Annotated in this window: 63 protein-coding genes and 1 tRNA gene (1 of these 64 cut by a window edge); 60 read left to right on the top strand and 4 right to left on the bottom strand. The window is 67.7% G+C overall.

The window, feature by feature from the left end:
* On the bottom strand, positions 1 to 621 hold the 5' portion of the coding sequence (locus ACIRPT_RS11585; protein WP_403825498.1) for a pyridoxal phosphate-dependent aminotransferase. It extends 615 nt beyond the left edge of the window; only the first 621 of its 1,236 coding nucleotides appear in the window; its start codon is at positions 619 to 621; its stop codon lies beyond the left edge, outside the window.
* A 183-nt stretch (positions 622 to 804) separates the two neighbouring features.
* On the opposite strand from ACIRPT_RS11585, the gene ACIRPT_RS11580 reads away from it, so the two are divergent.
* From ACIRPT_RS11580 to truA, 47 genes are all read left to right on the top strand, one after another.
* A tRNA-Trp gene (locus ACIRPT_RS11580) sits at positions 805 to 877 on the top strand.
* 109 nt (positions 878 to 986) lie between these two features.
* A complete protein-coding gene (gene secE, locus ACIRPT_RS11575; protein ID WP_403825496.1) occupies positions 987 to 1,283 on the top strand; it encodes a preprotein translocase subunit SecE in 297 nt (98 codons plus the stop codon).
* Positions 1,284 to 1,354: 71 nt separating this feature from the next.
* Positions 1,355 to 2,230, top strand: coding sequence for a transcription termination/antitermination protein NusG (gene nusG / locus ACIRPT_RS11570; RefSeq protein WP_403505699.1), 876 nt, complete (start codon positions 1,355 to 1,357; stop codon positions 2,228 to 2,230).
* A gap of 191 nt (positions 2,231 to 2,421) precedes the next feature.
* Positions 2,422 to 2,856, top strand: a complete 435-nt coding sequence (gene rplK / locus ACIRPT_RS11565; protein ID WP_128507227.1) for a 50S ribosomal protein L11 — start codon at positions 2,422 to 2,424, stop codon at positions 2,854 to 2,856.
* Between the two features lie 79 nt (positions 2,857 to 2,935).
* A complete protein-coding gene (rplA, locus tag ACIRPT_RS11560; protein WP_403825492.1) occupies positions 2,936 to 3,658 on the top strand; it encodes a 50S ribosomal protein L1 in 723 nt (240 codons plus the stop codon).
* A 724-nt stretch (positions 3,659 to 4,382) separates the two neighbouring features.
* Positions 4,383 to 5,213 carry a hypothetical protein gene (locus ACIRPT_RS11555; protein ID WP_403825489.1) on the top strand — a complete coding sequence of 277 codons (831 nt, stop codon included), beginning with the start codon at positions 4,383 to 4,385 and terminating at the stop codon, positions 5,211 to 5,213.
* A gap of 294 nt (positions 5,214 to 5,507) precedes the next feature.
* On the top strand, positions 5,508 to 6,059 hold the full coding sequence (gene rplJ / locus ACIRPT_RS11550) for a 50S ribosomal protein L10 (RefSeq protein WP_400066984.1): 552 nt from the start codon (positions 5,508 to 5,510) through the stop codon (positions 6,057 to 6,059).
* An 81-nt stretch (positions 6,060 to 6,140) separates the two neighbouring features.
* A complete protein-coding gene (gene rplL, locus ACIRPT_RS11545) occupies positions 6,141 to 6,524 on the top strand; it encodes a 50S ribosomal protein L7/L12 (RefSeq protein WP_403505691.1) in 384 nt (127 codons plus the stop codon).
* A 628-nt stretch (positions 6,525 to 7,152) separates the two neighbouring features.
* On the top strand, positions 7,153 to 10,638 hold the full coding sequence (rpoB, locus tag ACIRPT_RS11540; protein WP_403825484.1) for a DNA-directed RNA polymerase subunit beta: 3,486 nt from the start codon (positions 7,153 to 7,155) through the stop codon (positions 10,636 to 10,638).
* Positions 10,639 to 10,737: 99 nt separating this feature from the next.
* A complete protein-coding gene (locus tag ACIRPT_RS11535; protein WP_403505686.1) occupies positions 10,738 to 14,637 on the top strand; it encodes a DNA-directed RNA polymerase subunit beta' in 3,900 nt (1,299 codons plus the stop codon).
* A 249-nt stretch (positions 14,638 to 14,886) separates the two neighbouring features.
* The gene (locus tag ACIRPT_RS11530) at positions 14,887 to 15,369 is read left to right on the top strand and encodes a DUF1707 and DUF4190 domain-containing protein (RefSeq protein ID WP_403506029.1); all 483 of its coding nucleotides are present in this window, start codon (positions 14,887 to 14,889) and stop codon (positions 15,367 to 15,369) included.
* A 378-nt stretch (positions 15,370 to 15,747) separates the two neighbouring features.
* Positions 15,748 to 16,119: a 30S ribosomal protein S12 gene (rpsL, locus tag ACIRPT_RS11525; protein ID WP_030062899.1), complete on the top strand. Its 372-nt coding sequence runs from the start codon at positions 15,748 to 15,750 to the stop codon at positions 16,117 to 16,119.
* 2 nt (positions 16,120 to 16,121) lie between these two features.
* The gene (gene rpsG / locus ACIRPT_RS11520; protein WP_004571813.1) at positions 16,122 to 16,592 is read left to right on the top strand and encodes a 30S ribosomal protein S7; all 471 of its coding nucleotides are present in this window, start codon (positions 16,122 to 16,124) and stop codon (positions 16,590 to 16,592) included.
* Between the two features lie 39 nt (positions 16,593 to 16,631).
* Entirely contained in the window at positions 16,632 to 18,755 is a 2,124-nt protein-coding gene (gene fusA, locus ACIRPT_RS11515; RefSeq protein ID WP_403825479.1) for an elongation factor G, read from the top strand.
* Between the two features lie 155 nt (positions 18,756 to 18,910).
* The gene (gene tuf, locus ACIRPT_RS11510; protein ID WP_030062897.1) at positions 18,911 to 20,104 is read left to right on the top strand and encodes an elongation factor Tu; all 1,194 of its coding nucleotides are present in this window, start codon (positions 18,911 to 18,913) and stop codon (positions 20,102 to 20,104) included.
* Between the two features lie 420 nt (positions 20,105 to 20,524).
* Positions 20,525 to 20,833, top strand: coding sequence for a 30S ribosomal protein S10 (rpsJ, locus tag ACIRPT_RS11505; RefSeq protein WP_004571821.1), 309 nt, complete (start codon positions 20,525 to 20,527; stop codon positions 20,831 to 20,833).
* Between the two features lie 14 nt (positions 20,834 to 20,847).
* Positions 20,848 to 21,492, top strand: a complete 645-nt coding sequence (gene rplC / locus ACIRPT_RS11500; RefSeq protein WP_362701437.1) for a 50S ribosomal protein L3 — start codon at positions 20,848 to 20,850, stop codon at positions 21,490 to 21,492.
* Between the two features lie 7 nt (positions 21,493 to 21,499).
* The gene (rplD, locus tag ACIRPT_RS11495; RefSeq protein WP_403505680.1) at positions 21,500 to 22,150 is read left to right on the top strand and encodes a 50S ribosomal protein L4; all 651 of its coding nucleotides are present in this window, start codon (positions 21,500 to 21,502) and stop codon (positions 22,148 to 22,150) included.
* Positions 22,150 to 22,473 carry a 50S ribosomal protein L23 gene (rplW, locus tag ACIRPT_RS11490; protein WP_403825473.1) on the top strand — a complete coding sequence of 108 codons (324 nt, stop codon included), beginning with the start codon at positions 22,150 to 22,152 and terminating at the stop codon, positions 22,471 to 22,473. The genes rplD and rplW overlap by 1 nt, the downstream gene beginning before the upstream one ends.
* Before the next feature lie 39 nt (positions 22,474 to 22,512).
* Entirely contained in the window at positions 22,513 to 23,349 is an 837-nt protein-coding gene (rplB, locus tag ACIRPT_RS11485; protein WP_006604876.1) for a 50S ribosomal protein L2, read from the top strand.
* A gap of 12 nt (positions 23,350 to 23,361) precedes the next feature.
* On the top strand, positions 23,362 to 23,643 hold the full coding sequence (gene rpsS / locus ACIRPT_RS11480) for a 30S ribosomal protein S19 (protein ID WP_018090899.1): 282 nt from the start codon (positions 23,362 to 23,364) through the stop codon (positions 23,641 to 23,643).
* A gap of 44 nt (positions 23,644 to 23,687) precedes the next feature.
* Positions 23,688 to 24,035 (top strand): 50S ribosomal protein L22, encoded by a 348-nt coding sequence (gene rplV / locus ACIRPT_RS11475; RefSeq protein WP_037839423.1) that lies wholly within the window; start codon positions 23,688 to 23,690, stop codon positions 24,033 to 24,035.
* Positions 24,035 to 24,862 (top strand): 30S ribosomal protein S3, encoded by an 828-nt coding sequence (gene rpsC / locus ACIRPT_RS11470; protein WP_033269706.1) that lies wholly within the window; start codon positions 24,035 to 24,037, stop codon positions 24,860 to 24,862. Before rplV ends, rpsC begins: the two co-directional genes overlap by 1 nt.
* A 5-nt stretch (positions 24,863 to 24,867) precedes the next feature.
* On the top strand, positions 24,868 to 25,287 hold the full coding sequence (rplP, locus tag ACIRPT_RS11465) for a 50S ribosomal protein L16 (RefSeq protein WP_006604880.1): 420 nt from the start codon (positions 24,868 to 24,870) through the stop codon (positions 25,285 to 25,287).
* A complete protein-coding gene (rpmC, locus tag ACIRPT_RS11460; protein ID WP_030074787.1) occupies positions 25,287 to 25,511 on the top strand; it encodes a 50S ribosomal protein L29 in 225 nt (74 codons plus the stop codon). Before rplP ends, rpmC begins: the two co-directional genes overlap by 1 nt.
* Positions 25,511 to 25,792, top strand: a complete 282-nt coding sequence (rpsQ, locus tag ACIRPT_RS11455; protein WP_006604882.1) for a 30S ribosomal protein S17 — start codon at positions 25,511 to 25,513, stop codon at positions 25,790 to 25,792. The genes rpmC and rpsQ overlap by 1 nt, the downstream gene beginning before the upstream one ends.
* 99 nt (positions 25,793 to 25,891) lie before the next feature.
* The gene (gene rplN / locus ACIRPT_RS11450; RefSeq protein WP_003998823.1) at positions 25,892 to 26,260 is read left to right on the top strand and encodes a 50S ribosomal protein L14; all 369 of its coding nucleotides are present in this window, start codon (positions 25,892 to 25,894) and stop codon (positions 26,258 to 26,260) included.
* 3 nt (positions 26,261 to 26,263) lie between these two features.
* Complete coding sequence (gene rplX / locus ACIRPT_RS11445; RefSeq protein WP_400066964.1) at positions 26,264 to 26,587, top strand: 50S ribosomal protein L24; 324 nt, start codon at positions 26,264 to 26,266, stop codon at positions 26,585 to 26,587.
* A complete protein-coding gene (gene rplE, locus ACIRPT_RS11440) occupies positions 26,587 to 27,147 on the top strand; it encodes a 50S ribosomal protein L5 (RefSeq protein ID WP_046927447.1) in 561 nt (186 codons plus the stop codon). The genes rplX and rplE overlap by 1 nt, the downstream gene beginning before the upstream one ends.
* 5 nt (positions 27,148 to 27,152) lie before the next feature.
* Entirely contained in the window at positions 27,153 to 27,338 is a 186-nt protein-coding gene (locus tag ACIRPT_RS11435) for a type Z 30S ribosomal protein S14 (protein ID WP_003956452.1), read from the top strand.
* 239 nt (positions 27,339 to 27,577) lie between these two features.
* Complete coding sequence (gene rpsH, locus ACIRPT_RS11430; protein WP_403505674.1) at positions 27,578 to 27,976, top strand: 30S ribosomal protein S8; 399 nt, start codon at positions 27,578 to 27,580, stop codon at positions 27,974 to 27,976.
* Positions 27,977 to 27,998: 22 nt separating this feature from the next.
* Positions 27,999 to 28,538, top strand: coding sequence for a 50S ribosomal protein L6 (gene rplF, locus ACIRPT_RS11425; RefSeq protein ID WP_136741299.1), 540 nt, complete (start codon positions 27,999 to 28,001; stop codon positions 28,536 to 28,538).
* A gap of 3 nt (positions 28,539 to 28,541) precedes the next feature.
* The gene (rplR, locus tag ACIRPT_RS11420; RefSeq protein ID WP_403505672.1) at positions 28,542 to 28,925 is read left to right on the top strand and encodes a 50S ribosomal protein L18; all 384 of its coding nucleotides are present in this window, start codon (positions 28,542 to 28,544) and stop codon (positions 28,923 to 28,925) included.
* Positions 28,926 to 28,971: 46 nt separating this feature from the next.
* Positions 28,972 to 29,574, top strand: coding sequence for a 30S ribosomal protein S5 (gene rpsE / locus ACIRPT_RS11415; protein ID WP_042155878.1), 603 nt, complete (start codon positions 28,972 to 28,974; stop codon positions 29,572 to 29,574).
* The gene (gene rpmD, locus ACIRPT_RS11410) at positions 29,574 to 29,756 is read left to right on the top strand and encodes a 50S ribosomal protein L30 (protein ID WP_006604889.1); all 183 of its coding nucleotides are present in this window, start codon (positions 29,574 to 29,576) and stop codon (positions 29,754 to 29,756) included. Before rpsE ends, rpmD begins: the two co-directional genes overlap by 1 nt.
* A gap of 1 nt (position 29,757) precedes the next feature.
* Positions 29,758 to 30,213 (top strand): 50S ribosomal protein L15, encoded by a 456-nt coding sequence (gene rplO / locus ACIRPT_RS11405; protein ID WP_094791272.1) that lies wholly within the window; start codon positions 29,758 to 29,760, stop codon positions 30,211 to 30,213.
* Between the two features lie 227 nt (positions 30,214 to 30,440).
* Complete coding sequence (gene secY / locus ACIRPT_RS11400) at positions 30,441 to 31,754, top strand: preprotein translocase subunit SecY (RefSeq protein ID WP_403505667.1); 1,314 nt, start codon at positions 30,441 to 30,443, stop codon at positions 31,752 to 31,754.
* The gene (locus tag ACIRPT_RS11395; protein ID WP_403825460.1) at positions 31,754 to 32,407 is read left to right on the top strand and encodes an adenylate kinase; all 654 of its coding nucleotides are present in this window, start codon (positions 31,754 to 31,756) and stop codon (positions 32,405 to 32,407) included. Before secY ends, ACIRPT_RS11395 begins: the two co-directional genes overlap by 1 nt.
* 122 nt (positions 32,408 to 32,529) lie before the next feature.
* The gene (map, locus tag ACIRPT_RS11390) at positions 32,530 to 33,366 is read left to right on the top strand and encodes a type I methionyl aminopeptidase (protein WP_403825457.1); all 837 of its coding nucleotides are present in this window, start codon (positions 32,530 to 32,532) and stop codon (positions 33,364 to 33,366) included.
* A 171-nt stretch (positions 33,367 to 33,537) separates the two neighbouring features.
* The gene (infA, locus tag ACIRPT_RS11385) at positions 33,538 to 33,759 is read left to right on the top strand and encodes a translation initiation factor IF-1 (protein WP_014047798.1); all 222 of its coding nucleotides are present in this window, start codon (positions 33,538 to 33,540) and stop codon (positions 33,757 to 33,759) included.
* A 60-nt stretch (positions 33,760 to 33,819) separates the two neighbouring features.
* Complete coding sequence (gene rpmJ / locus ACIRPT_RS11380; RefSeq protein WP_003956441.1) at positions 33,820 to 33,933, top strand: 50S ribosomal protein L36; 114 nt, start codon at positions 33,820 to 33,822, stop codon at positions 33,931 to 33,933.
* Positions 33,934 to 34,130: 197 nt separating this feature from the next.
* Positions 34,131 to 34,511 (top strand): 30S ribosomal protein S13, encoded by a 381-nt coding sequence (rpsM, locus tag ACIRPT_RS11375; protein WP_006604894.1) that lies wholly within the window; start codon positions 34,131 to 34,133, stop codon positions 34,509 to 34,511.
* Positions 34,512 to 34,575: 64 nt separating this feature from the next.
* Positions 34,576 to 34,980 (top strand): 30S ribosomal protein S11, encoded by a 405-nt coding sequence (gene rpsK, locus ACIRPT_RS11370; RefSeq protein ID WP_004571845.1) that lies wholly within the window; start codon positions 34,576 to 34,578, stop codon positions 34,978 to 34,980.
* A gap of 27 nt (positions 34,981 to 35,007) precedes the next feature.
* Positions 35,008 to 35,634, top strand: a complete 627-nt coding sequence (gene rpsD / locus ACIRPT_RS11365; protein ID WP_403825452.1) for a 30S ribosomal protein S4 — start codon at positions 35,008 to 35,010, stop codon at positions 35,632 to 35,634.
* 114 nt (positions 35,635 to 35,748) lie between these two features.
* Positions 35,749 to 36,771 carry a DNA-directed RNA polymerase subunit alpha gene (locus tag ACIRPT_RS11360; protein WP_003956430.1) on the top strand — a complete coding sequence of 341 codons (1,023 nt, stop codon included), beginning with the start codon at positions 35,749 to 35,751 and terminating at the stop codon, positions 36,769 to 36,771.
* A gap of 128 nt (positions 36,772 to 36,899) precedes the next feature.
* On the top strand, positions 36,900 to 37,367 hold the full coding sequence (rplQ, locus tag ACIRPT_RS11355) for a 50S ribosomal protein L17 (protein ID WP_403505656.1): 468 nt from the start codon (positions 36,900 to 36,902) through the stop codon (positions 37,365 to 37,367).
* Positions 37,368 to 37,451: 84 nt separating this feature from the next.
* Positions 37,452 to 38,306: a tRNA pseudouridine(38-40) synthase TruA gene (gene truA, locus ACIRPT_RS11350; protein ID WP_403825448.1), complete on the top strand. Its 855-nt coding sequence runs from the start codon at positions 37,452 to 37,454 to the stop codon at positions 38,304 to 38,306.
* 48 nt (positions 38,307 to 38,354) lie between these two features.
* Here truA and ACIRPT_RS11345 read toward each other — a convergent pair whose 3' ends face one another.
* On the bottom strand, positions 38,355 to 39,227 hold the full coding sequence (locus ACIRPT_RS11345; protein WP_403825445.1) for a hypothetical protein: 873 nt from the start codon (positions 39,225 to 39,227) through the stop codon (positions 38,355 to 38,357).
* A gap of 104 nt (positions 39,228 to 39,331) precedes the next feature.
* On the opposite strand from ACIRPT_RS11345, the gene ACIRPT_RS11340 reads away from it, so the two are divergent.
* From ACIRPT_RS11340 to glmM, 4 genes are all read left to right on the top strand, one after another.
* Entirely contained in the window at positions 39,332 to 40,966 is a 1,635-nt protein-coding gene (locus tag ACIRPT_RS11340; protein ID WP_403825442.1) for an ABC-F family ATP-binding cassette domain-containing protein, read from the top strand.
* Between the two features lie 245 nt (positions 40,967 to 41,211).
* The gene (rplM, locus tag ACIRPT_RS11335) at positions 41,212 to 41,655 is read left to right on the top strand and encodes a 50S ribosomal protein L13 (protein ID WP_400066941.1); all 444 of its coding nucleotides are present in this window, start codon (positions 41,212 to 41,214) and stop codon (positions 41,653 to 41,655) included.
* A gap of 43 nt (positions 41,656 to 41,698) precedes the next feature.
* Positions 41,699 to 42,214 (top strand): 30S ribosomal protein S9, encoded by a 516-nt coding sequence (gene rpsI / locus ACIRPT_RS11330; RefSeq protein WP_403825439.1) that lies wholly within the window; start codon positions 41,699 to 41,701, stop codon positions 42,212 to 42,214.
* Between the two features lie 183 nt (positions 42,215 to 42,397).
* Positions 42,398 to 43,756: a phosphoglucosamine mutase gene (glmM, locus tag ACIRPT_RS11325; RefSeq protein ID WP_403825436.1), complete on the top strand. Its 1,359-nt coding sequence runs from the start codon at positions 42,398 to 42,400 to the stop codon at positions 43,754 to 43,756.
* A 72-nt stretch (positions 43,757 to 43,828) separates the two neighbouring features.
* On the opposite strand, the gene ACIRPT_RS11320 is transcribed toward glmM, so the two are convergent.
* Together ACIRPT_RS11320 and coaA are read right to left on the bottom strand one after the other, a co-directional pair.
* Entirely contained in the window at positions 43,829 to 44,782 is a 954-nt protein-coding gene (locus ACIRPT_RS11320) for a DUF389 domain-containing protein (RefSeq protein ID WP_403825433.1), read from the bottom strand.
* Positions 44,783 to 44,795: 13 nt separating this feature from the next.
* Positions 44,796 to 45,785: a type I pantothenate kinase gene (gene coaA, locus ACIRPT_RS11315; RefSeq protein WP_403505621.1), complete on the bottom strand. Its 990-nt coding sequence runs from the start codon at positions 45,783 to 45,785 to the stop codon at positions 44,796 to 44,798.
* Positions 45,786 to 45,954: 169 nt separating this feature from the next.
* On the opposite strand from coaA, the gene ACIRPT_RS11310 reads away from it, so the two are divergent.
* The 9 genes from ACIRPT_RS11310 (at position 45,955) to ACIRPT_RS11270 (ending at position 55,295) form a co-directional block, all read left to right on the top strand.
* Positions 45,955 to 46,266, top strand: coding sequence for a hypothetical protein (locus tag ACIRPT_RS11310; protein ID WP_403825430.1), 312 nt, complete (start codon positions 45,955 to 45,957; stop codon positions 46,264 to 46,266).
* A 98-nt stretch (positions 46,267 to 46,364) separates the two neighbouring features.
* Positions 46,365 to 48,212 carry a glutamine--fructose-6-phosphate transaminase (isomerizing) gene (glmS, locus tag ACIRPT_RS11305; RefSeq protein WP_403505616.1) on the top strand — a complete coding sequence of 616 codons (1,848 nt, stop codon included), beginning with the start codon at positions 46,365 to 46,367 and terminating at the stop codon, positions 48,210 to 48,212.
* Between the two features lie 31 nt (positions 48,213 to 48,243).
* The gene (locus ACIRPT_RS11300) at positions 48,244 to 48,612 is read left to right on the top strand and encodes a holo-ACP synthase (RefSeq protein ID WP_403825427.1); all 369 of its coding nucleotides are present in this window, start codon (positions 48,244 to 48,246) and stop codon (positions 48,610 to 48,612) included.
* Positions 48,613 to 48,706: 94 nt separating this feature from the next.
* The gene (locus tag ACIRPT_RS11295) at positions 48,707 to 50,131 is read left to right on the top strand and encodes an NAD(P)H-hydrate dehydratase (protein ID WP_403825424.1); all 1,425 of its coding nucleotides are present in this window, start codon (positions 48,707 to 48,709) and stop codon (positions 50,129 to 50,131) included.
* A 145-nt stretch (positions 50,132 to 50,276) separates the two neighbouring features.
* Positions 50,277 to 51,347 (top strand): L,D-transpeptidase, encoded by a 1,071-nt coding sequence (locus ACIRPT_RS11290; RefSeq protein ID WP_403825421.1) that lies wholly within the window; start codon positions 50,277 to 50,279, stop codon positions 51,345 to 51,347.
* A gap of 70 nt (positions 51,348 to 51,417) precedes the next feature.
* The gene (gene alr / locus ACIRPT_RS11285) at positions 51,418 to 52,680 is read left to right on the top strand and encodes an alanine racemase (protein WP_403825418.1); all 1,263 of its coding nucleotides are present in this window, start codon (positions 51,418 to 51,420) and stop codon (positions 52,678 to 52,680) included.
* Positions 52,677 to 54,020 (top strand): alpha/beta fold hydrolase, encoded by a 1,344-nt coding sequence (locus tag ACIRPT_RS11280; RefSeq protein WP_403825415.1) that lies wholly within the window; start codon positions 52,677 to 52,679, stop codon positions 54,018 to 54,020. The genes alr and ACIRPT_RS11280 overlap by 4 nt, the downstream gene beginning before the upstream one ends.
* Before the next feature lie 142 nt (positions 54,021 to 54,162).
* On the top strand, positions 54,163 to 54,702 hold the full coding sequence (tsaE, locus tag ACIRPT_RS11275) for a tRNA (adenosine(37)-N6)-threonylcarbamoyltransferase complex ATPase subunit type 1 TsaE (protein WP_403505600.1): 540 nt from the start codon (positions 54,163 to 54,165) through the stop codon (positions 54,700 to 54,702).
* Between the two features lie 356 nt (positions 54,703 to 55,058).
* Complete coding sequence (locus ACIRPT_RS11270; protein ID WP_403825411.1) at positions 55,059 to 55,295, top strand: hypothetical protein; 237 nt, start codon at positions 55,059 to 55,061, stop codon at positions 55,293 to 55,295.
* The last annotated feature ends 25 nt before the right edge of the window (positions 55,296 to 55,320 follow it).

The following is a 55,320-nucleotide window of genomic DNA, read 5'->3' as shown; positions in this document are numbered from 1 at the left end:
GGCGGCCCAGCGGCCGACCGCCTCGACCTGCTCGCGGGTGTAGACCGCGCCGGTCGGGTTCGACGGCGAGACGAACAGCAGGACCTTGGTGTTCTCCGTACGAGCGGCCTCCAGCTGCTCCACGGTCACGCGGTAGCCGGTCGTCTCATCGGCGACCACGTCGACCGGCACGCCGCCCGCGAGCCGGATCGACTCGGGGTAGGTGGTCCAGTACGGCGCCGGGACGATGACCTCGTCACCCGGGTCGAGAATGGCCGCGAACGCCTCGTAGATGGCCTGCTTGCCGCCGTTGGTGATCAGGACGTTGGCGGCCTCGATCTCGTAGCCGGAGTCGCGGCGGGTCTTCTCGACGATCGCGGACTTCAGCTCCGGGAGGCCGCCGGCCGGGGTGTAGCGGTGGAACTTCGGGTTGCGGCAGGCCTCGACCGCCGCCTCGACGATGTAGCCGGGCGTGGGGAAGTCGGGCTCACCGGCGCCGAAGCCGATCACCGGGCGCCCGGCGGCCTTGAGGGCCTTGGCCTTGGCGTCGACGGCGAGGGTGGCGGACTCGGAGATCGAACCGATGCGGGCGGAGACCCGGCGCTCGGTGGGGGACGATGCGGAAGGAGTGGCAGCGCTCATACAGGCATCGTCGCAGACCGCCGAGGAGCCCGGCACGGGGGTTTGCGGGCACCGCCCCGGGGGTTTCTGTTCGACGCCCGGCGCGGAAGCACGTACACTCGCTGACCGTTGGCCTTCAACGGGTCGCCGCGACTCACGCACTTAGTGCAGTCGGTCGTATGCGGTAGGTTGGGGGAACCACAAAGGGTCGTAGCTCAATTGGTAGAGCACTGGTCTCCAAAACCAGCGGTTGGGGGTTCAAGTCCCTCCGGCCCTGCTACACGCACTTTCTTCACCAAGGTGCGTGCACGCGTACGTATGAAATGCACCGCCGTGCGGCTCAACCGGGCGCGGCACGGCCACGACCCGGATTCAGGTGAGGACGAGTGACGGACGCCCTGGGCTCCATCGACATGCCTGAGCGCGGTCGTTCCGAGGACGACATCGCGGAATCCCAGAAGAAGCCCCGTCGCGGCGGTAAGCGCGGCAAGAAGGGGCCTTTTGCGCGTCTCGCGCTCTTCTACCGCCAGGTCGTGGCAGAGCTCCGCAAGGTCGTCTGGCCCACGCGCAGCCAGTTGTCGACGTACACCAGCGTGGTGATCGTCTTCGTAGTCATCATCATCGGTCTCGTAACCGTGATTGACTTGGGAATCAACCGAGTCGTCGGGTACGTCTTCGGCTGATCCCGCGGAGGGTGCCTCAGCGGGCGGCCTTTCGCACGTTCAACCCCTTGAAGCAAGGAAGAAGCAGCCACGTGTCTGACCCGAACCTGAACGACGCCGCCAAGCCCGTCGCGGCTGCAGAGGCCGAGGTTGACGAGGCCGTCTCGGCCGAGGTCGAGGGCGACGACACCGCTCTGGAGATCGTCGCGAACGCCGATGGTGTCGACGAGCTCGACGCCGAGGACGCTGCTGCCGACGAGCCCGCCGAAGAGGCCGCGGTGCACGTCGAGGACGACGCCGAAGCCGCCGACGAGGTCGCCGAGGACGAGTCCGAGGAGGAGCAGGAGCCGGTCGACCCGGTGGCCGCCCTCCGCGACGAGCTGCGCACCCTCCCCGGTGAGTGGTACGTCATCCACACCTACGCGGGCTATGAGAACCGCGTGAAGACCAACCTTGAGCAGCGCGCCGTCTCGCTGAACGTCGAGGACTACATCTTCCAGGCCGAGGTGCCGCAGGAAGAGGTCGCCCAGATCAAGAACGGCGAGCGCAAGACCATCCGCCAGAACAAGCTCCCGGGCTATGTGCTGGTGCGGATGGACCTTACGAACGAGTCCTGGGGTGTCGTCCGTAACACCCCGGGTGTCACCGGATTCGTCGGCAACGCCTACGACCCGTACCCGCTGACGCTGGACGAGATCGTCAAGATGCTCGCCCCGGAGGCCGAGGAGAAGGCCGCCAAGGAGGCCGCCGCGGCCGAGGGCAAGCCGGCGCCGTCCCGCAAGCTCGAGGTCCAGGTGCTGGACTTCGAGGTGGGCGACTCCGTCACCGTCACCGACGGCCCGTTCGCGACGCTGCAGGCGACGATCAACGAGATCAACGCCGACTCGAAGAAGGTCAAGGGCCTGGTCGAGATCTTCGGCCGGGAGACCCCGGTCGAGCTCAGCTTCGACCAGATCCAGAAGAACTAGTTTCTTCCGGAACACCAGCCACCGAACAGGTCAGACCGCGCCTCTACTGGGGGCACCTCCCGCTTGCGGGGGACGGTCTGACCTGTCGGTTTTTGGCCGCGCGACAATACCCGTTATCGTTGTGCGGTATGCCTCCATCCGGATGACCGGATTGCGGGGCGAACCAACTCTCACTAGGACCCGGAGAGAGCATGCCTCCCAAGAAGAAGAAGGTCACGGGGCTTATCAAGCTCCAGATCAGCGCCGGCGCCGCCAACCCGGCTCCGCCGGTCGGCCCCGCGCTGGGCCAGCACGGCGTCAACATCATGGAGTTCTGCAAGGCCTACAACGCCGCGACCGAGTCGCAGCGTGGCATGGTCGTGCCGGTGGAGATCACGGTCTACGAGGACCGTTCCTTCACCTTCGTCACCAAGACCCCGCCGGCCGCGAAGCTCATCCTGAAGGCCGCGGGCGTGGAGAAGGGCTCCGGCGAGCCGCACAAGACCAAGGTCGCCAAGATCACCGAGGCGCAGGTCCGCGAGATCGCCACCACCAAGATGCCCGACCTGAACGCCAACGACCTGGACGCCGCGTCGAAGATCATCGCCGGCACCGCCCGTTCCATGGGCATCACGGTCGAGGGCTGATCAGCCCCTTCAGGCAACCCGTGGCAGGACCAGGCGCTGGTCCGCACCACGACTCCACCCCACTGCATCAGGAGCAGAAGTGAAGCGCAGCAAGACTCTTCGCAACGCGGACGCGAAGATCGACCGGGAGCGTCAGTACGCCCCGCTCGAGGCCGTCCGTCTCGCCAAGGAAACCTCGCCCGTCAAGTTCGACGCGACCGTCGAGGTCGCCATGCGCCTGGGTGTCGACCCGCGCAAGGCCGACCAGATGGTCCGTGGCACCGTGAACCTCCCGCACGGCACTGGTAAGACCGCCCGGGTCCTGGTCTTCGCGACCGGTGACCGTGCTGCGGCCGCGGAAGCCGCCGGCGCCGACATTGTCGGCTCCGACGAACTGATCGACGAGGTCTCCAAGGGCCGTCTGGACTTCGATGCCGTCGTCGCCACCCCGGACCTGATGGGCAAGGTCGGCCGCCTCGGCCGCGTGCTCGGTCCGCGTGGTCTGATGCCGAACCCGAAGACCGGCACCGTTACCCCGGATGTCGCCAAGGCCGTCACCGACATCAAGGGCGGCAAGATCGAGTTCCGCGTGGACAAGCACGCGAACCTCCACTTCATCATCGGCAAGGTGTCCTTCGACGACGCCAAGCTGGTGGAGAACTACGCCGCGGCGCTCGAGGAGATCAACCGCCTCAAGCCGTCCGCCGCGAAGGGCCGCTACATCAAGAAGGCGACCATCACCACCACGATGGGCCCCGGCATCCCGCTGGACGCCAACCGCACCCGCAACCTCCTCGTGGAGGAGGACCCCGCGGCCGTCTGATCTGCTGATCGACGCCGCGTAGGGCGCTGTACGTAGTCAGGCCCCGCTTCCCGGCCGGGAAGCGGGGCCTGACGTATTGCGTGACGGCGCTCTCGGCTACAGTCAACTCCGAGGTCCGTACAGGAGATCTGAGCCTTGATCCATCGACCAATGCCTTGTGGATTAGGACCTCGGAAAACCAAGAAGTACCTGGCTCAAGACCAAGCTCTATTGTGACGCGTACGCAACAAACGCATGCAGGGCGGAATGTCTGCCGCCAGTTGTGATGGACATCGGGGAGGAAAACGTGAAGAATTCGAAGGTAAAGCGCGTGCTTGCAGGCGCGGCTGTGGCCATTGCTGCATTCGCTGTCCCAATGGCGACGGCTGGACCAGCGTCCGCCAACGACACTGATTGCGCCAATTACCTTTCCGGCAAAGGCTATGTCGTTTTCCCTGAGATGTTCAGGGCATGCGCGATCCACGGGCCTCTTCGTGGGGTTCCTGCTAAGGGTTGTGTAGATGGCCTGACCGCTAACAGGATCCGCCCCTACGACGCCGGGGCCGCGTGCATACAGGCTTCGGTGTGACGCGTAGTTCGACCGGTTCACTGCCCTAGCTAGCGAGCGTTTTCCCGTCAGGCCCCGTTTCTCCCTTGCGAGAAGCGGGGCCTGACGCGTTCGGTGTCAGTGCCCTGCACTACAGTCGCCCCGAGGTCCATAAGGAGAAATAAGGGGGAGCCTCAAGTGCGTAGCACGCGTATGACCGCCATCGCGGCGGGGGTTGTCATCATGGTGGCCGGTCTGAGCGCCTGTAACGACAAGGGCGGCGACGGCGACAAGGCCGGCGGCAGCACCGGCGGAAGCAGCAGCACCGGTGGCAGCACAGGCGGGAGCGGGAGCAGCTCCTCCTCGGGCGTGGCGGACGCCTTGAAGGCCGCCCAGTCGGCGACCGACGCCAAGAAGACCGTCCAGGTGGACACCACCAAGAAGATGGGCACCGGCACCGCTACGTCCAAGGGCGGGGTGGACTGGAACGACGGCGTGCAGATGAACGTCGAGATCTCGATGTCCGGTGGCAAGGGCAAGCCGATGAAGACCCTGTACACCAAGGACGCGGTGTACACCAACCTTGGCATGGCCATCGGTGGCAAGTCCTGGATGAAGACCAGTTTCGCGGACCTGGCGAAGAAGCCGGGCGGTGCCGCGACCCAGGAACTCGTGGCTACTGCCAAGCCCAGCCAGTCGATCGAGTGGCTGCTCACGGCCAAGGACCTCAAGGCGGTGGGCAAGGAAGACGTCAAGGGCGTTGAGGCAACCCACTACAGCGGCACGATCTCCTACGACGTGGAGGCCAAGGGCCTGAGCCCGGAGGCGCAGGAAGCGCTCAAGAAGCAGCTGGCGGCGTCCAAGGTCAAGAGCCAGAAGCTCGACATCTGGATCGACTCCGAGAACCTGCTGGTCAAGCAGCAGGCGGAGTCTGGCGGCAGCACCGGTACGTCGTACTACTCCGGCTACGGCACCAAGGTTGACGTGACCCCGCCGCCGGCGAGCGACGTCATGGAACAGCACGGCTGACGGTCGCGGCGGGGTGCCGCACGGCGCCCCGCTCGGGCCGATTTGCCTGACCGCAGGCCGTTCCCGTACCGTACGCAGGAAGCCAAAGACCGCTGGTTGTCTCTGCGCGTCCCGATTCCGGGCGTGTGGCGGCCGAAGGATCCGCTAGCTGCGGACGGCCTGCGCAGGTGTGTATGGATGAACTCCCGGACGGTTGCCGTTCGGTCGAGTACGCCCCGTGCGCCTGCGCCGGGGCGTTTGTTTTGCCCAGCCCCTTCTGCGCGGTCCTCATCACCCGGAAGGAGGCCGAGGCTCATGGCGACGTCCGACAAGATCGCAGCCGTTGCAGAGATCACGGAGAAGCTCCGTGGTTCCAACGCAGCTGTTGTGACCTCTTACACCGGACTTTCCGTGGCGCAGCTCAAGGAGCTGCGTCGATCGCTCGGTGACAACGCTCAGTACCGTGTGGTGAAGAACACGCTGACCAAGATCGCGGCCGAGGAGGCCGGGATTCAGCTGGACGAGCACCTCAAGGGCTCGACCGCTGTTGCCTTCGTGACCGGTGACCCGGTCACGGCGGCGAAGGGTCTTCGTGACTTCGCCAAGGAGAACCCGAATCTCGTCATCAAGGGCGGTGTCCTTGAAGGTAAGGCGCTGACCGCCGACGAGATCAAGAAGCTTGCGGACCTCGAGTCCCGCGAGGTTCTGCTCGCCAAGCTGGCGGGTGGCATGAAGGCGTCCATGGCCAAGGCCGCGGCGACCTTCCAGGCCCCGCTCACGAAGTTCGTCCGCACCGCGGAGGCGCTTCGCAGCAAGGTCGAGCAGGGCGGTGCCGGTACGCCGGCTCCCGCCGAGGCTGCCGAGTAACCACTCGTTGGCCCAGCGGGCCCGTACGCCCGCCATTCATGTACATCCGGCACCAGCCGAATTAGTGGAAGGACCGCCACCATGGCGAAGCTCAGCCAGGAAGACCTGCTCGCGCAGTTCGAGGGCATGACCCTCATCGAGCTCTCCGAGTTCGTGAAGGCGTTCGAGGACAAGTTCGACGTCGAGGCTGCCGCCCCGGCCGCCGTCGTTGCCGCCGGTGCCCCGGGCGCCCCGGCCGCCGAGGTCGAGGAGCAGGACGAGTTCGACGTCATCCTCACCGGTGCCGGCGACAAGAAGATCCAGGTCATCAAGGTCGTGCGTGAGCTGACCTCCCTGGGCCTGAAGGAGGCCAAGGACCTCGTCGACGGCACCCCGAAGCCCGTCCTGGAGAAGGTCGCCAAGGACGCCGCGGAGAAGGCCGCCGAGGCCCTCAAGGGCGCCGGCGCCTCCGTCGAGGTCAAGTGACCCCAGTGAGTCTCTGACTCACGTCCTGAGCACCTGAGGTGTAACGGACAGCATGCCAAGGGCGATCACCCATGCGGGTGGTCGCCCTTCGGCGTGCTCGCCACGGCTGCATTGCCTCGCGCCGGAGTGCGAGTATGGTGATCATCGTTGTCCGGACCTGCCCCCATGTGACGATCTCCCTGAGGTGGGGGGCCTTGACGAACCGCACGCGGCGCGCAATTCTCTGGACGCGACGCAGAAGCGATCCGGGGTTCGAGGCATGGATCGCCGACGAAGAGGGAAGCATCGGTGTGCGCCACTGGCGCAAGGGCTTTCGGCAGGCGCAGGGCATTGGGCGAAGAGAAGAACAACGAGGGGCCCCTCCGGCGAGGAGGACGCGCCCTCCCGGAGGGAGAAGATCGGTATCACAGCGATGAACCGGTCTCCGGAAACTCGCTCTGGACATCAGTGTGCCAAGTGGCTACACTGACCCTTTGCGCTGCCTGTTAGCTGCTCCCTGCCCGTCACCAGGGGCATACCCGAGCCCGAGCATTGCTGAATGATACGCCCTGACCTGGGCTTTCTCTCACTTTGTTCGTTCGGGACCGGTACGCGCGTAGTGAGTCCGAGCCCTCGGAAGGACCCCCTCTTGGCCGCCTCGCGCAACGCCTCGACTGCCAATACGAACAACGGCGACAGCACTGCCCCGCTGCGCATCTCTTTTGCGAAGATCAAGGAGCCCCTCGGGGTTCCGAACCTCCTTGCGCTGCAGACCGAAAGCTTCGACTGGCTGCTCGGCAATGCCGCATGGAAGGGTCGCGTCGAGGCTGCGCTGGAGAGTGGGCAGGAAGTTCCCACCAAGTCCGGTCTCGAAGAGATCTTTGAAGAGATCTCTCCGATCGAAGACTTCTCCGGGTCGATGTCGCTGACGTTCCGCGACCACCGCTTCGAGCCCCCGAAGAACTCCATCGACGAGTGCAAGGAGCGCGACTTCACGTACGCGGCTCCGCTGTTCGTCACCGCCGAGTTCACCAACAACGAGACCGGCGAGATCAAGTCTCAGACGGTCTTCATGGGCGACTTCCCGCTCATGACGAACAAGGGCACCTTCTGCATCAACGGCACCGAGCGTGTCGTCGTCTCGCAGCTGGTCCGCTCGCCGGGTGTCTACTTCGACAGCTCCATCGACAAGACGTCCGACAAGGACATCTTCTCCGCCAAGATCATCCCGTCCCGGGGTGCCTGGCTGGAGATGGAGATCGACAAGCGCGACATGGTCGGTGTGCGCATCGACCGTAAGCGCAAGCAGTCCGTGACCGTCCTGCTCAAGGCGCTCGGTTGGACCACCGAGCAGATCCTCGAGGAGTTCGGCGAGTACGAGTCCATGCGCGCCACCCTGGAGAAGGACCACACCCAGGGCCAGGACGACGCGCTGCTCGACATCTACCGCAAGCTGCGTCCGGGCGAGCCGCCGACCCGCGAGGCCGCGCAGACGCTGCTCGAGAACCTCTACTTCAACCCCAAGCGCTACGACCTCGCCAAGGTCGGCCGCTACAAGGTCAACAAGAAGCTCGGCGGCGACGAGCCGCTCGACGCGGGCGTGCTGACCACCGACGACGTCATCGCCACGATCAAGTACCTGGTCAAGCTGCACGCCGGCGAGACCGAGACGATGGGCGAGTCGGGCCGTTCGATCGTCGTCGAGACCGACGACATCGACCACTTCGGCAACCGTCGTCTGCGCAACGTCGGCGAGCTCATCCAGAACCAGGTCCGCACGGGTCTGGCTCGTATGGAGCGCGTCGTGCGTGAGCGCATGACCACCCAGGACGTCGAGGCGATCACGCCGCAGACCCTGATCAACATCCGGCCGGTCGTCGCCTCCATCAAGGAGTTCTTCGGCACCAGCCAGCTGTCGCAGTTCATGGACCAGACCAACCCGCTGTCGGGTCTGACCCACAAGCGTCGTCTGTCGGCGCTGGGCCCGGGTGGTCTCTCCCGTGAGCGGGCCGGCCTGGACGTCCGTGACGTGCACCCCTCGCACTACGGCCGCATGTGCCCGATTGAGACCCCTGAAGGTCCCAACATCGGTCTGATCGGCTCGCTGGCCTCCTACGGTCGGGTCAACGTCTTCGGCTTCATCGAGACGCCGTACCGCAAGGTCGTCGACGGTCAGGTCACGGAGGAGGTGGACTACCTCACCGCTGATGAGGAGGACCGCTTCCTGATCGCGCAGGCGAACGCCAAGCTCTCCGAGGACATGCGCTTCTCCGAGCAGCGTGTGCTGGTCCGCCGGCGTGGCGGCGAGGTCGACCTCGTCCCCGCCGACGAGGTGGACTTCATGGACGTCTCGCCGCGCCAGATGGTGTCGGCCGCGACCGCCATGATCCCGTTCCTCGAGCACGACGACGCCAACCGCGCGCTCATGGGATCGAACATGATGCGCCAGGCCGTTCCGCTGATCAAGGCGGAGTCGCCGCTGGTCGGCACCGGCATGGAGTACCGCTGTGCGGTCGACGCCGGTGACGTCATCAAGGCGGAGAAGGACGGTGTGGTCCAGGAGGTCTCCGCGGACTACATCACCGTTGCCAACGACGACGGCACGTACACCACGTACCGCGTCGCCAAGTTCACGCGTTCCAACCAGGGCACCTCCTTCAACCAGAAGGTCGTCGTGGACGAGGGCGCGCGGGTCATCGAGGGCCAGGTCCTCGCCGACGGTCCGTCCACGGACGAAGGCGAGATGGCGCTCGGCAAGAACCTGCTCGTCGCGTTCATGCCGTGGGAGGGCCACAACTACGAGGACGCGATCATCCTGTCGCAGCGCCTCGTGCAGGACGACGTCCTCTCCTCGATCCACATCGAGGAGCACGAGGTCGACGCCCGTGACACCAAGCTGGGCCCCGAGGAGATCACCCGGGACATCCCGAACGTCTCCGAAGAGGTCCTCTCCGACCTCGACGAGCGCGGCATCATCCGTATCGGTGCCGAGGTCGTCGCCGGCGACATCCTCGTCGGCAAGGTCACGCCCAAGGGTGAGACCGAGCTGACCCCCGAGGAGCGCCTGCTCCGCGCGATCTTCGGCGAGAAGGCGCGCGAGGTGCGCGACACCTCGCTGAAGGTGCCGCACGGTGAGATCGGCAAGGTCATCGGCGTCCGCGTCTTCGACCGCGAAGAGGGCGACGAGCTTCCTCCGGGCGTGAACCAGCTGGTCCGCGTCTACGTCGCCCAGAAGCGCAAGATCACCGACGGTGACAAGCTCGCCGGCCGGCACGGCAACAAGGGTGTTATCTCCAAGATCCTGCCGGTCGAGGACATGCCGTTCCTGGAGGACGGCACCCCGGTCGACATCATCCTCAACCCCCTGGGTGTCCCGTCCCGAATGAACCCGGGACAGGTCCTGGAGATCCACCTCGGCTGGCTCGCCAGCCAGGGCTGGAAGGTCGAGGGTGTGGACGAGGAGTGGAAGAAGCGCCTCCACGCCATCGCCGCCGACGAGGTCGCCCCCGGCTCCAACGTCGCCACCCCGGTGTTCGACGGCGCCCGCGAGGACGAGATCTCCGGTCTCTTCGAGTCGACGATCCCGAACCGCGACGGCGAGCGCATGGTCAAGGGCTCCGGCAAGGCGCGGCTGTTCGACGGCCGCTCCGGTGAGCCCTTCCCGGACCCGATCTCGGTCGGGTACATGTACATCCTCAAGCTGCACCACCTGGTCGACGACAAGCTGCACGCGCGTTCGACCGGTCCGTACTCGATGATCACCCAGCAGCCGCTGGGTGGTAAGGCTCAGTTCGGTGGCCAGCGGTTCGGTGAGATGGAGGTGTGGGCGCTGGAGGCTTACGGCGCCGCATACGCCCTCCAGGAGCTGCTGACCATCAAGTCCGACGACGTGACCGGCCGCGTGAAGGTCTACGAGGCCATCGTCAAGGGCGAGAACATCCCCGAGCCCGGCATTCCCGAGTCCTTCAAGGTGCTCATCAAGGAAATGCAGTCCCTGTGCCTCAACGTGGAGGTGCTGTCCTCGGACGGCATGTCCATCGAGATGCGCGACACCGACGAGGACGTCTTCCGCGCAGCGGAGGAGCTCGGCATCGACCTGTCCCGGCGCGAGCCGAGCAGCGTCGAAGAGGTCTGACGGGAGTTCGGCCGGGGAGCCAGTGATGGTTCCCCGGCCGGCCCCAGGACCCCCGTTTCAGACCCCAAGACTTACAACCCTGAGAGGGATTGACGCATAGTGCTCGACGTCAACTTCTTCGATGAGCTCCGGATCGGTCTGGCCACCGCTGACGACATCCGTCAGTGGAGCCACGGCGAGGTCAAGAAGCCCGAGACCATCAACTACCGCACCCTCAAGCCCGAAAAGGACGGACTCTTCTGCGAGAAGATCTTCGGTCCGACCCGGGACTGGGAGTGCTACTGCGGTAAGTACAAGCGTGTCCGCTTCAAGGGCATCATCTGCGAGCGCTGCGGCGTCGAGGTCACTCGCGCCAAGGTGCGTCGTGAGCGGATGGGCCACATCGAGCTGGCCGCTCCCGTTACCCACATCTGGTACTTCAAGGGTGTGCCGAGCCGGCTGGGCTACCTGCTGGACCTCGCCCCCAAGGACCTCGAGAAGGTCATCTACTTCGCCGCCTACATGATCACGTGGGTGGACGAGGAGCGCCGTACGCGCGACCTGCCCTCGCTGGAGGCGCATGTCTCCGTCGAGCGTCAGCAGATCGAGCAGCGCCGCGACTCCGACCTGGAGGCCCGCGCCAAGAAGCTCGAGACCGACCTGGCCGAGCTCGAGGCCGAGGGTGCCAAGGCCGATGTGCGCCGTAAGGTGCGCGAGGGTGCCGAGCGCGAGATGAAGCAGCTGCGCGACCGTGCGCAGCGCGAGATCGACCGTCTCGACGAGGTCTGGAGCCGCTTCAAGAACCTCAAGGTCCAGGACCTGGAGGGCGACGAGCTCCTCTACCGCGAGCTGCGTGACCGCTTCGGCACGTACTTCGACGGCTCCATGGGTGCCGCTGCCCTGCAGAAGCGCCTGGAGACCTTCGACCTCGACGAGGAGGCCGAGCGCCTCCGCGAGATCATCCGTACCGGCAAGGGCCAGAAGAAGACCCGTGCGCTCAAGCGCCTCAAGGTCGTCTCCGCCTTCCTGCAGACCCGCAACAGCCCCAAGGGCATGGTGCTGGACTGCATCCCGGTGATCCCGCCGGACCTGCGTCCGATGGTGCAGCTGGACGGTGGCCGCTTCGCGACCTCCGACCTGAACGACCTGTACCGCCGCGTGATCAACCGCAACAACCGCCTGAAGCGGCTTCTCGACCTCGGTGCGCCCGAGATCATCGTGAACAACGAGAAGCGCATGCTCCAGGAGGCCGTCGACGCGCTCTTCGACAACGGCCGTCGTGGCCGCCCGGTGACGGGCCCCGGCAACCGTCCGCTGAAGTCGCTGTCCGACATGCTCAAGGGCAAGCAGGGCCGCTTCCGTCAGAACCTGCTCGGTAAGCGAGTCGACTACTCGGCGCGTTCCGTCATCGTCGTCGGCCCGCAGCTCAAGCTGCACCAGTGCGGTCTGCCCAAGGCCATGGCGCTGGAGCTCTTCAAGCCGTTCGTGATGAAGCGCCTGGTGGACCTGAACCACGCGCAGAACATCAAGTCGGCCAAGCGCATGGTCGAGCGCGGCCGCACCGTCGTGTACGACGTCCTCGAAGAGGTCATCGCCGAGCACCCGGTGCTGCTGAACCGTGCGCCCACCCTGCACCGCCTCGGCATCCAGGCCTTCGAGCCGCAGCTGGTCGAGGGCAAGGCCATTCAGATTCACCCGCTCGTCTGCACCGCGTTCAACGCGGACTTCGACGGTGACCAGATGGCCGTCCACCTGCCGCTCTCCGCGGAGGCGCAGGCCGAGGCCCGCATCCTGATGCTGTCCTCGAACAACATCCTCAAGCCCGCCGACGGCCGTCCGGTCACCATGCCGACCCAGGACATGGTGCTCGGCCTCTTCTTCCTCACCACGGATGAAGAGGAGCGCAAGGTCATCGGCGAGGGCCGGGCGTTCGGCTCGACCGCCGAGGCGATCATGGCGTTCGACGCCAAGGAGCTCTCGCTCCAGGCGAAGGTCGACATCCGCTTCCCGATCGGCACGGTCCCGCCCCGCGGCTGGACCCCGCCGGCTCCGGAGGAGGGCGAGCCCGAGTGGCAGCAGGGTGACAGCTTCCGGCTGCGTACGACCCTGGGCCGCGCGCTCTTCAACGAGCTGCTGCCCGAGGACTACCCGTTCGTCGACTACTCGGTGGGCAAGAAGCAGCTCTCCGCGATCGTCAACGACCTGGCCGAGCGCTACCCCAAGGTCATCGTGGCGGCGACGCTCGACAACCTGAAGGCGGCCGGTTTCCACTGGGCGACCCGTTCCGGCGTCACCGTCGCCGTCTCGGACATCGTCGTGCCGGAGGCCAAGAAGGCCATCGTCGCGGGCTACGAGGCCCAGGACGAGAAGGTCCAGAAGCAGTACGAGCGCGGTCTGATCACCAAGGACGAGCGCACTCAGGAACTGATCAACATCTGGACCAAGGCGACCAACGAGGTCGCCGAGGCGATGAACGAGAACTTCCCCAAGACGAACCCCATCTTCATGATGGTTGACTCGGGTGCCCGAGGAAACATGATGCAGATGCGGCAGATCGCCGGTATGCGTGGTCTGGTGTCGAACGCGAAGAACGAGACCATCCCGCGTCCGATTAAGGCGTCGTTCCGCGAGGGTCTGTCCGTCCTGGAGTACTTCATCTCCACGCACGGTGCCCGTAAGGGTCTGGCGGACACCGCCCTGCGTACCGCCGACTCGGGTTACCTCACCCGTCGTCTGGTCGACGTCTCCCAGGACGTCATCATCCGCGAGGAGGACTGCGGCACCGAGCGCGGCCTCAAGCTGCGGATCGCCTCGAAGGACGCCTCCGGCGTGCTGCGCAAGGCGGACGACGTCGAGTCCAGCGTGTACGCGCGGATGCTCGCCGAGGACGTCGTGGTGGACGGCAAGGTCGTCGCCCCGGCCAACGTCGACCTCGGTGACGTGCTCATCGACGCGCTGGTCGCCAATGGCGTCGAGGAGGTCAAGACCCGCTCGGTCCTGACCTGTGAGTCGGCGGTCGGCACCTGTGCCTACTGCTACGGCCGCTCGCTGGCCACCGGCAAGCTGGTCGACATCGGTGAGGCGGTCGGCATCATCGCCGCCCAGTCCATCGGTGAGCCCGGCACCCAGCTGACGATGCGTACCTTCCACACCGGTGGTGTGGCCGGTGACGACATCACCCTGGGTCTGCCGCGTGTCGTCGAGCTCTTCGAGGCCCGTACGCCCAAGGGTGTCGCCCCGATCTCGGAGGCGGCCGGCCGCGTCCGGATCGAGGAGACCGAGAAGACCAAGAAGGTCGTCGTCACCCCGGACGACGGCAGCGACGAGATGGCCTACGGCGTCTCCAAGCGTGCCCGTCTCCTGGTGGGCGAGGGTGACCACGTCACCGTCGGCCAGCCGATGACCGTGGGTGCCGTCAACCCGCACGACGTGCTGCGGATCCTCGGCCAGCGTGCCGTCCAGGTCCACCTGGTCGGCGAGGTCCAGAAGGTCTACAACAGCCAGGGCGTGGCGATCCACGACAAGCACATCGAGATCATCATCCGGCAGATGCTGCGCCGTGTGACGATCATCGAGTCCGGCGACGCGGAGCTGCTGCCGGGCGAGCTCGTGGAGCGCACGAAGTTCGAGGGTGAGAACCGTCGGGTCGTGGCGGAGGGTGGCCACCCGGCCTCCGGCCGTCCGCAGCTGATGGGTATCACCAAGGCTTCGCTGGCCACCGAGTCCTGGCTGTCGGCGGCGTCCTTCCAGGAGACGACCCGGGTTCTGACCGACGCGGCGATCAACGCCAAGTCGGACTCCCTGATCGGCCTCAAGGAGAACGTCATCATCGGTAAGCTCATCCCGGCCGGTACGGGCCTGTCCCGCTACCGCAACATCCGGGTCGAGCCCACCGAGGAGGCCAAGGCCGCGATGTACTCGGCCGTCGGTTACGACGACATCGACTACTCGCCCTTCGGCACCGGCTCCGGCCAGGCGGTCCCGCTGGAGGACTACGACTACGGTCCGTACAACCAGTAAGTCCGGGCAACCGGCGAGCCTGGTTGCTGCGACAGCCACAGGGCGGTCACCCCACTGGGGTGGCCGCCCTGCGGCGTTACGCCGGGACCTTGGGCCGGGACCTTCGGCCGGGTGAGGGAACTTGTTCTCCCATTGCTGCGTCTGTGATGAGAGGATGGGGAGAACTGTGGAGCGGGGGGAGGTTGGCGAGTGGCATTCCAACCGTGGCAGGGTGGGCAGCCGATCCAGCCGGCGCATCAGATGCCGGCGATGCGTGCTTCGCATGCGGATCGTGAGCGTGCGGTCGATGTGCTGAAGGCCGGTTTCGCCGAGGGGCGGCTCCAGCAGACGGAGTACGAGCAGCGGATTACCCGTGCCTACCAGGCGCAGACTCACCATGAGCTGCAGATGCTGGTCGCGGATCTGCCGCAGGGGCCGGTGCCGCAGGCGCAGTTCACGCCGAGGCCGGTGCCGGCGACGTTCATGCCGATGCCCATGCCGATGCCGATGCCGGTGCACACCAACGGCGCGGCGACGGGCGCGTTGGTCTGCGGGATTCTGACGCCGATGACGTGGGGGGCGACGGCGATTCCGGCGGTCATTCTCGGCCATAAGGCGCGGGCGGAGATTCGCCGGACGGGTGAGCGGGGCGACGGTCAGGCCGTTGCCGGCCTGGTGCTGGGCTGGCTGGGGATCGGCGGCTGGGCGTTGTTCCTGCTGCTGATGGTGCTGCTGGCCGTTGCCGGGCACTGAGTGCCGTACGGGGGAGCGCCGGGCGGGGGTGTCCGCGGAGGGTGATCCGCCTTCTTCCCCATCGCCAGTGATGCCACTACGGTGGCGGCAACGCCGTGAGGAGTCCGGCGTGTCCTTCGCGTGTGCATTTGTTTTGACCGTAGCCCATGCGGTAGGTACGCTCTGACCTTGTGCCTGGGGTGTCCCTAGGCTGCCGTGCGCGCAACCTCCCCCAGTGTTCTCCGGGGAGCGCCAGGAGCGCGGAAGCCGGGTCTCGACACCGCAATCTGTCGCCACCATTCGTTCGCGAGGGGTCGGTCTACAGCATTCGACACACCCGACCGCGTGGGTCGGTGACGTTCCAGGTTAGTTGTACCGAGACAAGAAACCGGAGAAACGGTGCCTACGATCCAGCAGCTGGTCCGAAAGGGCCGCCAGGACAAGGTCGAGAAGAACAAGACACCCGCACTGGCGGGGTCGCCTCAGCGTCGTGGTACGTGCACGCGTGTCTTCACGACCACCCCGAAGAAGCCGAACTCGGCCCTCCGCAAGGTTGCGCGAGTCAAGCTGAGCAGTGGGATCGAGGTTACTGCCTACGTCCCGGGTGAGGGGCACAACCTGCAGGAGCACTCGATCGTGCTCGTGCGTGGTGGTCGTGTGAAGGACCTGCCGGGTGTTCGCTACAAGATCATCCGCGGCTCCCTCGACACGCAGGGCGTCAAGAACCGTAAGCAGGCTCGCAGCCGCTACGGCGCCAAGAAGGAGAAGTAAGAATGCCTCGTAAGGGCCCCGCCCCGAAGCGCCCGGTCATCATCGACCCGGTCTACGGTTCTCCTCTGGTGACCTCCCTCATCAACAAGGTGCTGCTGAACGGCAAGCGCTCCACCGCTGAGCGCATCGTTTACGGCGCCATGGAGGGTCTGCGCGAGAAGACCGGTAACGACCCGGTCATCACGCTCAAGCGCGCGCTCGAGAACATCAAGCCGACCCTTGAGGTCAAGTCCCGCCGTGTCGGTGGCGCGACCTACCAGGTGCCGGTTGAGGTCAAGCCCGGCCGCGCCGCGACCCTCTCCCTCCGCTGGCTCGTGGGCTACTCCCGCGCGCGCCGCGAGAAGACCATGACCGAGCGCCTCATGAACGAACTGCTGGACGCCTCCAACGGCCTCGGCGCTTCGGTCAAGAAGCGTGAGGACACGCACAAGATGGCCGAGTCCAACAAGGCCTTCGCGCACTACCGCTGGTAGTCGCAACCCACATCGAGACCGAGAGAAGATTGAGCCGATATGGCCACCACTTCGCTTGACCTGGCCAAGGTCCGCAACATCGGGATCATGGCCCACATCGACGCGGGCAAGACGACCACCACCGAGCGGATCCTGTTCTACACCGGTGTTTCTTACAAGATCGGTGAAGTCCACGACGGCGCTGCCACGATGGACTGGATGGAGCAGGAGCAGGAGCGCGGCATCACGATCACGTCTGCCGCGACGACCTGCCACTGGCCGCTGAACAACGTCGACCACACCATCAACATCATCGACACCCCGGGCCACGTCGACTTCACCGTCGAGGTGGAGCGCTGCCTGCGCGTCCTCGACGGTGCCGTGACGGTGTTCGACGGCGTTGCCGGTGTTGAGCCGCAGTCCGAGACCGTCTGGCGTCAGGCGGACCGCTACGGCGTTCCGCGTATCTGCTTCGTCAACAAGCTCGACCGGACCGGCGCGGAGTTCCACCGCTGCGTCGACATGATCGGGGACCGCCTGGGCGCGGTGCCGCTGGTCATGCAGCTGCCGATCGGCACCGAGATGGACTTCAAGGGCGTCGTCGACCTCGTACAGATGAAGGCCCTGGTCTGGTCCGCTGAGGCCGCCAAGGGCGAGATGTACGACACCGTCGACATCCCGGCCTCGCACGTCGAGGCGGCCGACGAGTGGCGCGGCAAGCTGCTCGAGGCCGTCGCGGAGAACGACGAGGCCATGATGGAGCTGTACCTCGAGGGCCAGGAGCCCACCGAGGAGCAGCTGCACGCCGCCATCCGTCGTATCACCCTTGCCTCCACGGGCGCCGAGGGTTCCGTCACCGTGACCCCGGTGTTCTGCGGCACCGCCTTCAAGAACAAGGGCGTCCAGCCCCTGCTCGACGGCGTTGCCCGCTACCTCCCGTCGCCGCTGGACGTCGGCGCCGTCGAGGGCCAGTCGACCAAGGATGCGGACGAGGTTCTCGTGCGCAAGCCGTCGGACGACGAGCCGCTCTCCGTCCTTGCCTTCAAGATCGCGAGCGACCCGCACCTGGGCAAGCTCACCTTCATCCGGGTGTACTCGGGCCGCCTCGAGGCCGGCTCGCAGGTGCTGAACTCGGTCAAGGGCAAGAAGGAGCGCATCGGCAAGATCTACCGGATGCACGCGAACAAGCGTGAGGAGATCGAGTCGGTGGGTGCCGGTGACATCGTCGCCGTCATGGGTCTCAAGCAGACCACCACCGGTGAGACCCTCTGCGACTCCGCGCACCCGGTGATCCTGGAGTCGATGGACTTCCCGGCTCCGGTCATCCAGGTCGCCATTGAGCCCAAGTCCAAGGGCGACCAGGAGAAGCTGGGTGTCGCCATCCAGCGCCTCGCCGAAGAGGACCCGTCGTTCCAGGTCCACACCGACGAGGAGACCGGCCAGACCATCATCGCGGGTATGGGCGAGCTGCACCTCGACGTGCTGGTCGACCGTATGCGCCGTGAGTTCAAGGTCGAGGCCAACGTCGGCAAGCCGCAGGTCGCCTACCGGGAGACCCTGCGCAAGGCCGTCGAGCGTCTCGACTACACGCACAAGAAGCAGACTGGTGGTTCCGGCCAGTTCGCGAAGGTGCAGATCGCGATCGCGCCGCTCGAGGGCGACGGGTACGAGTTCGAGAACAAGGTCACCGGTGGCCGTATCCCGCGGGAGTACATCCCGTCCGTGGACGCGGGCTGCCAGGAGGCCATGGAGTTCGGTGTTCTCGCCGGCTACCCGCTGACGGGCGTCAAGGTCACCCTTCTCGACGGTGCCTTCCACGAGGTCGACTCGTCGGAAATGGCCTTCAAGATCGCCGGTTCGATGGCCTTCAAGGAGGCCGCGCGCAAGGCCTCCCCGGCCCTGCTCGAGCCGATGATGAAGGTCGAGGTCACCACGCCCGAGGACTACATGGGCGATGTGATCGGCGACATCAACTCCCGCCGTGGTCAGATTCAGTCCATGGAGGAGCGCAGCGGCGCCAAGCTCGTCACGGGCCTGGTTCCCCTCTCGGAGATGTTCGGCTACGTCGGAGACCTCCGCAGCAAGACGTCGGGTCGCGCAAGCTACTCGATGCAGTTCGACTCCTACGCCGAGGTTCCCCGGAACGTCGCCGAGGAGATCATCGCGAAGGCCAAGGGCGAGTAGCTCCGTCTCCCGCGAGTCGGAACACGCTTTAGGCTTGACACCGTCTGCCGGGGTAATCCCCGCAATCCGTGAGGAATACCCCGGCGGCCGGCATCCCAGCAAAGATCACCTGGCGCCGATGAGTAAGGCGTACAGAACCACTTCAGGAGGAACCAGTGGCGAAGGCGAAGTTCGAGCGGACTAAGCCGCACGTCAACATCGGCACCATCGGTCACATTGACCACGGTAAGACGACCCTCACGGCCGCCATTACCAAGGTGCTGCACGACGCGTACCCGGACCTGAACGAGGCCTCGGCCTTCGACCAGATCGACAAGGCTCCTGAGGAGCGCCAGCGCGGTATCACGATCTCCATCGCGCACGTCGAGTACCAGACCGAGTCGCGTCACTACGCGCACGTCGACTGCCCCGGTCACGCGGACTACATCAAGAACATGATCACGGGTGCGGCGCAGATGGACGGCGCCATCCTCGTGGTCGCCGCCACCGACGGCCCGATGCCGCAGACCAAGGAGCACGTGCTCCTGGCCCGCCAGGTCGGCGTTCCCTACATCGTTGTCGCCCTGAACAAGGCCGACATGGTGGACGACGAGGAGATCCTGGAGCTCGTCGAGCTCGAGGTCCGTGAGCTCCTCTCCGAGTACGAGTTCCCCGGCGACGACGTTCCCGTCGTCAAGGTCTCGGCGCTCAAGGCGCTCGAGGGCGACAAGGAGTGGGGCAACTCCGTCCTCGAGCTGATGAAGGCCGTCGACGAGTCGATCCCGCAGCCCGAGCGCGACGTCGACAAGCCGTTCCTGATGCCGATCGAGGACGTCTTCACGATCACCGGCCGTGGCACCGTTGTCACCGGTCGTATCGAGCGTGGTGTCCTCAAGGTCAACGAGACCGTCGACATCATCGGCATCAAGACCGAGAAGACCACCACCACGGTCACCGGCATCGAGATGTTCCGGAAGCTCCTCGACGAGGGCCAGGCCGGTGAGAACGTCGGTCTGCTGCTTCGCGGTATCAAGCGCGAGGACGTCGAGCGCGGCCAGGTCATCATCAAGCCGGGCTCGGTCACCCCGCACACCGAGTTCGAGGCGCAGGCCTACATCCTGTCCAAGGACGAGGGTGGCCGCCACACGCCGTTCTTCAACAACTACCGTCCGCAGTTCTACTTCCGTACGACTGACGTGACCGGTGTTGTGACCCTCCCCGAGGGCACCGAGATGGTCATGCCGGGCGACAACACCGAGATGTCCGTCTCGCTGATCCAGCCCGTGGCCATGGAAGAGGGCCTGAAGTTCGCCATCCGTGAGGGTGGCCGGACCGTCGGCGCCGGCCAGGTCACCAAGATCAACAAGTAAGTCCGTTGATCGGGGAGACCCGGTAGCAGCTCATCGAGGAGCCCCGTCCACCATCAGGTGGGCGGGGCTCCTTGACAGTTCGGCCTCGATTGGCCTTACACATCCCACGTATGGCACACTGTCCAGGTTGCTCGGTTGAGTGCCGATGCTGCGCGCCTCCCGCCGGGAGGACTGGAAGCGAGTCCCAGGTATTCGTCGTCCCTTCTCAGGGCCGGAAATACGGGAATCTTCCGGGAAGTGCAGCGGGGTGCCTCGGCCAGGCGCCCGGTGGGTGTTCTTCCCCCACTTTCTCCTTCTTGAAGGATCTCCCCTGCGGAGATTTACGGGAAGGGGCGCGACACGCCCGACCGCGTGGGTCGGAGAAGAACGCGAACTTGCCGGGTCCCAGAGCGTTACGAGAGACAGGACTACGAAGTAGCCATGGCGGGACAGAAGATCCGCATCCGGCTCAAGGCCTACGACCACGAGGTCATCGACACGTCGGCGAAGAAGATCGTCGAGACGGTGACCCGTACTGGTGCGTCGGTCGCGGGCCCGGTGCCGCTGCCCACTGAGAAGAACGTGTACTGCGTCATCAAGTCGCCGCACAAGTACAAGGACTCGCGCGAGCACTTCGAGATGCGCACGCACAAGCGCCTGATCGACATCCTCGACCCGACGCCCAAGACCGTTGACTCGCTGATGCGCCTGGACCTTCCGGCCGGCGTTGACATCGAGATCAAGCTCTGAGAGGCGCGGAAGAGATGGCTAAGCAGATCAAGGGCATCCTGGGCGAGAAGCTCGGCATGACCCAGGTCTGGGACGAGAACAACCGTGTCGTCCCGGTCACTGTGGTCAAGGCCGGCCCCTGTGTCGTTACCCAGGTGCGTACGAATGACCAGGACGGTTACGACTCCGTCCAGATCGCCTTCGGCGAGATCGACCCGCGCAAGGTGAACAAGCCCCTCAAGGGCCACTTCGCGAAGGCCGACGTCACCCCCCGCCGCCACCTCGTCGAGGTCCGTACCGCTGACGCCAGCGAGTACACCCTCGGCCAGGAGCTGACCGCCGAGACCTTCGAGTCCGGCGTCAAGGTGGACGTGACCGGCAAGAGCAAGGGCAAGGGCTTCGCCGGCGTCATGAAGCGTCACGGCTTCCACGGCGGCAAGGCTTCGCACGGTGCCCACCGCGTGCACCGTAAGCCTGGTTCCATCGGTGGCTGTGCCACCCCCGGCCGTGTCTTCAAGGGCATGCGCATGGCGGGCCGCATGGGCAACGAGCGGGTCACCACCCAGAACCTGACCGTCCACGCCGTTGACGCCGAGAAGGGTCTGCTGCTCATCAAGGGCGCCGTCCCCGGCCCCAACGGTGGCCTCGTCCTGGTCCGTACCGCGGCCAAGGGGGTTTGAGGAACCGATGAGCACCATTGACATCCTTTCGCCGGCAGGCGACAAGGCCGGGACCGTCGAGCTCCCCACGGAGATCTTCGACGCCAAGGTCAGCATTCCGCTGATCCACCAGGTCGTTGTCGCGCAGCTGGCCGCGGCCCGTCAGGGCACGCACAAGACCAAGACTCGCGGCGAGGTCCGCGGCGGTGGCAAGAAGCCGTACCGCCAGAAGGGCACCGGCCGCGCGCGCCAGGGTTCGACCCGTGCGCCGCAGTTCGCCGGCGGTGGCGTCGTGCACGGCCCCGTGCCGCGTGACTACTCGCAGCGGACGCCCAAGAAGATGAAGGTTGCCGCCCTGCGCGGTGCCCTCACCGACCGGGCCCGCAACAGCCGCATCCACGTCGTTTCCGGCGTGGTCGAGGGCGACATCTCCACCAAGGCCGCCAAGACTCTCCTCGGCAAGGTCAGCGAGCGCAAGAACGTGCTCCTGGTCGTCGAGCGCAGCGACGAGGCCGCGTGGCTGTCCGCCCGCAACCTGCCCCAGGTTCACATCCTGGAGCCGGGCCAGCTGAACACGTACGACGTGCTCGTCTCCGACGACGTGGTCTTCACCAAGACCGCCTTCGAGTCCTTCGTGTCTGGCCCCAAGGCCGCTGAGACCGAAGGGAGCGACGCCTGATGACTGAGGCCGTCGTCACCAGCAAGACCTTCTCGGACCCGCGCGACGTTCTCGTCAAGCCGGTTGTCTCGGAGAAGAGCTACGCCCTGCTGGACGAGAACAAGTACACGTTCATCGTCGCACCGGGCTCGAACAAGACCCAGATCAAGCAGGCCGTCGAGGCGGTCTTCTCGGTCAAGGTCACCGGGGTCAACACGATCAACCGTCAGGGTAAGCGCAAGCGCACCAAGACCGGTTTCGGCAAGCGCGCGAACACCAAGCGCGCCATCGTGACCCTCGCCGAGGGCGACCGTATCGACATCTTCGGCGGCCCGACCTCCTGACGGAGGTCGAGTCGTCCGGAATCGGACGAGGACTGAGAAATGGGTATCCGCAAGTACAAGCCGACGACCCCGGGCCGTCGTGGCTCCAGCGTCGCCGACTTTGTCGAGATCACGCGGTCCACGCCGGAGAAGTCGCTGGTCCGCCCCCTGCACAGCAAGGGCGGCCGTAACAACGCCGGTCGTGTGACCGTTCGCCACCAGGGCGGTGGCCACAAGCGCGCCTACCGAGTGATCGACTTCCGTCGTCACGACAAGGACGGCGTGCCGGCCAAGGTCGCGCACATCGAGTACGACCCGAACCGCACCGCGCGCATCGCGCTGCTGCACTACGCAGACGGCGAGAAGCGCTACATCATCGCGCCCCGTGGCCTGGCCCAGGGCGCCCGGATTGAGAACGGCCCTGGCGCCGACATCAAGCCGGGTAACAACCTGCCGCTGCGTCACATCCCCGTGGGTACGACGATCCACGCGATCGAGCTGCGTCCGGGCGGCGGTGCGAAGTTCGCCCGCTCGGCCGGTGCATCCGTGCAGCTGCTGGCGAAGGAGGGCGCGATGGCCCACCTTCGTATGCCGTCCGGTGAGATCCGCCTGGTCGACGTGCGCTGCCGCGCCACCGTCGGCGAGGTCGGCAACGCCGAGCAGTCGAACATCAACTGGGGCAAGGCCGGCCGCATGCGCTGGAAGGGCGTCCGCCCGACCGTGCGTGGTGTCGTGATGAACCCCGTCGACCACCCGCACGGTGGTGGTGAGGGCAAGACCTCCGGTGGTCGCCACCCGGTCTCGCCGTGGGGTCAGAAGGAGGGTCGTACTCGTTCGCCGAAGAAGGCGAGCAACAAGTACATCGTCCGCCGCCGCAAGACGAACAAGAAGCGCTAGGAGCGGGTTTAGATGCCGCGCAGTCTCAAGAAGGGGCCCTTCGTCGACGACCACCTTTCCAAGAAGGTGGACGTTCAGAACGATGCTGGCACCAAGAACGTCATCAAGACCTGGTCCCGCCGCTCCATGATCGTCCCGGCCATGCTCGGCCACACGATCGCGGTGCACGACGGCCGCAAGCACGTCCCGGTGTTCGTCACCGAGTCGATGGTTGGCCACAAGCTCGGCGAGTTTGCGCCGACCCGCACCTTCCGCGGCCACGAGAAGGACGACCGCAAGTCGCGTCGTCGCTGATCGACCGGAGTGCGAAGACTATGACTGACACCGAAGGGACAACCATGGAAGCCAGGGCCCAGGCGCGGTACATCCGCGTCACGCCCATGAAGGCCCGCCGCGTGGTGGACCTTATCCGTGGCATGAATGCCACGGAGGCTCAGGCGGTCCTGCGTTTTGCCCCGCAGGCCGCGAGCGTGCCGGTTGGCAAGGTGCTGGACAGCGCCATTGCCAACGCCGCGCACAACTACGACCACACCGACGCCGGCAGCCTCGTCATTTCCGAGGCGTACGTCGACGAGGGCCCGACCCTGAAGCGGTTCCGCCCGCGCGCCCAGGGCCGTGCCTACCGGATCCGCAAGCGGACCAGCCACATCACCGTGGTCGTCAGCAGCAAGGAAGGAACCCGGTAATGGGCCAGAAGGTAAACCCGCACGGGTTCCGGCTCGGCATTACCACCGACTTCAAGTCGCGTTGGTACGCCGACAAGCTGTACAAGGACTACGTCAAGGAAGACGTCGCCATTCGTCGCATGATGACGAAGGGCATGGAGCGCGCCGGTATCTCCAAGGTGGAGATCGAGCGCACCCGTGAGCGCGTCCGCGTTGACATCCACACCGCTCGTCCGGGCATCGTCATCGGCCGCCGCGGCGCCGAGGCCGACCGCATCCGCGGCGAGCTGGAGAAGCTGACCGGCAAGCAGGTTCAGCTGAACATCCTCGAGGTCAAGAACCCCGAGACCGACGCTCAGCTGGTGGCCCAGGCCGTCGCCGAGCAGCTGTCCTCCCGCGTCTCCTTCCGTCGCGCCATGCGTAAGAGCATGCAGTCGACGATGAAGGCCGGCGCCAAGGGCATCAAGATCCAGTGCGGTGGCCGTCTCGGCGGCGCCGAGATGTCCCGCTCGGAGTTCTACCGCGAGGGCCGTGTGCCCCTGCACACCCTCCGCGCGAACGTCGACTACGGCTTCTTCGAGGCCAAGACCACCTTCGGCCGTATCGGCGTGAAGGTCTGGATCTACAAGGGCGACGTCAAGAACATCGCCGAGGTCCGCGCCGAGAACGCTGCCGCCCGTGCGGGTAACCGCCCGGCTCGCGGTGGCGGCAACGACCGCCCGCGTCGCGGTGGCGAGCGCGGTGGCCGAGGCGGCCGCAAGCCGCAGCAGCAGAGCGCCGCTGCCGAGGCCCCCAAGGCCGAGGCCGCTGCCGCTGCTCCGGCGGAGACCCCCGGAACGGAGGCCTGACCGACATGCTGATCCCTCGCAGGGTCAAGCACCGCAAGCAGCACCACCCGAAGCGCAGTGGTATGGCCAAGGGTGGCACCGAGCTGGCCTTCGGTGAGTACGGAATCCAGGCCGTCACCCCGGCCTACGTGACGAACCGGCAGATCGAGTCCGCTCGTATCGCCATGACCCGTCACATCAAGCGTGGCGGCAAGGTCTGGATCAACATTTACCCGGACCGCCCGCTCACGAAGAAGCCGGCCGAAACCCGCATGGGTTCCGGTAAGGGTTCTCCGGAGTGGTGGGTCGCGAACGTCAAGCCCGGTCGGGTGATGTTCGAGCTGTCCTTCCCGAACGAAAAGGTTGCCAAGGAGGCGCTGACCCGCGCCGCCCACAAGCTTCCGATGAAGTGCCGCATTGTGCGGCGCGAGGCAGGTGAGTCGTGATGGCGGCCGGTATCAAGGCGACCGAGCTGCGCGAGCTGAATGACGAGGACCTCGTCGGCAAGCTTCGTGAGGCCAAGGAGGAGCTGTTCAACCTCCGCTTCCAGGCGGCGACCGGACAGCTCGAGAACCACGGTCGGCTCAAGTCCGTCCGTAAGGACATCGCCCGGATCTACACCCTGATGCGTGAGCGCGAGCTGGGCATCGAGACGGTGGAGAGCGCCTGATGAGCGAGAAGAATGTGACTGAGACGAACGAGCGCGGCTTCCGCAAGACCCGTGAGGGTCTCGTCGTCAGCGACAAGATGGACAAGACCGTCGTCGTCGCTGTCGAGGACCGCGTCAAGCACGCGCTGTACGGCAAGGTCATCCGCCGTACGAACAAGCTCAAGGCGCACGACGAGCAGAACGCTGCCGGCGTCGGCGACCGCGTCCTCCTGATGGAGACCCGGCCGCTGTCCGCCACCAAGCGCTGGCGCATCGTCGAGATCCTCGAGAAGGCCAAGTAATCCCTCCTGGGGGGACCCCCCAGGAACAGTTCCGCCAGGCTCGGCAGGGGTTTCACGTGAAACCCCTGCCGGGAACCGGCAGACATTCAGGAGATAGACGTGATCCAGCAGGAGTCGCGACTGCGCGTCGCCGACAACACTGGTGCGAAGGAAATCCTTTGCATCCGTGTTCTCGGTGGCTCCGGTCGCCGCTACGCGGGCATCGGTGACGTCATCGTCGCCACCGTGAAGGACGCGATCCCCGGTGGCAACGTGAAGAAGGGTGACGTCGTCAAGGCCGTCATCGTTCGCACCGTCAAGGAGCGCCGCCGTCCGGACGGCTCGTACATCCGCTTCGACGAGAACGCGGCCGTCATCCTCAAGAACGATGGCGACCCCCGCGGCACCCGTATCTTCGGCCCCGTGGGCCGTGAGCTGCGCGAGAAGAAGTTCATGAAGATCATCTCGCTCGCGCCGGAGGTGCTGTAACCGATGAAGATCAAGAAGGGCGACCTGGTCCAGGTCATCACCGGTAAGGACAAGGGCAAGCAGGGCAAGGTCATTCAGGCCTTCCCCCGCGAGGACCGTGTCCTGGTCGAGGGTGTCAACCGGGTCAAGAAGCACACCAAGGCCGGTCAGACGGCTCGTGGCTCGAAGACCGGCGGCATCGTGACGACCGAGGCCCCTGTCCACATCAGCAACGTTCAGCTGGTCGTGGAGCAGGACGGCAAGAAGGTTGTCACCCGCGTCGGATACCGCTTCGACGACGAAGGCAACAAGATCCGCGTTGCCAAGCGGACCGGTGAGGACATCTGATGACTGCCACCACCAACGCGCCGCGTCTGAAGCTGCGCTACCGCGAAGAGATCGCCGGGAAGCTGAAGGACGAGTTCTCGTACGAGAACGTCATGCAGATCCCCGGTCTGACCAAGATCGTGGTCAACATGGGTGTGGGCGACGCCGCCCGCGACTCCAAGCTGATCGAGGGTGCCATCAAGGACCTCACCACGATCACCGGTCAGAAGCCGGCCGTCACCAAGGCCCGTAAGTCCATCGCGCAGTTCAAGCTGCGTGAGGGCCAGCCGATCGGTGCCCACGTCACCCTCCGCGGTGACCGCATGTGGGAGTTCCTGGACCGCCTGCTGTCGCTCGCGCTGCCGCGCATCCGCGACTTCCGTGGTCTGTCCCCGAAGCAGTTCGACGGTCGGGGCAACTACACCTTCGGTCTCACGGAGCAGGTCATGTTCCACGAGATCGACCAGGACAAGATCGACCGTACCCGGGGTATGGACATCACCGTGGTCACCACGGCGACCAACGACGATGAGGGCCGCGCTCTCCTTCGTCACCTCGGCTTCCCGTTCAAGGAGGCGTGAGCGAGATGGCGAAGAAGGCTCTGATTGCCAAGGCTGCTCGCAAGCCGAAGTTCGGTGTGCGCGCGTACACCCGCTGCCAGCGCTGCGGCCGTCCGCACTCCGTTTACCGTAAGTTCGGCCTCTGCCGCGTGTGCCTTCGTGAGATGGCTCACCGTGGCGAGCTGCCGGGCGTGACCAAGAGCTCCTGGTAATCCCCTAGTTGGGAATACCCGGAGACTCTCGGTAAGCACCCGGTCGGCGGGCGCCCGTCCCTTTTTACCGTAGGGTAGAAGGGTTTGGGCGCCCCGCCGCCCGAGACCGACCGCGGGCAAGGCCCGCATAACGTCGCTTACTACGCCGTAGGTCCCCGCGCCGCACCCGTCCCGACTCTGCTCGGGGAGAGGGATGGCGCACATAGGAAACCCCGGCGAGAGAGGCCGAAGGCCAATTCATGACCATGACTGATCCCATCGCAGACATGCTGACCCGTCTGCGTAACGCGAACTCGGCGTACCACGACACCGTCGTGATGCCGCACAGCAAGATCAAGTCGCACATCGCGGAGATCCTCCAGCAGGAGGGTTACATCACCGGCTGGCGCGTCGAGGACGCTGAGGTCGGCAAGAACCTCACCCTCGAGCTGAAGTTCGGCCCGAACCGCGAGCGCTCGATCGCCGGCATCAAGCGGATCTCGAAGCCGGGCCTGCGGGTCTACGCAAAGTCCACCAACCTGCCGAAGGTCCTCGGCGGCCTGGGCGTGGCGATCATCTCCACGTCCCACGGTCTCCTGACCGGTCAGCAGGCCAGCAAGAAGGGCGTGGGTGGGGAAGTCCTCGCCTACGTCTGGTAACCAGGGAACGGAGGAATAGCTAATGTCGCGTATTGGCAAGCTGCCCATCCAGGTTCCCGCTGGTGTGGACGTCACCATCGAGGGCCGCACGGTGTCGGTGAAGGGTCCCAAGGGCTCCCTTTCGCACACCGTCGCCGCGCCCATCGAGGTCGCCAAGGGTGAGGACGGCGTCATCGCCGTCACCCGCCCGAACGACGAGCGTCAGAACAAGGCCCTGCACGGCCTGTCCCGCACGCTGGTGGCGAACATGATCACCGGCGTGACCCAGGGCTACAGCAAGGCGCTCGAGATCAGCGGTGTCGGCTACCGCGTCCAGGCGAAGGGCTCCAACCTGGAGTTCGCGCTGGGCTACAGCCACCCCATCGTCGTCGAGGCTCCTGAGGGCATCTCCTTCAAGGTCGAGTCCCCGACCAAGCTCAGCGTCGAGGGCATCGACAAGCAGAAGGTCGGCGAGGTTGCGGCGAACATCCGCAAGCTGCGCAAGCCTGACCCGTACAAGGCCAAGGGCGTCAAGTACGCCGGCGAGGTCATCCGCCGCAAGGTCGGAAAGGCTGGTAAGTAAGCCATGGCATACGGTGTGAAGATCGCTAAGGGCAACGCCTACAAGCGCGCTGCCGCTAAGCGTCGCCACATCCGCATCCGTAAGCGGATTTCGGGTACGCCGGCGCGTCCGCGTCTGGTGGTGACGCGGTCCAACCGCGGAATCACCGCGCAGGTCATCGACGATGTTGCGGGCCACACGCTCGCATCGGCGTCGACCCTTGACGCGTCCATCCGTGGCGGCGAGGGCGACAAGAGCGCCCAGGCCCAGAAGGTTGGCGCCCTGGTTGCCGAGCGTGCCAAGGCCGCCGGTGTCGAGGCCGTCGTGTTCGACCGTGGTGGCAAGCAGTACGCCGGGCGGATTGCCGCTCTGGCCGACGCCGCCCGCGAGGCCGGGCTGAAGTTCTAAGCCCCGGTTCCGGAGCTAGCGGACGTAACAGAGAGAGGTAAATCCAATGGCTGGACCCCAGCGCCGCGGAAGCGGTGCCGGTGGCGGCGAGCGGCGGGACCGGAAGGGTCGCGACGGTGGCGCTGCCGCCGAGAAGACCGCGTACGTTGAGCGCGTTGTCGCGATCAACCGCGTCGCCAAGGTTGTCAAGGGTGGTCGCCGCTTCAGCTTCACCGCGCTGGTCGTGGTGGGCGACGGTGACGGCACCGTAGGTGTCGGTTACGGCAAGGCCAAGGAAGTTCCGGCTGCCATCGCCAAGGGCGTGGAAGAGGCCAAGAAGAACTTCTTCAAGGTCCCCCGTATCCAGGGCACCATCCCGCACCCCATCCAGGGCGAGAAGGCTGCGGGCGTCGTCCTGCTCAAGCCGGCTTCCCCCGGTACCGGTGTGATCGCCGGTGGTCCCGTGCGCGCCGTCCTGGAGTGCGCGGGCATCCACGACGTGCTGAGCAAGTCGCTCGGCTCGTCGAACCCGATCAACATCGTGCACGCCACGGTGGAGGCCCTCCAGGGACTGCAGCGTCCCGAGGAGATCGCCGCCCGTCGTGGCCTGCCGCTGGAGGACGTTGCTCCCGCCGCTCTGCTGCGGGCGCGTGCCGGGGTGACCGCGTAATGGCGCACCTCAAGATCACGCAGACGAAGTCCTACATCGGTAGCAAGCAGAACCACCGCGACACCCTTCGTTCGCTGGGCCTCAAGCGGCTCAACGACGTGGTTGTCAAGGAGGACCGCCCCGAGTTCCGCGGCATGGTGCACACCGTCCGCCACCTCGTGACGGTCGAGGAGGTCGACTGACATGGCGGAGAACAACCCGCTGAAGGTCCACAACCTCCGGCCCGCCCCGGGCGCCAAGACCGCCAAGACCCGTGTCGGTCGTGGTGAGGCGTCCAAGGGTAAGACCGCCGGTCGTGGTACCAAGGGCACCAAGGCCCGTTACCAGGTTCCGGAGCGCTTCGAGGGTGGGCAGATGCCCCTCCACATGCGCCTCCCGAAGCTGAAGGGCTTCAAGAACCCCGCGCACAAGCAGTTCCAGGTCGTGAACCTGGACAAGCTGGCCGAGCTCTACCCGCAGGGTGGCGAGGTCACGGTGGCCGGTCTGGTCGCCAAGGGCGCGGTGCGCAAGAACGAGCTCGTCAAGGTGCTCGGCGCCGGCGAGGTCTCCGTGGCGCTGCAGGTGACGGTTGACGCCGTCTCCGGCTCCGCCAAGGAGAAGATTGCCGCCGCCGGCGGCACCGTCACCGAGCTCATCTGAGTTCGTTGATTCAACTGACCGGGGATGCCCATTGATTGGGGCATCCCCGGTTGGTCGTTCCACGGGGGGTACGGTCGCCGGTAAGGTGGCAGGCACTGTTGTTTTCCGGGGCTTTGCCCCGGACCCCCGCCGCGCGGGCCCCGCCTGTGTGGTTTTGGCCGCCAAGTATTCGTCGATCCTCAAGACCGTCACCTCTCGCACTTGAGGCGGGAGGCGCAGGAGGCACCGTGCTCACCGCGTTCGCCCGAGCGTTCAAGACGCCCGACCTGCGCAAGAAGCTGCTGTTCACGTTGGGCATCGTGGTGCTCTACCGGATCGGGGCGCACGTCCCGGTCCCTGGGGTGAACTACGCGAACGTCGAGACCTGCATGAAGCAGGCCGGCGGCAACAGCGGGTTGTTCGCCCTGGTGAACATGTTCAGCGGTGGTGCGCTGCTGCAGATCACGATCTTCGCGCTGGGGATCATGCCGTACATCACGGCGAGCATCATCCTCCAGCTCCTGACCGTGGTGATCCCCCGGCTGGAGGCCCTCAAGAAAGAGGGGCAGACCGGCCAGGCGAAGATCACCCAGTACACCCGCTACCTGACCGTGGCGCTCGCCATCATGCAGGGCACCGGCCTGGTGGCCACCGCCCGCAGTGGCGCGCTCTTCCAGAACTGCCCGGTCGCCAGCGAGATCGTGCCCAGCGACTCCATCTTCACCACCATCACGATGGTCATCACCATGACCGCCGGTACGGGCCTGATCATGTGGCTCGGTGAGCTCGTCACCGACCGCGGCATCGGCAACGGCATGTCCATCCTGATGTTCATCTCGATCGCCGCCGGCTTCCCGGGCGCGCTGTGGCAGATCAAGCTCACCGGCAAGCTCGCCGACGGCTGGATCGAGTTCTTCGGGGTGATCGTGGTGGGCCTGGCGATGGTGGCCCTGGTGGTCTTCGTCGAGCAGGCGCAGCGGCGCATTCCGGTGCAGTACGCGAAGCGGATGATCGGCCGTCGGTCCTATGGCGGTACGTCCACTTACATCCCGCTCAAGGTGAATCAGGCGGGTGTGATTCCCGTCATCTTCGCGTCGTCGCTGCTCTACATTCCGGCCCTCATCGCACAGTTCAGCGGTTCGAAGGCGGGGTGGGCGAACTGGGTCGCCACCAACTTCACCAAGGGAAACCACCCGGTTTACATCGTTACGTACTTCCTTCTGATCGTGTTCTTCGCCTTCTTCTACGTGGCCATCAGCTTCAACCCCGAAGAAGTTGCCGACAACATGAAGAAGTATGGTGGCTTCATCCCGGGTATCCGGGCTGGTCGCCCGACGGCCGAGTACCTCAGCTACGTGCTCAACCGGATCACGTGGCCGGGCTCGCTGTATCTGGGGCTGATCGCACTCGTACCAACAGTGGCGTTGGTGCTGTTCAACGCGAACCAGAACTTCCCGTTCGGCGGGACGAGCATCCTGATCATCGTGGGTGTGGGTCTGGAGACCGTGAAGCAGATCGAGAGTCAGCTTCAGCAGCGCAATTACGAAGGGTTCCTCCGCTGATGCGAATCGTCCTCGTCGGACCTCCGGGGGCCGGCAAGGGTACGCAGGCCGCGTACCTTGCCAAGAACCTCGGGATCCCGCACATTTCCACGGGGGACCTGTTCCGCGCGAACATCAGCCAGGGCACGCCATTGGGTGTCGAGGCGAAGTCGTACATGGACGCGGGAAACCTCGTACCGGATTCGGTGACCATCGGCATGGCCGAGGACCGGATGGCGCAGGACGACGCGGCCGGGGGCTTCCTCCTCGACGGCTTCCCGCGCAACCTGGGCCAGGCTCAGGCGCTGGACGACTACCTCAAGGCCAAGAACCTCAAGCTGGACGCCGTCCTGGACCTGGAGGTCCCCGAGGACGAGGTCGTCAAGCGGATCGCGGGCCGGCGGATCTGCCGCAAGGACAGCAGCCACGTCTTCCACGCGGAGTACAACAAGCCCAAGGCCGAGGGCGTCTGTGACGCCTGCGGCGGCGAGCTGTACCAGCGCGACGACGACCGCGAGGAGACCGTCCGCAAGCGGCTGGAGGTCTACCACACGGAGACCGAGCCGATCATCGACTACTACAAGGCCCAGGATCTGGTCGTCACGATCCCGGCCCTCGGCAAGGTTGCCGAGGTCACGCAGCGGTCGATGGCCGCGCTGAAGGCCGCCGAGTAGCCGACGAGCTCTGCACGAATACGGCCGCGGTGCCCCCTGGGTGCCGCGGCCGTATTGTGTACGGGGCGGTTTCGGCCGCCGGACACGCACGCAACCGGTACTCAGGAAGGCAGTCAGCCGCAATGGTGGAGATCAAGACCCCCGACCAGATCGCGAAGATGCGCGAGGCGGGGCTGGTGGTCGCCGCCATTCACGCGGCGACCCGGAAGGTCGCGGTGCCGGGCGCCACGACCAAGGACCTGGACGACGCGGCGCGCAAGGTGCTGGCCGAGCACGGAGCGAAGTCGAACTTCCTCGGCTACGGCGGATTCCCCGCGACGATCTGCACCTCGGTGAACGACGTCGTGGTGCACGGCATCCCCGACACCGAGACGGTGCTCGCGGACGGGGACATCATCTCCATCGACTGCGGCGCGATCGTCGACGGCTGGCACGGCGATGCGGCGTACACCGCCTTCGTCGGCTCCGGTCACTCCGCGGAGCTGGTCGAGCTCAGCCGGGTCACCGAGGAATCGATGTGGGCGGGCATCGCGGCCGTCGCCAAGGGCAACCGCCTGGTCGACATCTCCAAGGCGATCGAGGGCTACATCCGCCGCCAGCCGCGGCCGTCGAGCGGTAAGTACGGCATCGTCGAGGACTACGGCGGCCACGGCATCGGCTCCCAGATGCACATGGACCCGCATCTGCTGAACTACGTCGACCGCAAGCGCGGCCGCGGCCCCAAGCTGGTGCCCGGGTTCTGCATCGCGATCGAGCCGATGATCAATCTCGGTACGGCCAAGACGCACGTCCTGGAAGACGACTGGACGGTCAAGACCAACGACGGCAGCTGGTCCTCGCACTGGGAGCACTCGGTCGCGCTGACCGAGGAGGGTCCGCTGGTGCTGACCGCGCCGGACGCGGGCAAGGCCAAGCTGGCGGAGCTGGGCATCACGGCGGCGCCGGACCCTCTGGCGTAGGTGGCCTCCGGCGAGCCCCTTTGGCATAAGGATCAGCGCCGATGGGCAATAATCCTGGATTCGTCTTTTCACAGGCACTGACGTAGACTGACGCGTCGGCTCTCGTGCATCCGTATGCCTCCAGGCTGGATGGCGTGAGCTGATCAAGGTAGCCGATTCGAAAGGCGAAGCGTGGCCAAGAAGCAAGGTGCCATCGAGATCGAGGGCACCGTGATCGAGTCTCTGCCGAACGCAATGTTCCGAGTAGAGCTCCAGAACGGTCACAAGGTCCTCGCGCACATCAGCGGCAAGATGCGGATGCACTACATCCGTATCCTCCCGGATGACCGGGTCGTCGTGGAGCTCTCTCCGTACGACCTGACGCGTGGCCGGATCGTCTACCGCTACAAGTAGATCTTGTCGCCGCCCCGCTCCCGTGGGGTGACGGCACTGACCCGGAGAACCTCACATCCCATGAAGGTCAAGCCGAGCGTCAAGAAGATCTGCGACAAGTGCAAGGTGATCCGCCGCCACGGCCGGGTCATGGTCATCTGCGACAACCTGCGCCACAAGCAGCGCCAGGGCTGACGCACGCCGACCACCTGCATTTCGCAGTTTTTCGCGCGACGCACGTAATACGTACATACGCAGTCACCCGACCCCCGCATCTCTCGCGTGGGACGACACCCCCGGCTCGGAGGCCGGGGACCCGGCTCGTAATTCTGAAGAGTCTTACGGGAACGGTGCTGCGGAAGACCTCCGAATAGCCATCAGGAGCCACATCAATGGCACGCCTCGCAGGCGTTGATCTCCCGCGCGAAAAGCGCGTCGAGGTCGCCCTCACCTACGTCTTCGGTATCGGGCGCACGCTGTCGCAGCAGACCCTCGCCGCCACCGGCGTGAACCCGGACACCCGTGTTCGCGACCTGGCCGAGGAAGACCTGGTCAAGATCCGCGAGTACGTGGACAACAACCTCAAGACCGAGGGTGACCTCCGTCGCGAGATCCAGGCCGACATCCGCCGCAAGGTCGAGATCGGCTGCTACCAGGGTCTGCGTCACCGCCGCGGCCTGCCGGTGCACGGTCAGCGCACCAGCACGAACGCCCGTACCCGCAAGGGTCCGCGTCGCGCGATCGCCGGCAAGAAGAAGCCGGGCAAGAAGTAGTCCTCAGCAGGACGCTCATCAGCGGTCTTCGCTGTAGGACCGACCACCTCCACGGGAGTAATGAATGCCTCCGAAGGGCCGTACGGCCGGCGCCAAGAAGGTGCGCCGCAAGGAGAAGAAGAACGTCGCCCACGGGCACGCTCACATCAAGAGCACGTTCAACAACACGATCGTTTCGATCACGGACCCCACGGGCAACGTGATCTCTTGGGCCTCTGCCGGCCACGTCGGCTTCAAGGGCTCGCGTAAGTCCACCCCCTTCGCCGCGCAGATGGCCGCCGAGTCGGCCGCCCGCCGCGCGCAGGAGCACGGCATGCGCAAGGTCGACGTCTTCGTCAAGGGTCCCGGCTCCGGCCGTGAGACCGCGATCCGCTCCCTCCAGGCCACCGGCCTCGAGGTCGGCTCGATCCAGGACGTCACCCCCACCCCGCACAACGGATGCCGCCCGCCCAAGCGTCGCCGCGTCTGACCCACTGAAGTAGGAGAAAACTAGACAATGGCGCGTTACACCGGGGCCGACTGCAAGCGTTGCCGTCGGGAGAAGCAGAAGCTGTTCCTCAAGGGCAGCAAGTGCGAGAGCGCAAAGTGCCCGATCGAGATCCGTCCTTACCCCCCGGGTGAGCACGGTCGCGGGCGCACCAAGGACAGCGAGTACCTGCTCCAGCTTCGTGAGAAGCAGAAGTGCAGCCGTATCTACGGTGTCCTTGAGAAGCAGTTCGTGAACTACTACAAGGAAGCGAACCAGAAGTCCGGCAAGACCGGTGAGAACCTTCTGCGCATCCTTGAGACCCGCCTCGACAACGTGGTTTACCGGGCCGGCTTCGCCAAGTCCCGCGACCACGCCCGTCAGCTGGTCCGTCACGGACACATCAATGTGAACGGCCGCAAGACCGACATCCCGTCGGCTCGTGTGTCCGCGAACGACATCATCGAGGTCCGCGAGGGCTCTCGGAACCTGACCCCCTTCCAGGTGGCGCAGGCCGAGGCCGGCGAGAAGACCGTTCCGGCCTGGCTGGAAGCGATCCCCTCGCAGCTGCGCGTCCTCGTGCACAGCATGCCCGAGCGCCAGGTGATCGACACCCAGGTGCAGGAGCAGCTGATCGTTGAGCTCTACTCCAAGTAAGAGCTGAGCGGAACGGTCTGGGCGGTACGGAGCCATTGGCGTCGTACCGCCCGTACCCTTTGAAGTACAGCGGGCGTCAAATAGCGGGCGTCCACGACTGAAGGATCGAACACCATGCTGATTGCTCAGCGTCCCTCTTTGACCGAAGAGGTCGTCGACGAATACCGCTCCCGGTTCGTGATCGAGCCGCTGGAGCCGGGCTTCGGCTACACCCTCGGCAACTCTCTGCGTCGGACCCTTCTGTCCTCGATCCCGGGTGCGGCGGTCACGTCCATCCGTATCGACGGCGTGCTGCACGAGTTCACCACCGTGCCGGGCGTCAAGGAAGACGTCACCGACCTGATCCTCAACATCAAGCAGCTGGTCGTGAGCAGCGAGCACGACGAGCCCGTCGTGATGTACCTGCGCAAGCAGGGCCCGGGCCTGGTGACCGCCGCCGACATCGCGCCGCCGGCCGGTGTCGAGGTGCACAACCCGGACCTGGTCCTCGCCACGCTCAACGGCAAGGGCAAGCTGGAGATGGAGCTGACCGTCGAGCGCGGTCGCGGCTATGTCTCCGCCGTCCAGAACAAGCAGGTGGGCCAGGAGATCGGCCGTATCCCGGTCGACTCCATCTACTCGCCGGTGCTCAAGGTCACGTACAAGGTCGAGGCGACCCGTGTCGAGCAGCGCACCGACTTCGACAAGCTGATCGTCGACGTCGAGACCAAGCAGGCCATGCGTCCGCGCGACGCCATGGCGTCGGCCGGTAAGACCCTGGTCGAGCTGTTCGGTCTGGCCCGCGAGCTCAACATCGACGCCGAGGGCATCGACATGGGCCCGTCCCCCACGGACGCCGCCCTGGCCGCCGACCTGGCGCTGCCGATCGAGGAGCTCGAGCTCACCGTTCGGTCGTACAACTGCCTCAAGCGCGAGGGCATCCACTCCGTGGGTGAGCTCGTTGCCCGCTCCGAGGCCGACCTGCTCGACATCCGCAACTTCGGTGCGAAGTCGATCGACGAGGTCAAGGCGAAGCTGGCCGGCATGGGCCTGGCGCTCAAGGACAGCCCGCCCGGATTCGACCCGACCGCCGCCGCCGACGCCTTTGGCGCCGACGACGACGCGGACGCCGGGTTCGTGGAGACCGAGCAGTACTGAGTTTGACCGGCTGGGTCCGGGGAGCGATTCCCGGGCCCTTGCCGTGTGCGTCTTCCGCGGGGCGACCGCCTCGGGGGAACTGACACCGGTACCTGATACGGCCGGTGCAGCAATGAAGGAGAAACACCATGCCGAAGCCCTCCAAGGGTGCCCGTCTGGGCGGTAGCGCGGCGCACGAGCGTCTGATGCTGCGCAACCTGGCGACCAGCCTCTTCGAGCACGGCCGCATCACGACGACCGAGGCCAAGGCCCGTCGTCTGCGTCCGTACGCGGAGCGTCTGGTGACCAAGGCGAAGAAGGGCGACCTTCACAACCGCCGTCAGGTCATGCAGCTGATCTCGAACAAGAGCGTCGTCCACACGCTGTTCACCGAGATCGCCCCGCGGTTCGAGAACCGCCCGGGTGGCTACACCCGGATCACCAAGATCGGTAACCGTCGTGGCGACAACGCTCCCATGGCCGTCATCGAGCTGGTGGAGGCGCTGACCGTGGCCCAGCAGGCCACCGGTGAGGCCGAGGCCGCCACCAAGCGTGCGGCCAAGGACGCGGAGGCTGCGAACGCGGCCGAGGCGACCGAGGAGTCGAAGGACGCCTGAGGCTCTGCCTGACTGTGAGCGGGTCCGTTCCCTTCGGGGGCGGGCCCGCTTCGCGTTCCCTGCGGGGTTGAGAGGATGGCTGGTGTGAGTGACGAGGTAGAGCCCGGTTACGTCCGGGTGCGGATGGACCTGTCGTATGACGGCAGGGAGTTTTCCGGGTGGGCCAAGCAGGCCCGGGGGCAGCGGACCGTTCAGGGGGAGATCGAGGACGCGCTGCGGACCGTGACGCGGTCGGACCAGACGTACGAGCTCACCGTCGCGGGGCGGACGGACGCGGGTGTGCATGCGCGCGGGCAGGTGGCGCATGTGGATCTGCCGGCGGAGCTGTGGGCCGAGCACGAGGAGAAGCTGCTGCGGCGGCTGGCCGGGCGGCTGCCGAAGGATGTCCGGGTGTGGCGGCTCACGGAGGCGCCGTACGGGTTCAACGCGCGGTTCTCGGCGATCTGGCGGCGCTATGCGTACCGGGTCACCGATCACCACGGCGGCGTCGACCCGCTGCTGCGCGGTCATGTGCTCTGGCACGACTGGGATGTGGACGTCGAGGCGATGAACGTCGCCTCGCGGCCGCTGCTGGGCGAGCACGACTTCGCGGCGTACTGCAAGCGGCGCGAGGGCGCGACGACGATCCGTACGCTCCAGGAGCTGAGCTGGGTACGGGGGGCGGACGGGATCATCACGGCCACCGTGCGCGCCGATGCCTTCTGCCACAACATGGTGCGGTCGCTGGTGGGCGCGATGCTGTTCGTGGGGGACGGGCACCGGCCGGTGGAGTGGCCGGGGAAGGTGCTGGCGGCGGGCGTGCGGGACTCCGCGGTGCATGTCGTGCGGCCGCACGGGCTGACGCTGGAAGAGGTCGGCTATCCGGCGGACGAGCTGCTCATGACCCGTAACAAGGAGGCACGGAACAAGCGGTCGCTGCCGGGTGGCGGCTGCTGCTGAGCGCCCGGGACGGTGGCGCCGCCGGGCCGGGGCGGCGCCATCCGGGCGTCAGGACTGCTGCTTCGCCTTCTCGCGGGCTTCCTTGGCCTGCTGCTCGGCCACCTTCGCGGCCTGGTCCTTGCCGCGCTGGGTGATCCGGGTGAAGGCGTACGCGGCGCCGTCCCGGCCGATCTGCTGGGCCTTGGTCTCGGAGGTCTCCGTCGCCTTGCCGTTGTTGTAGCCGGCGATGGTGAAGTACGCGTAGCGGCCGGTGGCGTTGGTCAGCGTGCGGCACCTGGTGGCCTGGCAGAACGTGGACGGGACGCCGCCGCCGGCGAGCGGTGCGATGTTGCTGCCGTCCTTCAGCTGCTGCAGGACCCTGGTGGCCTTGGCCGGGGAGTCGAAGAGCGCGACGCCGACCGTGACCGAGACGCCGCCCTTGGAGTAGGTGGCGCGCAGCAGCTTGCGGCAGCCGTTGTGCGAGAGCAGCGAGCCGAGCGGGCCCTGGCTGGCGGAGGTGCAGTCGTTGGTGGTGGCGGTGTTCGTCCGCGGGTAGGTGTGCTCGCCGACGACCATGGTCTTGTCGGGGAAGAGCGTGGAGGGGGTGAGCGGCGCCTTGTCCTTCTTCGGGTCGGTGATGTAGTCGCGCGGGTTCGGCGGCGGCGGTACCGAGACGTCGGGGAAGGACGGCTTGTCGTCCGGCTCGGTGACCTCGCCGGATGAGGTGGGCCGGGCGGTGGGGTTGCCGTCCGGTGAGCCGCCGCTGTTGACGACGGCGGCGGTGACGATGCCGGCCACCGCGAGCGCGGCGAGCGCGCCGCCGCCGATCAGCATCCAGCGTTTGCGACGGGAGGCCGCCTCGCTCTCTTCGGCGAGCGCGTCCCAGTTCGGAGTACCGGATCCCCCGGGGCCGTCGAACGGCCCACCTTGCCCAAAGCTCATGCCGCGCATCCTAACGACCCACGGGGCACGGAAAGGCGGCGCTCCGGTGCCCCTTTCATAAAGCCGTTTGGTGGAATACGCGGCGGGCCGTGACAATCCAGACCATGGGACATCTGGAAGCCGGGCACCTGGAGTACGACCTGCCGGACGGGAGGACCCTCCTGGGAGACGTCTCCTTCCGGGTGGGGGAGGGGGCCTCGGTCGCGCTGGTCGGGGCCAACGGCGCCGGCAAGACGACGCTGCTCCGGCTGATCTCGGGGGAGCTGCAGCCGCATGGCGGGGCGGTGACGGTCAGCGGGGGACTGGGCGTGATGCCGCAGTTCGTGGGGTCCGTACGGGACGACCGTACGGTGCGTGACCTGCTGGTTTCCGTGGCGCAGCCGCGGATCCGGGAGGCGGCGGCCGCGGTGGATGCCGCGGAGCTGGCCCTCATGACCGCCGATGACGACGACGAAGCCGCGCAGATGGCGTACGCGCAGGCGCTCAGCGACTGGGCGGAGGCGCGCGGCTACGAGGCCGAGACGGTCTGGGACATCTGCACGACGGCGGCGCTGGGGATGCCGTACGAGAAGGCCCAGTGGCGCCAGGTGCGCACGCTGTCCGGCGGCGAGCAGAAGCGTCTGGTGCTGGAGTCGCTGCTGCGCGGCACGGACGAGGTGCTGCTGCTGGACGAGCCGGACAACTATCTGGATGTGCCGGGCAAGCGCTGGCTGGAGGATCAGCTGCGCGAGACCCGTAAGACGGTGCTGTTCGTCTCGCACGACCGGGAGCTGCTGGCCTCGGCCGCGGAGAAGATCATCAGCGTCGAGCCGGGGCCGGCGGGCTCCGATGTGTGGGTGCACGGCGGCGGCTTCGGTACGTACCACGCGGCCCGCAAGGAGCGCTTCGCCCGCTTCGAGGAGCTGCGGCGGCGCTGGGACGAGAAGCACGCCCAGCTCAAGAAGCTGGTGATCTCGCTGCGGCAGGCGGCCTCGGTCAGCCATGAGCTGGCCTCGCGGTACGCCGCCGCGCAGACCCGGCTGCGGAAGTTCGAGGAGGCCGGGCCGCCGCCGGAGCCGCCGCGCGAGCAGGAGATCACGATGCGGCTGCGCGGCGGGCGGACCGGCGTACGGGCGGTCACCTGCGAGGGCCTGGAGCTCACGGGGCTGATGAAGCCCTTCTCGCTGGAGATCTTCTACGGCGAGCGGGTGGCCGTCCTGGGCTCGAACGGCTCCGGCAAGTCCCACTTCCTGCGGCTGCTGGCGGGAGATCCGGAAAATCCGGTGCCGCACACCGGCGCGTGGAAGCTGGGCGCCCGTGTGGTGCCCGGCCACTTCGCACAGACCCATGCGCACCCCGAGCTGCTGGGCCGCACCCTGCTCGACATCCTGTGGACCGAGCACGCCAGGAACCAGGGCCAGGCGATGTCCGCGCTGCGCCGCTACGAGCTGGAGCAGCAGGCCGAGCAGCGCTTCGAGCGGCTGTCGGGCGGCCAGCAGGCACGCTTCCAGATCCTGCTCCTGGAGCTGGCGGGCACCACGGCGCTGCTCCTGGACGAGCCGACCGACAACCTGGACCTGGAGTCGGCGGAGGCGCTCCAGGAGGGACTGGAGGCGTACGAGGGGACGGTGGTGGCGGTGACGCACGACCGGTGGTTCGCGAAGTCGTTCGACCGGTTCCTGGTGTTCGGGTCCGACGGGGTGGTGCGGGAGAGCGCGGAGCCGGTCTGGGACGAGCGCAGGGTGGCGCGGGAACGCTAGGCGCGGGCCCGGTCCGGGGGCCGGTTCGGGGCCTGTTTTGACCCGTACGGGGTCGGGTCAGTATTCTGTTGGTTCGTTATGCGTATTGGCTTGCTCTATCTCACGTGAGGGGCCCTTACGCCGGTCCACCGGGCAGATGACCGGCGACGGACGATCGGGTTGCGTCACCCGTAGTGCCGTCCTGCTGTGTGATCAGCCTTGGTGACCAGTACAGGACCCATCACTTTCGAAGCGAAGGCTAAGACGTGCGTACGTTCAGCCCCAAGCCCGGCGATGTTCAGCGCCAGTGGCACATCATTGACGCGCAGGACGTTGTCCTGGGCCGTCTGGCCTCTCAGGCCGCGTCCCTCCTGCGGGGCAAGCACAAGCCGGTTTACGCCCCTCACGTTGACACGGGTGACTTCGTCATCATCATCAACGCCGACAAGGTGCACCTCTCCGGCAACAAGCGCACCCAGAAGCTGGCGTACCGCCACTCCGGCTTCCCGGGTGGTCTGCGCTCGGTCCGCTACGACGAGCTGCTCGACAAGAACCCCGAGAAGGCCGTCGAGAAGGCCATCAAGGGCATGCTCCCCAAGAACACCCTGGGCCGTCAGATGCTCTCGAAGCTGAAGGTCTACGCGGGCGCCCAGCACCCGCACGCTGCGCAGCAGCCGGTCCCGTTCGAGATCACCCAGGTCGCGCAGTAAGTCCGGCCACACCCCCTAAGACGAAGAGAATCTGAGGATCATCGTGGCCGAGACCACTCCCGAGACCCCCGTCATCGACGACGAGACGGCCGTCGAGGAATACACCACCGAGACCGAGGTCGTGGAGTCGGAGTACACCTCCGAATCCCTCGCCTCCCGCTTCGGCGACCCGCAGCCGGCCGCCGGCCTGGGCCGTCGCAAGAACGCCATTGCCCGCGTCCGGATCATCCCGGGCACCGGCCAGTGGAAGATCAACGGCCGCACCCTCGAGGGCTACTTCCCCAACAAGGTGCACCAGCAGGAAGTCAACGAGCCCTTCAAGGTGCTCGAGCTCGACAACCGCTACGACGTCGTCGCCCGCATCTCCGGCGGCGGCATCTCCGGCCAGGCCGGTGCGCTGCGTCTGGGCGTCGCCCGTGCGCTGAACGAGGCGGACGTGGACAACAACCGCGCCCCGCTGAAGAAGGCCGGGTTCCTCAAGCGTGACGACCGTGCGGTCGAGCGCAAGAAGGCCGGTCTCAAGAAGGCCCGTAAGGCGCCGCAGTACAGCAAGCGCTAATCGCGCTCGCTGCACCAGCAGCTCCTGGCGAACGCCCCGGTGGCACTTTCCGTGCAGCCGGGGCGTTCGGCTTATCCGGACCGGACGCGTATACCTACGTACGGCCAGGGCGTATACCTGCGGCCGGGGGCGTATACCTGGACTTACTGATCTGGTCCAAGCTCAGACACTCGGAGGACACCAGTGGGACGACTCTTCGGCACGGACGGTGTGCGCGGCGTCGCCAATGCGGACCTGACGGCGGAGCTCGCGCTCGGTCTGTCGGTCGCTGCGGCGCATGTGCTCGCGGAAGCCGGCACCTTCGAGGGGCATCGGCCCGTTGCGGTCGTCGGACGCGATCCACGTGCGTCCGGGGAGTTCCTGGAGGCGGCGGTCGTCGCCGGGCTGGCCAGTGCCGGTGTGGACGTCGTACGGGTGGGAGTACTGCCGACGCCGGCCGTCGCGCATCTGACCGGCACGTTCGACGCGGACCTCGGCGTGATGCTCTCCGCCAGCCACAACCCGATGCCCGACAACGGCATCAAGTTCTTCGCCCGCGGCGGCCACAAGCTCGCCGACGAGCTGGAGGACCGGATCGAGCAGACCTACCAGGCGCACCGCACCGGTGAGCCGTGGGAGCGGCCGACCGGGGCCGGCGTGGGCCGGGTCACCGTCCACGACGAGGGCTTCGACAGCTATGTCGCGCATCTGGTCGGCGTACTGCCCAACCGCCTCGACGGGCTGAAGGTCGTCATCGACGGGGCGCACGGCGCGGCGGCGCGGGTCTCGCCGGAGGCGTTCGCGCGGGCCGGCGCCGAGGTCATCACGATCGGCACCGCACCCGACGGCCTCAACATCAACGACGGCTGCGGCTCCACCCATCTGTCGCTGCTGCGCGCGGCGGTCGTCGAACACGGCGCCGACCTGGGTGTGGCGCACGACGGCGACGCCGACCGCTGCCTGGCCGTGGACGCCGAGGGCAACGAGGTCGACGGCGACCAGATCCTGGCCGTCCTCGCGCTCGGCATGCGCGAGGCGGGCGCGCTGCGCAAGAACACCGTCGTCGCCACCGTCATGTCCAACCTGGGCTTCAAGCTCGCCATGGAGCGCGAGGGCATCGACTTCGTCCAGACCGCGGTCGGCGACCGTTACGTCCTGGAAGAGATGAAGGCGCACGGCTTCGCGCTGGGCGGCGAGCAGTCCGGGCACGTCATCGTGCTGGACCACGCCACCACCGGGGACGGCACGCTGACCGGCCTGATGCTGGCGGCCCGGGTCGCCGCCACCGGCCGCTCGCTCGCCGACCTGGCCGGCGTCATGGAGCGCCTGCCGCAGATCCTCATCAACGTCCCCGACGTCGACAAGTCGCGGGTGGCCACCTCGCCCGAGCTGACCCACGCCGTCGCCGAGGCGGAGCGCGACCTGGGCAGCACCGGCCGGGTACTGCTCCGTCCCTCCGGCACCGAGCCGCTCGTGCGCGTGATGGTCGAGGCCGCGGACATCGAGCAGGCGCGCGCGGTCGCGGAGCGGCTGGCGGACGTGGTCAAGTCCGCGCTGGGCTAGGGCCCGCCCGGGACGCCGCCTACGGGCGGGTGCATGGCCGCGGCCGTGTGCCCGCCCGTACGCGATGGGCGGTCAGGTGCCCGCCGGTAGGTCCGCGGCCTCCCGTTCGCGCCGGCGGGCCCACAGGGCTTTCTGGGCCAGGAGGGTGAGCGTGCCCGCGAGCACGATCCCGGCGAGGTTGAGCAGCAGCTGTTCCGATGAGCCGCGGGCCTGGCCGTACTGTCCGTAGGCGAGGGCGACCGCGGCGTTGGCGGCGGCCGGGACGGTGGTCACGGAGATTGCCACGCCGACCAGGGCGCCCGATTTCGCGGACGTCAGCGAGAGCACCCCGGCGATGCCGGCGAGGGCCGCGACGACGAACGAGAACCAGTCCGGCCGGTAGATGAAGTTGGTGTTCGGGCGCTCGGCCCCCAGGGCCTCGATGTGGAAGAGGCCCACCGCGTCCATGAACAGGCTGAAGCCGACCGTCAGCGCCATCGCCACCGCGAAGCCGACGATCAGCGCCAGCGTGGAGCGCCAGGCCAGCCGGGGAGCGCGCTGCACCAGCGCCGTACAGATGCCGGCCAGCGGGCCGAACTCCGGGCCGACCGCCATCGCGCCCACGATCAGGATGGCGTTGTCCAGGACCACACCACAGGCCGCGATCATCGTCGCGAGGGTCAGGAACGCCAGATAGGTGACCGAGAGCGTGGACTCCTCGTGGGTGGCGTCGGTCAGCGACTCCCACAGGACGGCGTCGGCGCCCTCGCCGGGCGCCTCCTCCTCGGCCCGGTCCGCCCGCAGCGACAGCGACAGATCGATGTGCTCGATGGCGATCGAGCCGTGTTTGTCCAGGTCCATCGCCCGCAGCTGGGCCAGCAGCTCGTCACCGGCCTCGCGGGCGACATCGCACATCACCACATCGCCCTCCGGATCGCGGGCGGCGCCGGTCAGCACCACCAGGTGGGTGGTTCCGACGGTGGACTCCAGCAGTTGCAAGACGTCCTTCGTACGGTCCGCGGGCACGATGAGGCGCAGATGCAGCACGTGGCGGTACTCCCTAGAGCTTGCGCAGCGACAGCCGCTGCACCTTGTGGTCCGGGCCCTTGCGCAGTACGAGGTTGGCGCGGCCGCGGGTGGGCGCGACATTCTGCTGCAGATTGGGCTTGTTGATGGTGCGCCACATCATCCGGGCGTAGTCCAGCGCCTCGTCCTCGGAGACCTGGGTGTACTTGCGGAAGTACGAGAACGGGTTCTGGAACGCCGTCTCGCGCAGCTTCCGGAAGCGGCCCAGGTACCACTTCTCGATGTCTTCCGTCCGGGCGTCCACGTAGACGGAGAAGTCGAAGAAGTCGGCGAGACCGAGGCGGGTGCGGCCGTCCTTGCCGGGGAGGGCGGGCTGAAGGACGTTGAGGCCCTCGACGATGAGGATGTCCGGGCGGTGCACGGTCAGCCGTTCGCCCGGCACGATGTCGTAGATGAGATGGGAGTAGACCGGGGCGGTGACCTCCCGCTTTCCCGACTTCACATCCGCCACGAAGCGGGTCAGCGCCCGGCGGTCGAACGACTCGGGGAAGCCCTTGCGGGACATCAGCCCGCGCCGGTGCAGCTCGGCGTTCGGGAAGAGGAAGCCGTCGGTGGTCACCAGCTCGACCCGCGGATGCTCCGGCCACCGGGCCAGCAGGGCCTGCAACAGGCGCGCGGTGGTGGACTTGCCGACCGCGACGCTGCCCGCGACCCCTATGACGAAGGGGGTGCCCGGCTGGGAACCATGGCCGTCGCCCGCGTCGCCCAGGAAGGTGTTCAAGGCGCTGCGCAGATTGCTCGTCGCGCCGACGTAGAGGTTGAGGAGGCGGGAGAGCGGGAGGTAGACGTCGCGGACCTCGTCGAGGTCGATGACGTCGCCCAGGCCGCGCAGCCGTTCGACCTCAACGGCCGTCAGGGGCAGCGGGGTCTTCTCCCGCAGGGCACTCCACTGAGCGCGCGTCAGATCGACGTACGGCGAACTGTCGGCGCGGCGTCGTTGCGGCGGATCCGTCGTGAGGGGCACGCGCCCATTGTGCGCAGCCGCGCCGGGAGGCTCCGCCCGGGGGGCCGGGTGGGGGTGTCGCGGAGGGGTTGGGGGTGGTTCGTCCTGAGGTTGCCGTGAGCGCCTGTACCCGGCGGATATTGCCCGGTACGGTCGCCGAAGGACGAGACGGGTGAGACAGGGGGTAGGCGTGCGCACGCGCCTGTTGGGACTGCTGCGTCGGCGAGCCGAGGACAAGCGCCGGGCACATGCCGGCGATGTCGCCACACCGGACGGCGTCGCGCCGGACTTCGCGACACCGGATGTCGCCATGCTGGACTTCGCCGCCCGGGTGCGGGCGGAACTGGCCGAGGAACTCCCCGATGAGGACCTGGGCGAGGACCTCGCCGACATCCTGGCGAACTACGAGCGGGGCAGCAGGCCCGGTACGGACGAGGATGAGGACGAGGAGTTCCTGGAGACGGTTCGGGAGGCGCTGGAGCGGATAGAGCGGGGGTACTGAGCGCGGCGGGGGAGGGGCCGTTGGGGAGGCGGCGGGCGCCGGCCGTCGCGGTGGCGCTTGTGCGTTGTGCCGAACGGCCCTCGTCGTAGGCTGCACTCATGTGCGGAATCGTGGGCTATGTGGGCGGGCAGTCCGCCCTTGACGTTGTGCTGGCCGGGCTGAAGCGGCTGGAGTACCGCGGCTATGACTCCGCGGGGGTCGCCGTGCTGGCCGATGGGGGCCTGGCGGCGGCCAAGAAGGCCGGGAAACTGGCCAATCTGGAGAAGGAGCTCGCGGACCGGCCGCTGCCCACGGGGACGACGGGGATCGGGCATACGCGGTGGGCCACGCACGGCGGTCCGACGGACGAGAACGCGCATCCGCATCTGGACAACGCGGGGCGGGTGTCCGTCGTACACAACGGGATCATCGAGAACTTCGCCGCGCTGCGGGCCGAACTGGCCGACCGTGGCCATGAGTTGCTCTCCGAGACGGACACCGAGGTCGTCGCGCATCTGATCGCCGAGGCGTATTCGTCGTGCGGCGAGCTGCCGGAGTCGATGCGGCAGGTGTGCCGGCGGCTGGAGGGGGCGTTCACGCTGGTGGCGGTGCATGCGGATGCGCCGGATCTGGTGGTCGGGGCGCGCCGCAACTCGCCGCTGGTGGTGGGGATCGGCGAGGACGAGGCGTTCCTCGCGTCGGACGTCGCGGCGTTCATCGCGCATACCCGGGAGGCCGTGGAGCTCGGCCAGGACCAGGTCGTCGAGCTGCGCCGGGACGGCGTCACGGTGACGGACTTCGAGGGGGCGCCGGCGCCGGTGCGGGCGTACCACGTCGACTGGGACGCGTCGGCGGCCGAGAAGGACGGCTACGACTACTTCATGCTGAAGGAGATCGCCGAGCAGCCGAAGGCCGTGGCCGACACCCTGCTCGGGCGGATCGACGGCTCCGGCGTGCTCTCCCTCGACGAGGTCCGCATTCCCGAGGAAGTGCTGCGGGAAGTCGACAAGGTCGTCATCGTGGCGTGCGGGACGGCGTATCACGCGGGAATGATCGCCAAATACGCCATCGAGCACTGGACCCGCATTCCCTGCGAGACGGAGCTGGCGAGCGAATTCCGGTACCGCGATCCCATTCTTGACCGGCGGACGCTGGTGATTGCCATCAGCCAGTCCGGCGAGACGATGGATACGCTGATGGCGTTGCGGCATGCGCGGGAGCAGGGCGCCAAGGTGCTCGCCATCTGCAATACGAACGGTTCGACGATTCCGCGCGAATCGGATGCCGTGCTCTATACGCATGCCGGGCCCGAGGTCGCGGTGGCGTCGACCAAGGCGTTTTTGACGCAGCTGGTCGCGTGCTATCTCGTCGCGCTCTATCTCGCGCAGGTGCGGGGGACCAAATGGGGCGACGAGATTCAGGACGTGGTGCGCGAGCTGGCGGCCATGGGGACCCAGGTGCAGAAGGTGCTGGGGACGATGGAGCCGGTGCGGGAGCTGGCGCGCGGCCTCGCCGACAAGAACACGGTGCTTTTCCTGGGGCGGCACGTCGGATATCCGGTGGCGCTGGAGGGCGCGCTGAAGCTCAAGGAACTCGCGTACATGCACGCGGAGGGCTTTGCGGCGGGTGAGCTCAAGCACGGCCCGATCGCTTTGATCGAGAAGGATCTGCCGGTGGTCGTCGTCGTGCCGTCGCCGCGCGGACGGTCCGTGCTCCACGACAAAATCGTCTCGAACATCCAGGAAATCCGGGCGCGTGGCGCGCGCACGATTGTGATTGCGGAGGAGGGCGACGAGGCGGTGGTGCCGTACGCCGATCACCTCGTACGGATTCCGCGGACGCCGGTGTTGTTGCAGCCGCTGGTTTCCGCCGTGCCCCTGCAGGTCTTTGCGTGCGAGCTGGCCACCGCGCGGGGCAATGAGGTCGATCAGCCGCGTAATCTCGCCAAGTCGGTGACGGTGGAGTGAACGGGCGAGAGAGCGGACGGCGGGTGAACGGGTGATTATCGGGGTCGGCATCGATGTCGCCGAGATCGACCGGTTCGGGGCGGCGCTGGAGCGTACGCCGGAACTGGCGCAGCGGCTGTTCATCGAGACGGAGTTGATGCTCCCCAGCGGCGAGCGGCGTGGCATCGCCTCCTTGGCGGCACGGTTCGCGGCCAAGGAGGCGGTGGCCAAGGCGCTCGGCGCGCCGGGCGGGCTGCACTGGACGGACGCGGAGGTCTACGTCGAGGACAGCGGGCAGCCGCGGCTGCGGGTGCGCGGCACGGTCGCGGCGTGTGCGGCCGAACTCGGGGTGCGCTCCTGGCATGTGTCGCTCAGTCACGATGCGGGCGTGGCCTCCGCGGTGGTGATCGCCGAAGGCTAGGCCCTGTCCGATGGGTCAGGGTGACGGGCCGGTACGGCGGGGGTCGCGCGTGTGGCGGGGCCCCCGCCGTCGTCGCGGTGTGAGACTGGGCGTCATGAGGACTGCCTACAGCGTGGAGAGCGTACGGGCCGCCGAGCGGGAGCTGATGGCGCGGCTGCCGGAGGGGGCCCTGATGCAGCGGGCGGCGGCCGGACTGGCGGTGGCCTGCGGGGAGTTGCTGGGGCGGGTGTACGGCAGCCGGGTGACGCTGCTCGTCGGCAGCGGAGACAACGGCGGGGACGCGCTGTATGCCGGCGCCCGGCTGGCGCGGCGCGGGGCCGGGGTCGTCGCCGTACTGCTGTCGCCCGAACGGGCCCATCAGGGGGGTCTGGCCGCGCTGCGGGCGGCCGGCGGGCGGGTCTCGGACGATGCGCGGCGCGATGTGGCGTGGGCCGACCTGGTCGTCGACGGGATCGTCGGGATCGGGGGGAAGGGCGGGCTCCGTCCCGCGGCCGCTGAACTCCTGGGCGCGGTGCGGGAGTCGGCGGTGGTGGTGGCCGTCGACCTGCCCAGCGGGGTGGACGCGGACAGCGGCGAGGTGGCCGGGGACGCCGTGTACGCCGATGCGACGGTGACGTTCGGGGCGTACAAGCCGGGGCTGCTGATCGACCCGGCGCGGGAGCGGGCGGGGGCGCTGCGGCTGGTGGACATCGGGCTCGAGCTGCCGCGGGACGCCGAGGCGGAGGCGTTGCAGCACGCGGAGGTGGCGGAGCTGCTGCCGCGGCCGGCGGCCGAGAGCGACAAGTACCGGCGGGGAGTGGTCGGCGTCGTCGCGGGGTCCGCGCGGTATCCGGGGGCGGCGGTGCTGGCGGTGGCCGGTGCCCTGCGGGGCGGCGCGGGGGCCGTGCGGTACGTGGGGCCGGCGGCGGACGCGGTGCTGGCGAGGTTCCCGGAGACGCTGGTGCACGCCGGGCCGCCGGACAAGGCGGGGCGGGTGCAGTCGTGGGTGATCGGGCCGGGGATGGGCGATGAGTCGGCGGCGCTGGAGGAGGTGCTGGCGGCGGATGTGCCGGTGCTGGTGGACGCGGACGGGCTGCGGTTCCTGACGCCGGAGCGGGTCCGGGGCCGGACGGCCGGCACGCTGCTGACGCCGCACGCCGGGGAGGCCGCGGCGCTCCTCGGGCGCGCCCGCGAGGACATCGAGACGGCGCGGCTGAAGTCCGTACGGGAGCTGGCCGAGCGCTACGGCGCCACGGTGCTGCTCAAGGGGTCGACGACCCTGGTGGCGGGCGCGGCCGGACCCGTACGGGTCAACCCCACCGGGACGAGCTGGCTCGCGACGGCGGGGAGCGGCGATGTGCTCTCGGGCCTGACGGGATCGCTGCTGGCCGCGGGGCTGCCGCCGCTCGATGCCGCCTCCGTGGGGGCGTACCTCCACGGCCTGGCGGCCCGCCGCGCGGCCGGGCCGCGGGGGGCGCCGATCCTGGCCACGGAGGTCGCCGACTGCCTGGGCGAGGCGTGGCGCGATGTGCTGGACTGAGGCGGGCAGTACGTGATGCCGGGGCGGCCGCCACGCCCGGCGAGACGCGCGCCGTTACGCCCCGCGAGGGAACGCCACGGGCCACCAGGGCGAACCTGGCGTGCGGCAGGCCGTGCGGCCGCCCTGCCACGGCATGGGTGAGTGCATGAATCGCACCCTCCCGGCGCTGCTGATCGGCGCCTCGCTGTTCACCTTCGTCGGAGTGCCCGCGGCCGCCGCCGGGCCGATCCCCGTAGTGCACCCGGCCGCCGACCCCCGCCCCGCGGCACTCCCGGCCCCGGCCGGCGCCCGGGCGTCCGTAGCGCGCCTGGCGGCTCCCGGGCCGCTCCCCGTACCGCACAAGGTCGCCGAGGAGGCCGCTGCGGCCGCCGCGCAGCCTCTGCCGCAGCCGCCCTACGCCGGGCTCAAGCCGGGCCCCCATGACGGCGACTCGTCCGGGCTGGTCCCCGGCATCCCGATCCCCTTCCAGGGGCAGCAGGAGCAGCAGATGCTGCCCGACCAGGCGCTGCCGCCGAACATCCCGCACGGTCGCGCCCCCGAGGGCCCGGAGCCGAAGCGGCCCATCGGTCCGATCCGGCACATCGAGCTGGTGCCGCGGTCCGATGTGCAGGGGAAGGACGGGGCGACGCCGCGGTGCAGCAAGTCCGCCGGCCCCGCGCAGCGGGCGATCGAGGAGTTCCTGGAGCGGGAGGTGGACGGACGCCAGTCGACGGGTGACTGCGAGGCGATCCAGGCGTTCCAGCGCGAGCACCGCATCGAGCCCGCCGTCGGGTTCGCGGGGCCGGTCACCGGCGCCGTGGTGCGGCTGCTCGAGGCCCAGAAGGACCCGAACCGCGACGGACGGTGCCCGAACCGTAACGAGCGCGTGGTCTGCGTCGATCTGTCCCGGCAGATCGTATGGGTCCAGCAGGACGGCGAGGTGATCTTCCAGCCGGTGGCGATGCGTTCCGGCCGGCCGACGATGGAGACCCGGACCGGCAGGTACCAGATCTACTGGAAGAACAAGAACCACATCTCTTCGCTGTACCACACACCGATGCCCTTCGCGCAGTTCTTCGACGGCGGTGAGGCGCTGCACGGCGTCTACGACGACGTCTACGCGGGCGCCGGCTCGCACGGCTGCATCAACCTGCTCTGGGAGGACGCGCAGAGGCTGTGGAACGTCCTGCAGAAGAACGACATCGTGTATGTCTGGGGCCGTAAGACCGGCGTGTGACGGCCGGGTGAGGGATGTTTTCCCGCCGGTGCCCCGGGGTGTCGCGACCCCGCCTGCGACACTGAGGGGGATGAACGAGACAGCGAAGCGGGCCCGCGCCACGATCGACGTCGCCGCCGTGCGGTCGAATGTGCGCGTGCTGCGAGGCCGCGCACCCCGGGCAGAGCTGATGGCCGTGGTCAAGTCCGACGGCTATGGACACGGCGCCGTGCCCTGCGCCCGCGCCGCCCGTGAGGCCGGCGCGAGCTGGCTGGGCACGGCGCTGCCCGAGGAGGCGTTCGCGCTGCGCGCGGCCGGCGACACCGGGCGGCTGCTGTGCTGGCTGTGGACGCCGGGTGGCCCCTGGCGCAAGGCCGTCGAGCAGGGCATCGACGTCACGGTGAGCGCGTTGTGGGCGCTGCGCGAGGTGAGCGAGGCGGCGCGGGCGTGCGGGCGCCCGGCCCGGGTCCAGCTCAAGATCGACACCGGGCTGGGCCGCAACGGCTGCCAGCCCGCCGACTGGCCGGAACTGACCGCGGCGGCCGCCAAGGCCGAGGCCGACGGCACCGTCAAGGTCACCGGTGTGTGGTCGCACTTCGCCTGCGCCGACGAGCCGGGACACCCCTCCATCCCGCTCCAGATGGCCGCCTTCGAGGAGGCGCTGACGGTCGCCGGCGCGGCCGGGCTGCGCCCCGAGGTACGGCATATCGCCAACACCCCGGCGCTGCTCACCCTCCCCGAGGCGCACTACGACCTGGTACGCACCGGTATCGGCATCTACGGCGTCTCGCCCAGCCCCGAGCTCGGCACGCCCCAGGACTTCGGGCTGCGGCCCGCGATGACCCTCGAGGCGTCGCTGGCGTCCGTCAAACGGGCTCCGGGCGGGCATGGCGTCTCGTACGGGCACCACTACACGACGGCCGGTGACACGACCCTCGCGCTGGTCCCGCTCGGCTATGCCGACGGCGTCCCGCGGCACGCCTCCGGCAGCGGACCGGTGCTGGTGGCGGGAAAGTGGCGAACGGTGGCCGGACGGGTCGCGATGGATCAGTTCGTGGTCGATCTGGGCGGTGACAGCGCGCAGCCGGGCGATACGGCGGTGCTGTTCGGGCCGGGCGACCGCGGTGAGCCGATCGCGGAGGACTGGGCCAGGGCGGCCGGAACCATCGGGTACGAAATCGTCACGCGGATCGGGGCGAGAGTTCCGCGCGTCTATGTCGACAGCGATGTCGCGGATGCGGGTGTAGCGGGTATCCATGGTGTCGATGTGGCGGAGGTGGCGGAAGTGGTGGCTGCCGATGCTGTGGATGTCGAATGTGAAGGTGATCCGACTCGTACGGGGGGTGCGGTATGAGCGACAGCCAGGATGTGGCCGCCAAGGCGGTGGAGACGGCCGCCGACTCGGTGAACAACTGGGCGCGGGCCGGGCGCCACGCCGGGATCGCGAGCGCCGCGATCGGCGTGATCGCGGCGGGTGCGGCGGCCGGGGTGGCGATGGAGCGGATGACGGTCGGCCGCGGGATGCGGCGCCGCGCCCGGCTGGCGCTGGACGCGCAGGGGCCGTACGGCACGCTGCGCGGCACACCGGGCGCGGCGGTCGCCGAGGACGGCACCAAGCTGTACTACGAGGTGGACGAGCCGGGCGAGGCGCCGGGGAAGCCGGCGGCGAACGGCGGGAAGAACGTCAGGGCCGCCAAGAACGGCAAGAACGCCAAGGGTGGCAAGGACGGCGCGGGCGGTACGGATGCCGCCCGCGCCGCACTGGACGGGCAGGCCACGCAGGGCGTCCGCAAGCGGCTGCTGGCGGCGCTGGGCCGCCGCGCCGTGGCACCCACCGTCGTCTTCAGCCACGGTTACTGCCTCAGCCAGGACTCCTGGCACTTCCAGCGCGCGGCGCTGCGCGGCATCGTGCGCACCGTCCACTGGGACCAGCGCAGCCACGGCCGCTCGGCCCGCGGCCACGGCCAGATCGACGGTACGGATCCGGTCACCATCGACCTGCTGGGCCGGGACCTGAAGGCGGTGCTGGACGCGGCCGTGCCGGAGGGGCCGATCGTGCTGGTCGGGCACTCCATGGGCGGGATGACCGTGATGGCGCTGGCCGACCAGTTCCCCGAGTACGTCGCGGAGCGGGTGGTCGGGGTGGCGCTGATCGGCACCTCGGCGGGCAAGCTCAGTGAGGTCGCGTTCGGGCTGCCGTCGATGGGGGTGAAGGCCTTCCACGCCGTCGCGCCGGGGCTGCTCAAGGCGCTGGGGTCGCAGAGCGACATCGTCGAGCGGGGGCGGCGGGCCACCGCGGATCTGTTCGCGGGGCTGATCAAGCGGTACTCGTTCGGGACGCCGGAGGACGTGGACTCGGGCATCGCGCGCTTCGCGGAGCGGCTGATCGAGGCGACCCCGATCGATGTGGTCGCCGAGTTCTACCCGGCCTTCGCGGTGCATGACAAGGCCGAGGCGGTGGCGGCGTTCGACGCGAAGCCGGCGCTGGTGCTCGCCGGGGAGAAGGACCTGATCACCCCCGCCGATCACAGCCGGACCATCGCCGATCTGCTGCCGCACGCCGATCTGCTGTGCGTTCCGGGCGCCGGGCATCTGGTGATGCTGGAGCGGCCCGAGCTGGTCAATGACCAGCTGGTCTCGCTGGTGGAGCGGGCGAGCGCGGCGTCCCGCGGCTCGCGCTCGGCCAGGGCCTGAAGCGGGGCGGGGCCGGGTGCCGGTCCGTGATCCCGCCCGGCGGTGTGCCGGGTTGCGGTACGCCATCCGCCCCAACCGGCAACGGCTCCTGCCCCGGGTCACCCCGACGCAGGGCGCCGTCCGGGCCCGTACCATTTGCGGCATGAGCACCACCGGCGCGACCGCCCATGTCACCGTCAAATCCCCCGTCCACATGCAGGAGTTGGGCCGCAGACTGGCCTCCCTGCTGCGCCCCGGCGACTTGGTGCTGCTCACCGGTGAGCTGGGCGCCGGCAAGACCACGCTCACCCGGGGCCTGGGCGAGGGGCTGGGCGTACGCGGCGCCGTGACCTCGCCCACCTTCGTCATCGCCCGGGTGCACCCGTCCCTGACCGGCGGTCCCGCGCTGGTGCACGTCGATGCCTATCGCCTGGGCGGCGGCCTCGACGAGATGGAGGACCTGGACCTCGATGTCTCGCTGCCGGAGTCGGTGGTGGTCGTGGAGTGGGGCGACGGCAAGGTCGAGGACCTGTCCGACGACCGGCTGCATGTCGTCATCGGCCGGGCCATGGGGCGGGGCGGCCCGGACGCCGTCCTGGAGGATGCGCTGCACGGTGACACGGACGATGTCCGCGAGGTGACCGTCACCGGCCTCGGGGCGCGCTGGGCGGATGCGGGACTCGACCGGCTGGAGAACCGCTGAGGGCCCGGGCCCCGGAGCTGGCGCTCGAACGGGTCGCCGCCGACCGGTGCCGACCGCTGCTTACCGAAACTCACCGCTGCTGACCGGCGCTGACCGGCGCTCCGGTACCGGTCCCCCGCTCCCGTACGGGATCGTCGCTCGCGCACGAGATCACCGCTCTCGTATGTGACTCACGCTCTCCCGTGGGCTCCCGCCCTCCCGTGGCCGCGGCGTCCCGTAGTTTCCGACAAGCCGTCGGTAAGGTGTTGCGTCCGTGGTACCGCGCGTGGTCACATGGGGGAGGAGAGTCCGGGTTAGGTCAGCCTAACTAGGCGGCCTGGCCTCCGCCGCTTGCCCCAGGAGCCCGGGAGGCGTCCATGTCGGCCCAGCAGCCCTCCTCCACGCCTGAACGGCGCGGGGGCGCCCCCATCGCGACGGCCCGGCGCGCCGGAGACGATGCGCCCGAGCAGCCGCCGACGATGCGCGAACTGCTGGCGGCGTGCGCCGCGGCCAGCGCCGTCTCCACTCCGCCGAACGCCACCGCCGAACCCCGGGCGGACAGGTCCGCCGAGGAAGAGGCGCCCGCGTCCACCACGGGCCGCGACGCCGCGTAACCCATAGGGGCGAAGCGGGAAAGGG

Source organism: Streptomyces sp. NPDC101227, assembly GCF_044767545.1.
Classification (GTDB): Bacteria; Actinomycetota; Actinomycetes; order Streptomycetales; family Streptomycetaceae; genus Streptomyces.
The sequence above is the reverse complement of the archived record's forward strand: the minus strand, read 5'-3'. Positions and strand labels throughout refer to the sequence as shown.

Coding starts and splice junctions, on each gene's coding strand:
- rplK (WP_128507227.1), top strand. CDS start 2,422: ATGCCTCCCAAGAAGAAGAAGGTCACGGGGCTTATCAAGCTCCAGATC.
- rplJ (WP_400066984.1), top strand. CDS start 5,508: ATGGCGACGTCCGACAAGATCGCAGCCGTTGCAGAGATCACGGAGAAG.
- rplL (WP_403505691.1), top strand. CDS start 6,141: ATGGCGAAGCTCAGCCAGGAAGACCTGCTCGCGCAGTTCGAGGGCATG.
- ACIRPT_RS11530 (WP_403506029.1), top strand. CDS start 14,887: ATGCGTGCTTCGCATGCGGATCGTGAGCGTGCGGTCGATGTGCTGAAG.
- rpsG (WP_004571813.1), top strand. CDS start 16,122: ATGCCTCGTAAGGGCCCCGCCCCGAAGCGCCCGGTCATCATCGACCCG.
- fusA (WP_403825479.1), top strand. CDS start 16,632: ATGGCCACCACTTCGCTTGACCTGGCCAAGGTCCGCAACATCGGGATC.
- rpsJ (WP_004571821.1), top strand. CDS start 20,525: ATGGCGGGACAGAAGATCCGCATCCGGCTCAAGGCCTACGACCACGAG.
- rplC (WP_362701437.1), top strand. CDS start 20,848: ATGGCTAAGCAGATCAAGGGCATCCTGGGCGAGAAGCTCGGCATGACC.
- rplD (WP_403505680.1), top strand. CDS start 21,500: ATGAGCACCATTGACATCCTTTCGCCGGCAGGCGACAAGGCCGGGACC.
- rplW (WP_403825473.1), top strand. CDS start 22,150: ATGACTGAGGCCGTCGTCACCAGCAAGACCTTCTCGGACCCGCGCGAC.
- rplB (WP_006604876.1), top strand. CDS start 22,513: ATGGGTATCCGCAAGTACAAGCCGACGACCCCGGGCCGTCGTGGCTCC.
- rpsS (WP_018090899.1), top strand. CDS start 23,362: ATGCCGCGCAGTCTCAAGAAGGGGCCCTTCGTCGACGACCACCTTTCC.
- rplV (WP_037839423.1), top strand. CDS start 23,688: ATGGAAGCCAGGGCCCAGGCGCGGTACATCCGCGTCACGCCCATGAAG.
- rpsC (WP_033269706.1), top strand. CDS start 24,035: ATGGGCCAGAAGGTAAACCCGCACGGGTTCCGGCTCGGCATTACCACC.
- rplP (WP_006604880.1), top strand. CDS start 24,868: ATGCTGATCCCTCGCAGGGTCAAGCACCGCAAGCAGCACCACCCGAAG.
- rpmC (WP_030074787.1), top strand. CDS start 25,287: ATGGCGGCCGGTATCAAGGCGACCGAGCTGCGCGAGCTGAATGACGAG.
- rpsQ (WP_006604882.1), top strand. CDS start 25,511: ATGAGCGAGAAGAATGTGACTGAGACGAACGAGCGCGGCTTCCGCAAG.
- rplX (WP_400066964.1), top strand. CDS start 26,264: ATGAAGATCAAGAAGGGCGACCTGGTCCAGGTCATCACCGGTAAGGAC.
- rplE (WP_046927447.1), top strand. CDS start 26,587: ATGACTGCCACCACCAACGCGCCGCGTCTGAAGCTGCGCTACCGCGAA.
- ACIRPT_RS11435 (WP_003956452.1), top strand. CDS start 27,153: ATGGCGAAGAAGGCTCTGATTGCCAAGGCTGCTCGCAAGCCGAAGTTC.
- rpsH (WP_403505674.1), top strand. CDS start 27,578: ATGACCATGACTGATCCCATCGCAGACATGCTGACCCGTCTGCGTAAC.
- rplF (WP_136741299.1), top strand. CDS start 27,999: ATGTCGCGTATTGGCAAGCTGCCCATCCAGGTTCCCGCTGGTGTGGAC.
- rplR (WP_403505672.1), top strand. CDS start 28,542: ATGGCATACGGTGTGAAGATCGCTAAGGGCAACGCCTACAAGCGCGCT.
- rpsE (WP_042155878.1), top strand. CDS start 28,972: ATGGCTGGACCCCAGCGCCGCGGAAGCGGTGCCGGTGGCGGCGAGCGG.
- rpmD (WP_006604889.1), top strand. CDS start 29,574: ATGGCGCACCTCAAGATCACGCAGACGAAGTCCTACATCGGTAGCAAG.
- rplO (WP_094791272.1), top strand. CDS start 29,758: ATGGCGGAGAACAACCCGCTGAAGGTCCACAACCTCCGGCCCGCCCCG.
- ACIRPT_RS11395 (WP_403825460.1), top strand. CDS start 31,754: ATGCGAATCGTCCTCGTCGGACCTCCGGGGGCCGGCAAGGGTACGCAG.
- map (WP_403825457.1), top strand. CDS start 32,530: ATGGTGGAGATCAAGACCCCCGACCAGATCGCGAAGATGCGCGAGGCG.
- rpmJ (WP_003956441.1), top strand. CDS start 33,820: ATGAAGGTCAAGCCGAGCGTCAAGAAGATCTGCGACAAGTGCAAGGTG.
- rpsM (WP_006604894.1), top strand. CDS start 34,131: ATGGCACGCCTCGCAGGCGTTGATCTCCCGCGCGAAAAGCGCGTCGAG.
- rpsK (WP_004571845.1), top strand. CDS start 34,576: ATGCCTCCGAAGGGCCGTACGGCCGGCGCCAAGAAGGTGCGCCGCAAG.
- rpsD (WP_403825452.1), top strand. CDS start 35,008: ATGGCGCGTTACACCGGGGCCGACTGCAAGCGTTGCCGTCGGGAGAAG.
- ACIRPT_RS11360 (WP_003956430.1), top strand. CDS start 35,749: ATGCTGATTGCTCAGCGTCCCTCTTTGACCGAAGAGGTCGTCGACGAA.
- rplQ (WP_403505656.1), top strand. CDS start 36,900: ATGCCGAAGCCCTCCAAGGGTGCCCGTCTGGGCGGTAGCGCGGCGCAC.
- ACIRPT_RS11345 (WP_403825445.1), bottom strand. CDS start 39,227: ATGAGCTTTGGGCAAGGTGGGCCGTTCGACGGCCCCGGGGGATCCGGT.
- ACIRPT_RS11340 (WP_403825442.1), top strand. CDS start 39,332: ATGGGACATCTGGAAGCCGGGCACCTGGAGTACGACCTGCCGGACGGG.
- glmS (WP_403505616.1), top strand. CDS start 46,365: ATGTGCGGAATCGTGGGCTATGTGGGCGGGCAGTCCGCCCTTGACGTT.
- ACIRPT_RS11295 (WP_403825424.1), top strand. CDS start 48,707: ATGAGGACTGCCTACAGCGTGGAGAGCGTACGGGCCGCCGAGCGGGAG.
- ACIRPT_RS11290 (WP_403825421.1), top strand. CDS start 50,277: ATGAATCGCACCCTCCCGGCGCTGCTGATCGGCGCCTCGCTGTTCACC.
- alr (WP_403825418.1), top strand. CDS start 51,418: ATGAACGAGACAGCGAAGCGGGCCCGCGCCACGATCGACGTCGCCGCC.
- ACIRPT_RS11280 (WP_403825415.1), top strand. CDS start 52,677: ATGAGCGACAGCCAGGATGTGGCCGCCAAGGCGGTGGAGACGGCCGCC.
- tsaE (WP_403505600.1), top strand. CDS start 54,163: ATGAGCACCACCGGCGCGACCGCCCATGTCACCGTCAAATCCCCCGTC.
- ACIRPT_RS11270 (WP_403825411.1), top strand. CDS start 55,059: ATGTCGGCCCAGCAGCCCTCCTCCACGCCTGAACGGCGCGGGGGCGCC.